Here is a 57671-nt window from a genome sequence, read left to right as displayed (position 1 = left end):
TGTTCTTCTTACATCTTCGGATTATGAATACACTCAGCTGCTTATACATGAAATATGTACCAATTGTAACAACCGTCGTAACAGGAACTAACATAATAAAAACCATAGCTCCATGTGAAGATAACGCCCCTATATATCCTACACTAAGTAACAATATGGCTAAAAATGAAGCAATTATAGACGCTTTCGGTTCGGGTTTCGCTTTTACCGAACCTCTAAATAACTTCATAATTTGATTTTTACGAATCAACCCAGCACTAAAAAATGAAATAATAATAAATAAAATTAAAAACATCAAACTTGTTACACCAATAGCCTGTATTGGTACATAATATGACAAAGACAAGTCTAACTTAAGTAATAGCGGCGCTACGAAAATAAGCAAACCTGAAAATAGCATTCCGCAAAGAATACCGGTAATAATCGCGGCAATCCCAAGAATAACATTTTCAAAAAAGATAAGTCGTCTTAATTCAAACTTCGTCATACCGAGCATCATCAATATTCCTAATTCTCGTTTTCTCGTTTTCAAAAACATTCCCATAGAGTACAAGATAAAGAAAAATGTAAAAACATAAATAATAAATTGTGCAAATGACATACTGAAAAATACATATTGCCCTAATTGGCTAGCGCTTAATACAGGATGAAATGCAAAAAATGAATAAACAAAAAAAGCCATAATAGCAAATGCACTACTTAAAAAATAAGCCGAGTAGGTCCTTCTATTACGTGTTACATTTCGAAATGCTAATTCCCTAATGTTCATCTTATTTCTCCGCCCTTTCGATTACTATACTGCTATCATACATAAAGCAAAGAATTGAATTCCATCGATTCAAATGACAAAAACATTACATTGTTGAAAGGTTGCAGAAAAATTGATTAAATCAAAGAGTTTATTTATAATAGCTACATTCCTATTCATACATTGTCCTATTGTATATTCGGCAGTTTTACGAAATAATAAGAGTGGAGACATATGAATTGAATTTATACATAACAATTTATCGCTCATAGGAGGATATATCATGACTTTACAAGAGCAAATTATGAAAACATTACATGTTCAATCTGTAATTGATCCAAAAACAGAAATTCGAAAACGAATTGATTTCTTAAAAGATTATATGAGAAAAACAGGTGCAAAAGGGTTCGTACTTGGTATTAGTGGTGGTCAAGATTCGACACTAGCAGGTCGATTAGCACAGCTTGCAGTAGAAGAAATTCGTAACGAAGGAGGAAATGCAAAGTTTATCGCTGTACGCCTTCCATATAAAGTGCAAAAAGATGAGGATGATGCACAACTTGCCCTTCAATTTATTAAACCAGATCACTCTGTTTCTTTTGATATCGCTCCAGCTGTTGATGCATTTTCAAATCAATATAAAGACTTATTAGGAGAATCACTAACAGACTTTAATAAAGGCAATGTAAAAGCTCGTATCCGTATGGTGGCACAATACGCAATTGGTGGTCAACAAGGTTTGCTTGTAATTGGAACAGATCATGCAGCTGAGGCTGTTACCGGCTTCTTCACAAAATATGGTGACGGAGGGGCGGATCTTTTACCGCTAACAGGCTTAACAAAACGTCAAGGTCGTGCTTTACTACAAGAATTAGAAGCTGACAAACGACTTTACTTAAAAATGCCGACAGCAGACTTATTAGATGAAAAACCAGGTCAAGCTGATGAAACAGAATTAGGAATTACGTATGATCAATTGGATGATTACTTAGAGGGAAAAGCAGTTCCTCAAGATGTAGCAGAAAAAATTGAAAAGCGTTATCTTGCAAGTGAACATAAAAGACAAGTACCTGCATCTATGTTTGATGATTGGTGGAAATAAGTATTCTAAAAAACGAAGCTAATATGATTTAGCTTCGTTTTTTATCGAAATGCTCCTATTTTCTTTTCTAAAAGATTATGTTGTTGATGAAATAACAGAAAGAACTGTAAATGTATTCATACGCTTTTCCTCACCAATCGGGCTGTTACGGGCAGTGAGGCTCCCACCACCTATCCCCCTTACTTTTCTCCGAAACCTTAAGATAGGAGTCTTACTCCCCCTTAAATAACGGGATAAAAAGAGCACCTTTTTAGATGCTCTTCGTTCATTAATATGTAAATGTAACGGTTGCTAATGAATATCCCGCCATCGCACTATATGGCGCAACTTGATAAGAAACGCGCTTTGCACCTTTCGGCCAGGAAATTTCATTTAATGCTCGGTTAATATCTTGCATTGTTCCATCCATTGATTGTTTATAGCGCAGTTCTACTTTTTGAGGCTTCGCTGCAAATTCTTTCTGTAATTTTTGCTTTAATTCATTATAATTATTAGCCCCGTATTGTGTAGATAAATACACTAAATTCGTATCTTTTAGCATTTGATTATATACAGCCGTTTTTGCACTACCTGCTTTTATTTTATTTGTTAATTCATTATAGTAGTTTGTAGTTGCTGCTGGATACTTGCTACGATCCCATTCATGATCTTTGCTCATTTGCTCATCTGTCATATTATAATATGAGTATGTTACGCGTCCTTCTTTATCAGGAACTGGATCATCAAACGTAGTATCTAAATGATACCATTTCCCCTCAATCTTTACTAAATTCCAGGCGTGAGCTTGTCCGTTTCCTTTGCCAGTGACAAAACGTGTTTGAATACCCGCTTGCTGCATGAGTTGATACGTTAATAGTGCATATCCTTGGCAAACAGCTGAACGATTTACTAAAGCTTCATATGCTGTATATGCTTGATAAGAAGTATCATAAGAAACATGTTTCACCACATAATCATGAATCGCTTTCACCTTTTCATGTTCATCCATGCCAGCCTTAATAATTGTGTTAACAATTGCTTTTGCTTGCGTCTTTACATATTGTGTTTGTTCCTTTGACTCACGATAAGAGATATGTAATGTAAACGTATAATTTCCTGGTAATCCACGTATAGAGTATCTTGTACTTGCAATATTGTATTTTACATACTCATCTGCATCTACTATTTTATTATATTCTTGATAAAGCATATTCATTACAGATCGAGCATCGCTTTCTTTCGTATTGTATTTTAATGTAATATTTTCTTCTTGATTATTAATCTTCTGTTTTAACTCTCTTTTAAAATCTTCCAACAACTTGACCTCTGCTGATGGAGCTACAATGGATTGATTTGATGCTGCATAAGATATCGAAGGGGCTTGTAAACCACCAATCATAATTGTTGAACAAAGTGCAGCAGCTGTTATATATTTATTTGTCTTTTTCATTTTTGCTAATCCTCCTCATGTAAAAATATACAACAAAGCTTTCATATATTTATAGAGTATACAATAGTTTACGAAAAATAAAATATGAGATTATGCATATTTATTAATTGCTATCTTAATATTATCAAAAAGAGTTCCCTCAATGCTTCATGAAAATAAAAAAGCAATAGTATACTTTAACAAAGTAAACTACTGCTTTTTTAACTAACATGTTTGTAATATGCAACACGCATTTTCAAAACGACGATGTTTTAAATCTTCATTTCCAATGCAGAAATAGAGCATTCCTAAATCTCCCCACATCATATTACAATTGTTATAATCCGAATCTACTTGGAATAAAAGGACCATATCATGTCGGTTTACCCCAATATACTCTCCAGCTTCTTGAAGGACATCATTTTGTACAGAGAAAGGTTCACCAAACACTTGATGATTATCATAATGATCTGGAATTAATTCTTCAAGTAACTGTAAAAATCGATCGGAATCCCCTTCATCTTCAATAAATAACTCCGGTAACTTATAGGTCGATTCAAATGATATTTCACATTGTGTAAATCGCTCTTGCATATGCTCCATTCTTTTCAGTTGATCAACTGAAACATCATAATAAAGGACACGTCCCGCTCCTTGGAAATCTCCCTCTTCCATAAAATGATTTTCATAACGAAAGAAATAGAGCATTCCTGTTTGAGGTAGATTATGCTTGAAATCTATATGTTTTAAATCTGTTACATGAAACTGTGCAATAAATTGCAATGGCTCTCCTTTATAAGTTGGATATTCAAATGAAACAGGTACGTCTGGAACTCCTCCCATTTTAGACTGCCCAATTTCCAACTTATCTTTTTGTTTCGGTACTACTTTTATACAAGGAAATATCGTGTCCATTAATTCCTGTTGTAAATGCGTTAATTCATACTTTTCAATTAATGATTCAATTTTCGTCTTCATAAATTCTCCTTAAGTCGTGTACTTATTCGTATCATAGCACATATATCGTAGTAAATTCATCTTCAAAAACAACATGTCATAAAAAACGGGCTTGCCTCCTATACGCGAACAAGTTTTACAAAGCATAGTATACAGTGTTCCTACAAACACGATACCTCATCATTTCTCTAAGAGACGTTCTATTTATTTTGATTTTTAAAAGGAGGCTTTCCACATGGGTTACGGATATGGCGGTGGCTATGGTTGCGGATATGGCGGCTTCGCTTTATTAATCGTTTTATTTATCCTTCTAATCATCATTGGAGCTAGCTGTTGGGGCGGCTTCGTTGGTTGCTAAGTAATTTGCAAAAACTATTGTAAAAAAGCACGTAAAGTACGTGCTTTTTTGCTACCCCAAATCTTTACATGGAAAGGAATTATTTTTTCATGAAAATTGATGGTGTGTTTGAAGGTGGAGGGGTTCGTGGAATCGCACATGTAGGTGCCATTTGCGCATTGAATGAGCGCGGCTACTATTTCGAACGTGTTGCTGGCACATCAGCAGGTGCCATTATCGCCGCTCTGCTAGCAGCTGGTTACTCCTGTACAGAATTAAAAGATATTATAAGTACTTTAGATTATTATCAATTTACGAAAAAAACGTTACTTGATAAAATCCCAATTATCGGAAAAGGGTTAAGTGCATGGACTCGATTAGGAATTTACTCCAATATTTTTTTAGAAGAATGGTTAGACGATTTATTACGTAAAAAAGGGATTTATTTTTTTAGCGATTTATCTAATCTGAAAAATTTAAAAATTATCGCTTCAGATATAAGCAACGGGAAAATGGTTATCTTTCCTGATGATCTACCAAACTATGGCTTTCCAAATTATCGTTTTCCAATTGCGAAAGCGGTCAGAATGAGCGGAACCATCCCTTTCTTTTTCGAGCCTATAAAGTGGAAAACCCCAAAATGGAAACAACCTTGTTACATGGTGGATGGCGGGATTTTAAGCAATTACCCGATTTGGATTTTCGATTCACCAACGCTTCCTCGCTGGCCTACCTTTGGATTTCACTTTGTAAAAGATGAAATTCAAGCAGAACCCGTTCATTACAAAGAACCCCTTTCAATGTTCAAAGGACTATTTAAAACAATGATGCAGGCGCATGATTTACGCCATTTAGATAAAGAAGCAAAAGCAAGAACAATTAAAATTCCAACCGGCATGATTACAAGTACGAACTTTCAATTAACTATCGCTGAAAAAGACTGGCTGTATCAATCTGGATTCGATGCTGCCACTACGTTTTTACAAACTTGGAACTTTAAAAGATACATTAACCAATATCGAAGGGAAAATCAAAAAAGAAAAACATATCATTCACAAAACAAATTAGATTTATAATCTTTGTTCATGTTAATAAGCCTAATACACACTCATTATATTAGGCTTATTTACAATCAACTATGTTTTCAATAAAGCATCCTGCTATCACTTCTAAATTAAGGATATTCCAATCCTTCTGCTTCTTTAGCTGGAATTACTACATATCGCTCTCCTGTTTTCAATCCTAATAGCTCCGCTTTTTCAATTGCTTCTTGCTTTGTCTCTGCATAAGCTGCTAAATATTTTGTCCCGGCAATTACTTGACAAATAACAAATTGTTTCATACTTTTCTCCTTTATTAATATATAAGCTTCTTCCTATATTGCCAGATTATGAATCCATTTGGCAACAGTTATAACTCCTTTTTCCATTTTAACTCTTGTTGCGGTATAAGGAGTATGTATTATACTGCCGACCTTCTCTTTGCTAACAACAACTCTTTATATCTTTTTATTGTATATGAGATGGATTATTTGAAAAAACGGCAACCTAAAAGAGTTACATAACAAACAAGCAATTTTGGATACCATCAGTGTGATAAGAACAAACTCAATTCGATATGAAGGGACAGAAAAGTGGATCTTTCATTTTTATTCTTGGATTTGATTTATTGGAATAGCTATTAAAACAAATGAATTCATCGGGGGAACAATTATACTACTCAATAAAATTTCGGGAATCATTATATAGTAAAACAGCTCATCTTTTCGCTACTTCTAAATGTAAAGTCTTCTTTCCATATAATACCCCTGATAAAAAAGCTTTTATCAGGGGTATTATACCGTATTTACTTTTAACGTACATAACAAAAGAAATTGGATAACCATTTAGCATTACTCCTATTCTGCCAATTCTTATACTAAGATATCCGTACTATTTAATGGAAAGTGTATGTCTTACATCCAAAAAAAGAAAGGAAGATTTCTTCCTTTCTCCTTTGACGCTCCACTTTTAGCGATTGTATCCTCCACCAAGTTGCTGTTCTGCCATAGCTACAAGACGTTTTGTAATTTCACCACCTACAGAACCATTTGCACGTGAAGAAGTATCAGCTCCAAGTTGTACGCCAAATTCTTGTGCAATTTCATATTTCATTTGATCAAGAGCTGCTTGAGCTCCATTTGAAACTAATTGATTAGAATTACGATTTCTAGCCATTACCGTCACCTCCTTTATATATTAAAATGCAAAGAATCAAGATTTTTTATTCACATTATTTTCAGCATTTTTTACCATTTAGAATCAATTCATATACAAGCATAAAAATTTGAACTACATACAATCAAAAAGTTAAAAATAGATTTTCTTACAATAAAGTTAAATTTTCATAAAGATCTCTAATATTCCTCCAACAATATGCCGCCTCTTCTACACCCCATTCCTCTATCACTTTTGTATCCACGCGCTCTGGCTTAAATTTTTCATAAAAAAGTTTTGAAGGATTATTTGCTACAACCCACACTAGTACGGAATGTACGTCATGTTTAATGAATTCGGAAATCATTGTTTGAAATAATCGTTGTCCAATTTTATGTCCTTGATATTCTTTTATTAAATAAATTGCATATAATTCACCATCACAATTATAGTTTCCAGTTCTTTCCATTACTCCATCGATGAATCCTACAATTTCCCCTTCAGTTGTTTCTGCAACATATCGATATTGTTTAGAAATATTTTGTTTAAAAATATTTTCCCACTGTTTTTCTCGATGCTTATATGTCATATTCTCTAAAATCTCCTTAGGCAACAATCCACTATATGTTGTTTTCCAACTATCAACGTGTACTTTTGCTATACTAGGAATATCTTCTTTTCGTGCTGTTCTAACCTTTATTTGCATTTCTTTCCCACCTTTTGTCTTTATAACGATTTCGTGTATAAAAAATAAATGATTGCAAGCCCCATCCGTTTTTCTATATCATTTATTTTCGACAGTGACTCTTCATAATCCTATTTATACAACTTCTTTCATTTTCTCTAAGCTCTAAATGAAGATCTTATCGACCGGTAACGCAGTACAAAAATTGTTACAAATAAAAAAAGGATGAAATTCATCACCCTTCTTTACTCCTCTTATCTACTTTCCACTTCAACTGAAACGATATGATCAATTTCTTTTAAAGTGCTATATAACTCTGTTGTATATAAATCCTCTGGTACCAATATCACCATTTCTAATTTTTGTGATGTACCATTCTCAATGTCTTTTATTTTAACTCGTTTCACTTGCATATTTAAATTTTTTATTTGCTTAAAAATCCCATCTAACTCTCTATGTTCATTTACAATAATTTTTATAGATAAGTCTTTTTGTCTTAACGAATAAGGGCCAGCAATTTTAACAAGTTGCGGCAATACATTAATTGCTAATATAATTAAAACCATAGCTACTGTCGCTTGTATATAAAAACCAGCTCCAATTGCAATCCCTAAAGCCGATGCTGCCCATACCATAGAGGCTGTAGTTAACCCAGAAATCACATCATTATTTCTTCGTAAAATGACCCCTGCCCCTAAGAAACCAACACCACTTACAATTTGGGCTGCTAAGCGCATTGGATCCATATTAGTGTGTCCTGGCGAAGAATATACATTTACTGATTCAATTGAAACCATTGTAATTAAACAACTTGCTACCGAAATAACCATACTTGTTTTTACACCAAGCGGCTTATTCTTTAGCTGCCTGTCAACTCCAATAAATAACCCTAAAAAAAGTGCTAAGCCTAATTTCAGTAAAAATTCATATGACATATTTCATTCTCCTTACTTATATGATGCTCATCATTTAATATGTTAACCATCATCTTTCTCTAAATTATAAACTATAACTCTTTTATAGTATGAATTCCAGTCTTTTCTATAAATGAAACGAAAAAAGTCGAAAAAACATATATATATTTTTTCGACTTTTTTCATTATTTATCTTTCTTTCCTTCTTTTATCTTAATATTGGCATTTTTATAAAAGGCTAATTTTCCTTCATTATATTCTTTTGTATATTGATTAAATTTCTCTTTCTCTTTTTGAATTTCTTCATTCAATGTATTAAAAGCTTTTACTTTTTCGCCAATTTCTTTTAATTTTGTTTCTTTTACTTTCAATTTCTCATATAATTCTTTTTCAATTGTCAATGACTGCTTATAACTTTCATTCATCTTTTTGAAAGATTCATAACGATTTTTATAAGCTTCATTTACTTTTTTTGCCTGTTTTTGAATTTTTTTATCTTCAATTTTATCTGCATTACCTGGAACAGATTTTATCTCTTTTTGCGCTTTTTCAAGCAACTCTTTTTCATTTGCAACTATTTTTTCTCGTTCATCTACATTTGCAACCGCTTGGTCAACTTTTTGAATAACCACGTCATTATGCTCTTTTCCTTCTTTCATAATTTGAGCATATAATTCTTGGCCTTGCTTCTCTAACTTTTCTAGCTTTTTCACATCACTAGATAGTTCCTTCTCTTGCTTTGCTGCGTTTTCAAAAGCAACATAAATGTTTTCTTCTGGCTTCTCACCAAAACAACCTGATAATAATCCTACTGATAATGCTCCAACAAGTGCTACTTTTCTATAACTCACTTTCCATTCCTCCATCAAATACGGTTATCATGCCAAAAATTCACCGGGAAGTGACTTTCTTCATGATACGCTTCAAATTCATACCCTTTTTCTTTTAAGCCTTTTATAATTGCTGGAACAGCCGCAACAGATTGTGGATGAATATCATGCATTAAAATCACTTCTTGATCATTTGTCGCGCCAGCAAGTACATTTTGCACAATTTTAGCTGCTGCTGCATCGACTGGCATCTTGTTATATTTCCAGTCTAAAGAGTCAATTGTCCAATCCCATACTTTTAGGTCACCTTCAACCACTTTGTTGCGAAGCGCTTCATTTAATCCTGGCATTGAACCATACGGTGGACGTGTTAACTTAGGGGATTGCCCAATAATATTTGCTATTAAGCTTTGATCCTCTTTCATTTCATTTACGTATTCACCACTTGTATATAACTTTTTAAAGTTATGTGTCATACTATGCATACCTACATAATGACCTTCTGCCTTTTCACGCTTTACGAAATCAGGATATTGTTTTACATTTGCACCAATTAAGAAGAATGTAGCTTTCGCATCATTTTGTTTCAAAATCTTTAGCAATTCTGCTGTATATTTTCCGGGTCCATCATCGAAAGTAAGATATGCAACCTTTCTCACTTGACCATTGAATTTACTTGGCGCTGTTTTTTTAAGTTCAACTTTCACTTGTTCACTTGCTAACTGCACCGGATTCTCTTGCTTAGCTACAGCTGTCGCTGGCGAAGTAATAGATTGAAACATGAAATAGCCGACTGCAATTGCAATAATCGCTACCATTATAACGACAATACGTTTTGCTTTTAAAGCATTATCCATTCTATTATTCCCTCTCTCTATTAATTTTATATATAAATTACCCAATGTAATTATACACGTATTTATTTGATTGTAACGATAAAAAGACAAATATGGGATAAATTTTAACGGAATTGTTATACCGATTTTTTTGTACTCTCAACATATTATACCTCATATAGAACTATAATTTTTCATAATCACTCATTAGATTTTCATGTGCAACTCTACTCGCATCTATCTTTCTTATTTCTCTCTGAATCCTAAGGAGAACCATACACCGTTATGAATCCGATACAAAAAGGATGGCAAATGCCACCCTTTTCATCTCATTTTGAGTTAATTTGATGCAATGCCTAGGTGCTCATTTAATGTTTTCGAAATTTCTTTCACATTGTTCTCATTTGGAATATAATAATAAATTCCACGAATCCGTTTATCTGTACCTTCTACTTGTATTTTGTCCATTTGCAAATCGGAACCAGCCATATTTTTTGCAATCGAAAGCATATCATCAAATGTTAAATTCGTTTTCATATTATTATCAATTGCATCTAATAATGAACTCATTTTACTAATAGATTGAGCTGACAACGCTTTTTTCGCAATAGCTTCAATGACAAGTTGCTGTCTTTGACCACGCATTGCATCACTATCAATTTTACGTGTTCTCGCTAATGCAAGAGCTTGTTCTCCATTTAAATGTTGATACCCTTTTTCTAAATGAATCATACCTGCTTGATCTTTACTGTCTTGTTCCGTAAACGTTACAGGTACATCCACATCAATGCCTCCAAGCGAATCAACAATTTTCACAAACGAATCAAAATTAAATTTCACATAATAATCCACTGGAACATCTAAAAATCGTTCAACAGTATTTCTTGTACTTTCAACACCACCAAATACATGAGCATGTGTAATTTTATCTAATTTCTTTCTTGATGGAATATATACGCGTGAATCACGTGGAATACTTACTAATTTCACAGATTTATTATCTTTATTAATAGTAGCTAATAAAAGCGCATCGGTACGAACTGCTTCTCCATATTGACCTTTTCTTATGTCACTACCATCTACACCCATAATTAAAATTGAAATATTATCCTTTAATGGTTCAACTTCCTTATCCCGTTTCGCTGATTTATCAATTTGTGCATATGCTTCATTTACAACTGCTTTCGCTTTATTATATAGAAAAGAACCATATCCAATGCCTCCAAAAAGAAGCAAAAACAATGGAATTAAAATGAACCATTTAAATGATTTTCTTTTAGAACGTCTCTGTCTACTTCTTGTATTATGTTCTAATTCAGAGCTCATGTTCATTCTCCTCTCTTTCTCTTTTCTTAGTATACTTCATGTATAGTAAACTTCCTATTGAATTTCATTTCATACACCTTACATTTTTGTAAGGTTTCACTTCAAAAAATGCAAAACGAATATATATTCCAGTTCACATTATACTCTCGTATTTTCTTTTGACAAGGTAAGAAATACTACTTCCGAAAATTTACAATCATAAAACCCTTATCGATTCATACATAATCATATAAGTTAGAACCTTCTCATCATACTTTATAATATGTAACGGAATATCTTTATTTTTTCACATTCCCTGTTTCTATATCTCCACACATACATATACAAAGCGTTTATTAAAAATGCAATAACAAAAAAGAAAGCTAGTACACGGCCAGCTTTCTTTCCTCACGATTTTTCTTTTTTAACATATTTCATGCTACTTACCTGTTCACTGATATGTCCGTATTTACGACTACTCCCTCGTGATCAATCTCCAGTTCACACACCTCTATCTTTGGAAATACTTTCATTAACTGTTCCGCAATCTCCTGACGATTTTCATATGGGGTTAAAATGAAGAGAGATGGGCCCGCACCACTTAGTGCTGTTCCATATGCTCCAAATCGCTTCGCATATGCACGAACAGAAAGTAGAAGAGGAACCAGTTGCAAGCGATACGGCTCATGAAATGGATCTCTTTCCATCATTTCACCAACTATTTCCCATTTTTTTTCACATAATGCTGCCACTAATACGTTACTAATCGAGCTAGCACGAACAGCATGATGAAATGAAAATGTTTCAGGTAGCACGGAACGGCTTTCATTTGTATTTAGTTCTTCATCTGGTATTACAGAAATAACTCCTAATTCTTTACTTTCAATCCGAACAACGGATACATGTCCCTCATTTATTGCACCGATGACTGTTCCTCCTAAAATAGAAGCTGCTACATTATCCGGGTGCCCCTCAAACCTTGTAGCAAGAAGAATTTTTTCGTCTGTTGTTAAGTGTAACGCTCCTAGCTGATTAGCAAGTTCAATTCCAGCAACAATAGCAGATGCACTGCTTCCTAATCCTCTTGTAAGTGGAATATTACTCATAACTTCTATTATATGAGAAGGTAACGATGGACATACTTGAAGGGCCGTACTTATAATTAAATTTCTATCATCGTTTGGAACAGATCGATCAAATGGATGGATAACATGCCAATGCGGTGATTCTTCCTTCACAATCACTTCTAGATATAAGGATAGTGCCATTCCTACAGAATCAAAACCAGGGCCTACATTTGCTGTACTCGCTGGAACACGAATTTTAAATGGTATCACGAAATAATCACTCCCTTAATATGACCTTTCATTTGTTCTAAATCATTTGAGATACTTGTAATTTGTAATGGATTCGAGGAGATTGCAATATCCGGGTCTTTCAACCCATTTCCTGTTAATACAGCGACAACTGTCTCTCCTTGACGAATTTTTCCTAATTGAACATGCTTGATGATACCCGCTAAAGAAGCGTTGGAACCTGGTTCAGCAAATACTCCTTCTGTTCTCGCTAGCAATTGATAAGCCTTTACAATCTCTTCATCCGATACCATATCAATTTCACCATTCGACTGTTTGGCAGCCTCCACTGCATAATGCCAGCTTGCAGGATTACCAATCCGAATTGCAGTTGCAATTGTTTCTGGCGCATCAATGACATAACCTTTTACAATCGCAGCTGCACCTTCCGCTTCAAACCCATGAATTCTTGGTTTTTTATATCCTTTTTCTTTCTCATATTCACAAAAGCCTTTCCAATACGCCGTAATATTCCCGGCATTTCCAACTGGAATAGCAAGAACATCTGGCGCTTTTTGCAACTGATCACAAATTTCAAACGCAGCTGTTTTCTGACCTTCAATCCGATACGGATTAACAGAGTTTACTAGTGTAATAGGCTCTTCAGCTGCGATTTGTCGTACTGCTCGCAGCGCATCATCAAAATTTCCTTCTATCGAAATAATTTCTGCCCCATACGCAACCGCCTGTGCTAACTTTCCATGGGCAATTTTCCCTTCCGGTATAACAATAATACATTTCATTCCAAGGCGAGCCGCATATGCTGCTGCGGATGCCGAAGTATTTCCTGTCGAAGCACAAATAATGGCTTTTGAACCCTCCTCTTTTGCTTTTGCAACTGCCATTACCATACCGCGATCTTTAAATGAACCGGTTGGATTCGCTCCTTCATATTTTCCGTATAAACAGATTCCTAATTTTTCAGAGATATTTCCAAGCGGAATAAGCGGTGTATTTCCCTCCATCAAACTAACCTCTGGTGTATTGTCGCTCACAGGTAAATAAGAAGCATATTGTTTTAATAACCCTTTATACATATTGTTTTTCCTCCTCAATACTGTAGTAACTTTTTATTTCATTTGCTACGTCCTCTAATAACTGTAAAACTTGTGAAAATTGATATTTGGAAGTTTGATGCGTTACAATTACAATGTCTGCAAATTCTTTATTTATTGGTAATTGTATAATTTCTTCTAAACTAACAGAACAATTCACAAAACATTCTGTTAGTTTTTGAAACATCCCTGGTTTGTCACGTAATACAATACGCAAGAAATATTTTGAAACAATATCTTTATCTTGTTTTAATTCATAAGGCTCAATTTCTTTACATACCTCTTGATTTTGCACCTCTTGTTTCATCTTTTTAACAATGGCAACAATATCACTTACTACAGCAGACCCTGTCGGTAACTTGCCTGCACCTGGTCCGTAAAACATGACTTCTCCAACTGCATGGCCATGTACATATACGGCATTAAACTCATTATTCACACTTGACAGAGGGTGTTTGCTTGGCAATAAAGTAGGTGCAACGCTTAAATGAATTACTGAGCCTTCTTTTTCTGCTTTCCCAATCAGTTTCATTGTAAACCCTAGTTTTTCTGCCATTTCCAAATCTTCTTTTTCAATATTCCGAATACCACGAACATAGACGTCATCTAAAGACACATTCATCGAAAATCCTAAATTAGCAAGAATAGCTACTTTTCTTGCTGCATCTAGCCCATCTACATCTGCTGTAGGATCTGACTCTGCAAACCCTAATCTCTTTGCTTCTTGCAACGCTTCTTCATAAGACCAACCATTTTGACTCATCTTTGTTAAAATATAATTTGTTGTTCCATTCAAAATTCCCATCATCTTTTCAATATGATCTGAAGCTAATCCGTCAGCAAGTCCTCTTAATATTGGAATTCCACCTGCTACACTCGCTTCATAAAACAACTCACAATGATTCTCGTTTGCAAGTTGTAATAATTCTGTGCCATGTACAGCCATCAAATCTTTATTAGCAGTTACAACATGCTTCTTATGTTGCAACGCTTTTACAATATACTCTTTTGCTTTTTGAATCCCGCCCATCACTTCTACAACAATATCAATATCTACATCATGTAAAAGTTCCTCGGCCTCTCTTGTAACAACAATTCCCTCTATAGAAACATCTCGTTCTTTTTCTAAATCACGCACAACAACTGTTTTTACCTTTACTTCACACCCTGTCTCAAGACCAATCTTCTTACCATGTTCCTGTAAAATTTGAACGACGCCACTTCCAACAGTTCCTAGTCCTAATACTCCAACATGTACAATACGATTCATCTTTCAATCTCCTTTCAAAGTTAAAAATAAACAGTCTGATCTTTCCTTATTTGCTTTCTATACGTGCTAGCGGTTCTTTCCGTACATATAACCGTCATCTACAGCACCCCCTTTCAAAGTTATAAAAAAAACACTCATCCCTAGTAAAGGGACGAATGTGTTTTCGTGGTTCCACCCTGGTTCCAATCTAGATACGTTTTCTTTCTAGATTGCTCAAGTTCAAATAACGGCTGAGACCGCCAATAATTACTAGATTTCTCGTTCACTATTGAAGTTCAAAGGTGGTAAGATGATTTCTCGTGTTAGGAAGCTCACAGCCTTAGGCTTCCCTCTCTGCAAACCGTAAAAATGATCTCATGTCCTTATCATTACTTTTTCATTCATATTTATTTGTTAACTCATTATACTTACATACAAAACAAAATCAATATATTTTTGATTATTTTTTATTTTCAATCCATTTAACTCACAAAAAAACACACTCATCCCTAGTAAAGGGACGAATGTGTTTTCGTGGTTCCACCCTGGTTCCAATCTAGATACGTTTTCTTTCTAGATTGCTCAAGTTCAGATAACGGCTGAGGCCGCCAATAATTACTAGATTTCTCGTTCACTATTGAAGTTCAAAGGTGGTAAGATGATTTCTCGTGTTAGGAAGCTCACAGCCTTAGGCTTCCCTCTCTGCAAACCGTAAAAATAATCTTGTGTCCTTATCATTACTTTTTCGTTCATGTTTATTTGTTAATTTATTATAGTTACGAAAATTTAAAAAAGCAACCCTATTTCCACACATTTTTGACAAGTTATTTTATCATTATATTTCACAATAACAATTCCCTATCATCAGAACATCCCATTTCTACTTACGGTATCCGTTATAAAAATAGAATTGTATATAGTGAACTATATTTTTTTCGATAAGAAGACTTTCTTTGGTCTATTTTTAAAATTATATTTCAAAATAATAAAAAACCATCTTTTAATATAATCTTTTTGTATAACTCTCTTCTAAAGAATACGCAACTTCTTCTTCTGAAGCTTTTACTTTTGCATGCTCTTTTAACATTTTTGCAGCTGAAGGTAACTCTTTTTTCTCTAGCCACGATTCTGTATCCCACATTTTTGAACGTATAAATGCTTTTGCACAATGAACATAGCACTCCTCTACCTCAACAACAATACCAAGTAAAGGAGTACGGCCATTTGCTTTCATTTCTTTTAAAATGGCTTCATCGTTCGTAATAGATGCACGGCCATTTATTCTTAATGACTCCCCAAGCCCAGGAATAAAAAAGATTAATCCTACTTGTGGATTGGAAATAATATTCAATATAGAATCTATACGACGATTCCCTGGCCTTTCTGGAATAATAATTTTATTTTCATTTACAACATATACAAATCCAGGTGCATCTCCTCTTGGTGAAGCATCACACTCTCCAAATTGATTTGCAGTCGATAATACTAAAAATGGGGATTTAGAAAGAAAATCTAGACAATGATGGTCAAGCGATGAAATAACTTTTTTCAACGCTCGTTCACTTGGTTGCCCTAATATTTGACGTAATTCCTCCTTTGTTAAAATAAATGACTTTATTTCTTTCTCTTCTCCTTTCACTCAAACCCCTCCTATTTTCTTTATTTTTCAAACTTTCATACGATTATTGTATAATAAAATATATAGAAAGGGGAATTAAAATGGCAGAATGGTTATCGATATTTAACATGCACGGAGAAAAAATCGGCAAGAAGCTTCGAGATGACGTACATCGCGACGGCGACTGGCATGAAACATTTCATTGCTGGTTTGTAGAAAAAAACGAGAAAGATATGTTTTTATATTTTCAATTGCGCTCTAAAAACAAAAAAGATTTTCCTGGCAAGTGGGATATTACATCAGCAGGACACATTATGCACAATGAAGAGGTAACAATGGGAGGTCTTCGTGAAATAAACGAAGAATTAGGACTTTCCTTGCAGACAACTGATTTAATATATAAAGGAATCTACAAAATAGACTATAAAATCCCTCATTTTATTGATCGTGAATTATGCCATATGTATTTTTATAATGTCACGCAAGCACCTCCATTTTCACCAAATGAAGAAGTAGACGACGTGATGAGAATAGATACAACTTCTTTTCTGCAACTATTAAAAAAAGAGATTTCATCCATAACGACTATTTCTAGTTTAAACAATAAACTGATTACAATTACATTTGAAGATATTTATCCATATACTCTTACATACTATGAATTTGTTATAAAAAATGGACAAGATTTGCTACAAATAAGTTAATTCATGTATCATCTCCATCATATATTTACTTTCTTTGTTTCGATGTACGGAACATATTTGGAAGTGTTACAAAACGTGTTCCTTTCATCTTTAATTCAGGAATGATTCGGTCTAGTGCGTCTACAGATCCTTGTAATTTTCCACCTGGTGTCGAATGCTGAAGTATTATACTACCTGGAAATGCATTTCCTAACACATGATTGGTAATATTTTCTGCGCTTACTCCTTTCCAATCAACTGTATCAACACTCCACTGTACAATCATAAAATTTTGTTCTGTCGCCCACTTTAATTGGTTTTCAAGGATTTCTCCATAAGGTGGGCGAACAAATTTAGGAACATATCCAGCTAAACGGTTCAGTATTTCTTCTGTTTTTATAATTTGATTATGATACTCTTTCTCATTCACTTTCGCTAAATTTGGATGATTATACGTATGGTTACCAATTATATGTTCTTCATCGATGATGCGTTTTACTATATTAGGATATCTTTCTGCATTTTCACCAAGAAGAAAAAAAGTAGCTTTCACATGATATTTTTTTAACGTATCTAATATTTGTGGTGTAAATATTAAATCTGGTCCATCATCAAATGTAAGTGCTACCTCCGCTTTATTGTAAGGGCCGGAGAATGCATACGCATATTTTTCAACCCACGAAAATGGCGTCCACGATCCCCTTTCTCTTTCTTTCCTTTGCACGTGATTAGGAGTAGTAGCATGTATCACATCAGAAATTCTATAAAAATAGTTTTCATAATACGGCATATAACTACCCAAAGAAGTATTTACTTGACAAGGGCTCATCATTTTAAATGGATATACATCATACATAATCAAAAACCTCCCTAACATTTTATATGTCTTTCCTCTGTACTTTGTTAGAGAAATAATCATCCGTAAATAAAAATGGGATCTCTACTCCATTACAGAATAGAAATCCCATTTTCATTTTATATTTTCTCTTCTTCTTACGGATTAGTAGACCAAAGCCCTGCTGATTTAATAAACGTGCGTTTATTTAACTTCAACTGCGCTACGATAAATTCTGCAATATCTTCAGCTTGCATTACTTTATCTGGGTTACCGTCTGTTAATCCTAATTCTACTGCCATATCTGTTGCTACTGTACTTGGTGTTAACGCTGTGACACGAATATTATGTTTACGAACTTCCATTGCTAATGATTCTGTTAAACCAAGAACACCAAATTTAGATGCACTATATGCACTTGTTACTGGTGCACCTTTTTGCCCTGCTGTAGAAGAAATATTAATAATATCGCCAGATTGTTGCTCGATCATGCTTGGTAAAGCTGCACGAGTTACATAATATACACCCATTAAGTTAACTTGAATTATTTTTTCCCAATCAGCTACATCTAGTTCTAAAAATTTACCGAATTTAGAAACACCTGCATTATTAATTAAAATGTCAATAGAACCTAATCCTTCTTTTAACGTTTCAATAGCAGTTGTAACTTCCTCATATGAAGATACATCAGCAGTAGCAATAACAGCTTTTACACCTTCTGCTTCTACTTCTTTTGCAACGGCCTTTAAATTCTCTTCAGAACGCGCTAATAGACCAACGTTTACGCCTTCTTTTGCTAAAGCGATTGCTACAGCACGACCGATTCCGCGGCCTGCTCCTGTAATTAACGCATTTTTGCCTTGTAATAATTCTGCCAAATAAAACACTCCTCAATCTATGTTGCTTATTTCATATCATGAATTCTATATGCATATGATAAAAAATGCAATGATGCACTTTGATGTGCGTAGGTTACTTATAAGTAACTATAAACAATTTATTACTTTTTACAAGCCTTAAATTCCCTCTTCTATCTTTCATACTTCGCAATTCGGAAGAAATATATGGAACTCCCACTTACTTCTACATGTGCTGGAGGTAGGAGTCTTACTTCCCTAAAATAGCGGGATAAATTATAAATATCTCCATTCCTTGAAAGAAGTATCTCTTTATAAACAAATCAAGATGCCAATAAGCAAACTTCGCCCTAACTATTTTCATGATTTATACGCAAAAGTTTTACAAGATCATGAAAGTGAAAAAGGCCTTCCAAGTTTCCTCGGAAAGCCTTTTTTATCATAATGATATTATCTCTTATTATGCTTTTGTATAACCTAATAGATGCTTACTCCAGTAAGAGTTATTTACTGAACTAATTCTTACACCAGTTTCATCAGTTTCTGCACTAATGAATTGACCGTTTCCTAAATAAACACCCATGTGTGAAGGACCAGCTTTATAAGTATTTGCAAAGTATACTAAATCGCCTGGTTGTGGATTGCTTGTTTTTGTCTTAGAGCTCCAGTAACCTGCAACTGTTTGACGAGGACCGCTATGCCCTGTTTGTTTTAATACATAGTAAATAAAGCCACTGCAGTCAAAACCAGCAGGTGTTGTTCCAGCTGTTCTATATGGAGAACCATTTAAAGATCTTGCAAATGCGGCAACTGATGATGTATCACCTGTTGGTGCAGTCGGTTTTTGTGTTTGAGCTGTTTCTTGACTTGCACCTGTATTTGTATTCGCTACTCCACCTTTTACGAATTTTACATAGTCTGCACTTACATAACCTGTTCTTCCGTTATGATTAACTTTGTACCAACCATTTTCTACACCAGTTACTTGTAACACTTGACCTCTTGTTACACCACCAATAACAGCATTATATGTAGCAGGACCTGTACGTACTTTTAAAGCACCTGTATTTACTACATATGCTCCACCAGTTTGAAGTGCCACACTATTGTTCGTAGCTGGTTTCTCTGTTTGGCTAGATACAGCTGTACCGCCTTTTGTTACGAAGTCTTTACTTACGTATCCAGTTCCACCATTGTAGTTAACCTTAAACCAATCTTGCACTTCACCTACAACTTGTACTACTTTTCCTTTATGTACAGAGCCTAAAACAGTATGAGATGTACTTGGGCCTGTACGTACATTAAGTGAAGATACATTCACTGTATAGTTGCCTGTTCCTTGTTGAACAGCAGTACCTTTTGTTCCACCAGTTGTTACAAAATCGCCACTTACATAGCCTGCTTTACCATTTACATTTACTTTAAACCAACCGTTTTCTTCGCCAGTTACTTGTAGTACTTGACCTTCTGTTACTTTAGAAATAATGTTATGTTCTGTACCAGCACCTGAACGAACATTCAATACATCAGCTGTTACTGTATATTTTAGTTCAGAAGGTGTTTCAGATACTTTGTTTGTTTCAGTCGTTTGTTGTTGAGTTTGTTGTTGAGTTTGTCCATTGATTTCCTTTAACGCATCAGATGTAACTTGCGCATGAGCAGAGTCCATTCCAGGAACTGCTACACCAGCTACAGATGCTGCTGCCAAACCTGCAATTACTTTCTTCATAAGTTGTTTTTACTTCCTTTCCCTACTACCCTCTTTAAAAAAATGAACTTAATAATCTACAATATTCTTAAAATTGAATGCGCATTAAGTTCCATTTTTTGACAAGAGCTTTATTTTTCACACGTCGTTTATTGTAAAACATTGACGTGAATTTTGTGTGAACTTTGTGTGAACTTTTTCAGATTACAAGATAAATTGAAAAAGATCACTAAACTGATTCAATCGCTCTCTCGTTCAAAAAGTTCATTCTATAAAGTCACTCTCCCATCATGACAAAAATCGAATAATTTATCAACTATATAATATTTCGAAATACTATATCTTTTTTAACATAGTATCTTTTCGTTTAAATGACACTCCCCCTCTCCCTCTACATGAGCTAAAGATGAGGCGCATCATGAGCATTTTCGTAAAAAATACTCATGATACATTCTTCATTTTTTATAGAGAAAAGAAACGATCTCTTTCTGGAGCAATCCAAGAATCTATATTTTGATCTGCCTCTCTCACTAAACGATTTACTAAAATATCATGCCATATGTAGTTCTCTAATAGATAGACATGAACTGGATCATCTGTATAAAAAGCATGTCCTCGTTTTTCTATAGAATGACCATATACCATTTCTTTTCCATCAATTGAGATGATAAACCATTTATGCTCTCCAATATTTTCAACATAGCTTGTTTTCCGATGCATTTCTAATCCTCGCAATGGCTTTTCAACTTGAAAAACTATCCCTTTCACGCTACATTCCGGCTCTTTTTTCTGTAATTCTGTTAATAATTTTTCATACATCGTATCCCATATTGAAATAATAATCTTTTTTTCTGCCCTTCGAATTAAAATCTTACAAAAAGCTAATATATTTTCTTCTCCTTTTAAAGTAGTAACTTTCGGATCCGTCTCTGGCTCTTTTTTTTCGAACACTTTTAACTCTTGTTCTACATATGTATAAGTCTTCTCCCATTTTTCTCTTATCGTCTCTAAAAATACATCTACAGGTAAAGGAGAATACTCCACCGCCTCATTAACTTCTTCTCTCATAACGATTCCTTTTTGTTCGAGAGAATCTAATATTTCATATATACGTGCACGGGGTACCCCGGAGTTTTTGCTCACTTGATACGCACTAGAAGTTCCATGCTTAACTAATGAAACATATGCTTTCGTTTCATATTGATTTAAGCCTAGCGTTTGAATCTTTTGTAGTAAGTCTTCCATTGTAATCCTCCTAATGAATATATTTTTATTACATCATAATAGTGATTACTCTAATAGTAACCATAAATTTAGATAGAGTAAACATACGAATAAAAATATAAAACTCCCTATTTACATAACGCAAATTGATAGGTACTATTTTAGTAGTGACTATTTTATAGGGATGGGGGATAAACATATGGATGATATTCATTTATATACACTACTTTTCTTAGTAGTAGCAGGTTTTTTAGCAGCATTTATTGATTCCGTAGTAGGCGGCGGTGGCTTAATTTCAATACCAGCTTTGTTATTTACCGGCCTTCCACCTTCTACAGCAATTGCAACAAACAAATTAGCTAGTTCAATGGGGGCGCTTATGAGTACAATCTCATTTATTCGATCGGGGAATGTGAATCTCAAATTAGTCTCTAAACTATTCCCATTAACTTTTATCGGTTCTATTCTGGGCGCCTTCGTAGTAAAACTTATTTCACCTGAAATATTAAAACCATTAATACTCTTACTATTAATTGCTGTCGCCATTTATACCATTATGAAAAAAGACTGGGGAAAAGATGCAATATATAACGGCATGACTACAAAGAAAAAGATTATCTTTTCGATTATTATTTTTATTATCGGTTTTTATGATGGTTTTTTTGGTGCAGGAACTGGTTCATTTTTGTTATTTACATTTTTAATAATGGGTTTTGATTTTATTCAATCAGCAGGCAATGCAAAAGTTTTAAATTTCGGCAGTAACATTGCTGCTCTTTTCATTTTTCTTTATTTAGATGTGGTTCATTTTGCATATGGAATTCCAATGGGAATTGCAATGGTTCTCGGAGCTTTCGTCGGTTCAAATTTTGCTATCAAAAAAGGTGTATCCTATGTCAGGATTTTATTTATCATTGTAACGCTAGTTCTCATTGGCAAAAATATTGGGGATTACTTAGGACTTTTCTAAAAGAATCTCTTGCTATCTTTCAGATAAAAAGTTCGTACTTCATCTAAAAATAGAAGATACAATTTAAACATGTTAAAATAACTATTACATATAGAAACAATAGGAGGATCTTATTCATGGCTTACGTGATTGATCAACATTTTAAAGAGCACAATGAAATTTACTATGCATGTATGTGTCTATTATCTGTATTAACATTTCGAAAAATTGTAACGATTGAACAAAAAAAGAAAAACTTTAAAAATGCTATGACTCACGATTTGAAGGATATAAACAAAGATAACATTTATAAATTATGAATCTTCTTATACAAAAAAGGATTACATATTTTCTGTAATTCTTTTTTCATTATATTAATACATTCGAAAGGAACTATCGTTCATGAAAGTTTTCGCATTACATATAGACAGATTATTACAAACAAGTGAATTTCATACTTTAATGAAGCGCATTTCACCAGAACGAATTACAAAAATCAATCAGCTTGTTTTTCTTAAAGACAAACATCGTTCATTACTTAGTGAAATTTTTACCCGATTTATTATTCAAGAGGAACTTCATCTCCCAAATCACAACATTACATTTCAAGTTGGACCGTACGGAAAACCTTTTGTCAAAAATCTTCCTTCCTTTCATTTTAATATATCTCACTCTGGTAATTGGATTGTATGTGCAATAGATTCTCATCCAATCGGAATTGATATTGAAAAAATAACACCGATAGATTATAGCATAGCAAAACATTTCTTCTGTTATGAAGAATACAAAGATTTGATGGCAAAAATAGAACCTGAACGAATGGCTTACTTTTATCATTTATGGACTATAAAAGAAAGTTTTGTAAAGCAATCTGGTGCAGGTTTAACCGTTCCCTTGCATTCATTTTCAATCTCAATTGATTCATCTCAAAACGTTTATATACGAACTATCGAAAAAACAAATCCTGTTTTTATCGAAATTCTTCACATTGGCACTGGCTATAAATCTGCAGTTTGCTCTTATAAAAAGAATGATCCTACTAAAATTACATATATAAAATTGGAAGACCTTCTTTTGTAGAAAACAGCAAAAAGGATTACCGGTATCGGCAATCCTTTCTGCTTATTTATACATTTTTATACGACTTTCTCACACTGCAAATTCTTTTTATCCAGCTAGCGACTGTCTTATGTATTTCTAGTTATCGAGGATGTTCCACTCTTTCAAATTTCAAATAATCTGTTTCTTCCTGTTCCTTTATCTACTTAACGAATTCAAATCCATAAGACATTAATTTATATGTTTCAGTGAATCGTTTCGTTTGACTCTTTGTTCCCATAACAACTGTAATAATGCGTTTATCTCCCTGTTTTGCTGTTCCTGTGAAACAATATCCCGCACTATCAGTAAAGCCTGTTTTTAATCCATCCATTCCTTCTATATGAAGGTTTTTATTAGCTGTATTTAACATCTCATTTGTGTTTGTAACAGCAATATTTTTAAAAGCTAATTGGCTTTGACGTAAATGTGTTACCTCCAATATTTCTGGATATTCTTTAATAAGATGATACGCCAACTTTGCAACATCGGCAGCTGGCATCTTCGTTTCACTTCCATCTGGTTCTTGTAGACCAGATGCATTAGCAAACTTCGTTTTATTAGAAAGCTCCAAATCCTTCGCCTTTTGATTCATGATTTGAACAAAGTTTTTTTCTGTCTTTGCCATATGTTCTGCCAAAGCAACCGCTGCATTATTCGCTGACTGAATCATTAAAGCATGAAATAAATCTTTCACCGTTACTACATCATTCATTTGCATCGGAATTTTAGAACCTTCCGTTTGTGCTGCTTTTGCACTTATGTTCACACGATCTTCCCAATGCACTTTTCCCTTATGTATATTTTCTAAAAGCAAATATGCGGTCATCATTTTTGACATACTCGCTGGAGCAAACGTTTCATTTTCATTATTTTGATAAATTACTTCTCCATTACTCGCATCAATAATAATTGCTGCTTTTGCTTCCACAACCGGGAGATACTTTTGCGGAATGACTTTTTCAGATATACCCAACTTTGGCAACTCTGCTACTTGAAGAGGCGGTCCCTCTATTGAATGATTTTCTTTTGCTTCCGCAATATCTCTACCATCTTTTTCTAAACCTCCATGAAAAATAAACCAACATATACCTAAAATAACGGCTAATAGTATTGTTACTCTTCCCCACCTTAACCTTTTCATCACCTAAACTCCTTTTAATCTATCAAATTATCATTTCAGATTTAACCTTATCAACAATGCCTTCATACCGTCAAGGTAAATAGAAAAGTCCTAACATACTAATACAAATCATACACATTGTGTAAGGTCAATTGTAAACTATTTATTCTACACATTTTTTATAAAATAGAAGATATGTACAAGCCAAAACCATTTTATTTAATAGAATATAGTACATCTTAACAAAAGGAGGAATTACTATATGGCAAATCGTAGTAACAGAGGGCCAATCTTTGAATTACTATCAGGTTTAAATCCTGGAACAGATGTAGAAGATGTTTTTATCAACGGCCTAGAAGAAGCGGTTGATGCTTTTGCTTCTTTTGATAGAAGAAGCGGCCTTGCAACTTTTTCAAAAGGAAATGGAGAAATTTTGGTAGTTGATTATCGTAGAATTGATGCTATTGAATTCAACTAATCATTAAACTTAATCTCTCATTATCTACTCATGCTAAGCATTTTTTTGCTTAGCATTTTTTCATAAAATGAATCCTATTTATAAAGAAACAAGTTTCTTTTCTAAAAAAGAGAGTTGTTCCCTCATATTGTTTTCCAACATAAGACATGATACTATATACCTTGGAATGTGAAGGGACAAACATTCCATATCATAAAGAATATAATGAAATACATTCGCTTCAAATTAATGTATTTATATGTAAAAGAGAGTGAATATATGAAACCAACTATAAAAAATTATATCTTTTTACATGCTGCTTTCCTACTATATTCAATTATCCTAGTTTATATGAAATGGGCAGCTCAATTTCCAATCGCATCTATTGGCTTTTTTGGCGCCTACTTCGGACTTATCGTAGTTTTATTTGGATATGCTATTATTTGGCAACAAGTCATTAAACACTTTGAAATATCTAGAGCATACTCACACCGAGGTATTATTATATTATGGTCTATGCTATGGTCTGTTCTCCTATTCGGCGATACAATCAATTGGAATCATATACTTGGTGCGGCTATTATTATCGTTGGAATTGTGGTGGTGACAAAAGATGAATAATTATATGTTACTATTTATTTTTGGTATTATTTTAGCCAATTACTCACAGATTTTACTAAAAAAAGCAACGTTACAAAAATACGACTCTAAACTAAGAGAATATGTCAATCACTATGTTATTATCGGGTATTCTTTGTTTGTTATGAATGCTGGCTTTAATGTCATTGCATTAAAAGGCTTGCCTTTAAAACAAGCATCTGCCTTAGAATCACTAAGCTATCTTATTATTTTAGTATTTAGTTGGTACTTCTTAGGTGAAAAAATTACAAAAAGAAAGCTCATTGGTAACCTTATTATTGTCATCGGTGTTGTCATTTATTGTATACAATAAATATAGCAGTACAAAAGTCCGTCATTGAAAACGGACTTTTTGTACTCTCACACTTATTGTCCTATATTTTGAATCTTATTTTTCAACTCTTGAACTTGTTGAATTGTCTGCATAAACTCTGAATCTTTAAATTGTTCTAGATCCACTTTACCTTCCTCGACCTTTTTCATCGTTTCATCAATCCATTTACTTAACGTTTCATTATATCCAACAATCTGCTCATGCATTTCTTTTGCTACATCCGGTGGCGTTAATTTATTAAAGCTTGAAATATCCTTTTGGATCTCTCCTAACTTATTCTCTAACTCTTTTCTTGCTGTGCTATCATTGATTGCTTTTTCCGCTAACTCTGGTGCCTCATTTGCAAACTGACTGACTTCGTTTATATAGTCCGTTGTCTTTTGTGCATAATCAACGGAGTTTTTCCCCTCTTCAATCATCGAGCAACCCGTTAATCCGATTAAGAGTACAGCTAAAAATGATAAAACTCTTTTGATTACCATTGTTTTATCTCTCCTTTCTCTTCATGGATTCACCACATACATTCATTATTATGTATTCTAGTAAAACGTTTCTTTCCCTTGTTAGTTGACTATAAAAAATATTTTTTTACATATGCTATAACTGTTACATCTTCTAACTCGAAATGGGACTTTCCCCTTCCTTTAGAGGAAAGGGGCTTCTCAGTTATAGTATTCCCTTAGTATACTCTCGTTTAACTAAACATGAGTTTCTATCATTTCTAATGCTCTCTTTATCGTATCTTGATTGAATCCCTCACCTATCATAACCAAATTAGTTGGAAAGCCGAAGTCTTGTTCCAATAAAGTTGGTACTCCAAACGAATATTGCAATAAGTGTGGATACTTATTCCCATGAAATTTCACAAAGCCTTTCACACGATACATACAATCAGGTAATGTTGATAACCATTCATATAATCTTTCTTGATCGATCGGTTTCGTAAATTGATATGTCATTGTTTGAATATGTAAGTGTTGTTTCACATGTAATGTCTCATGCTCTTCATTGCTTCCAAACTCAGCTTTTTCTATATCAGCTAAAGATATATTACAATACTTTGTTTCATACAATTTAGCATGCTGATTAATCGCCCTTACATCTTCTAAAACCTTGTTCTTATCCTCTTCTGTTAGTAAGTCTACTTTGTTCATAAGAATATGACTTCCATATTTTATTTGTTCTTGTAATAACTGCTGAACATTTGCACTTAATACACTTCGGTTTAACCACCTTACTCCATCTAAAACGACTACAATTGATTTCACTTTAAGAAAAGGAGCTAAAATTGGTGAGACACATGCATCTAATACTTCAATTGGGTGAGCTACTCCCGTTGTTTCTATGTAAATAACATCCGGCTTTTCTTGTTGATATAAAGAATGTAACTGGATTTCAAGTTCTTCTTTTAATGTACAACAAATACAACCTTTTAGTAGTTCCCTTAAAACATTCTCTTTCCCAATAATATCTGTATCTACTGAGTATTCACCTATTTCATTCATTAAAACAGCAACTTTTCTATTCTTTTTCTTTTCTGCTAATAATAGGTTTTGAAGCAATGTTGATTTTCCGCTTCCTAAGAACCCACCTAATATATGAATTTCTACTTTCTTCATTTCATCGACCATCCATTTCTCTACTCAAATTTTTTCAAAACGTAACAATTACGATTTATAATCATTATTTTATTAAAAGAACTATGTTTTGTAAACTAAACTGTCTCATTCACCTCATATACAACTGGAACTCTAGACTCAATCGCCCCCCGTTATCTCATACTATTTGGCTGTGGATATAAAAACATAATACCTCGATTAAAGACATGTCCATGTAAACTTCTATATCAAGAAGAATACCAACCATATCAGTTACACCAGCTGAATCATGATCGCTAAAAAAGAATCTAACGAATATCTTTTTTATAATGTCATAAACTAGGTGAGGGTCTGTATAAGCAGAATCCATTTGTACATATCAAAATTATTGAAATAGCGAGGAATTGGTGTATGAAAAAAGGTATTAACCGTGTTGTATTAGTAGGAACTGGAGCGGTAGGATGTAGTTATGCTTACTGTATGATTAACCAAGGCGTTGCTGAAGAATTTGTTTTAGTTGATGTAAATGAGGCGAAAGCAGAAGGCGAAGCAATGGACTTAAGTCATGCAGTTCCTTTCGCTCCGGCACCGACAAAAGTTTGGAAAGGAAGCTATGAAGACTGCAAAGATGCTGACCTTGTTGTAATCACTGCTGGTTTACCACAAAAACCAGGTGAAACTCGTTTAGATTTAGTTGAAAAGAATGCAAAAATCTTTAAACAAATTGTACGTAGTATTATGGAGAATGGATTTGATGGTCTTTTCTTAATTGCTACGAATCCTGTAGACATTTTAACTTATGTAACATGGAAAGAGTCAGGATTACCAAAAGAACGTGTCATCGGTTCTGGTACGACTTTAGACTCTGCACGTTTCCGATATATGTTAGGAGACTATTTCAACGTTGCTCCTCATAATATTCATGCTTATATCATTGGTGAACATGGTGACACAGAACTTCCGGTTTGGAGTCACGTATCAATTGGTGTTCAGAAACTACAAACGATTTTAGACAAAGATAATAAACATAATCAAGAAGAATTAGATAAAATCTTCATTAAAGTTCGCGATGCTGCCTATCATATTATTGAACGTAAAGGCGCTACGTATTACGGCATTGGCATGTCTCTTTTACGCATTACAAAAGCAATTTTAAACAATGAAAACAGCGTATTAACAGTCTCTGCTTACTTGGATGGCCAATATGGACAAAAAGACGTATATATCGGGGTGCCAGCTGTTCTAAACCGCCAAGGTGTTCGCGAAGTATTAGAAGTTGAATTAAATGAGCAAGAAGAATTGCAATTCGATCACTCTGTTCAAATATTAAAAGAAACAATGGCTCCTATTCTTTAATCAAGAATAAGCGACATGTATCGCAATCAAAAAACGCTTGAAGATCAAGCGTTTTTTTTAACTCTGTTAAAATAGAAAGTGAATCCTAGAAATGAAAGTAGCAATTTAATCGTACTTACATGATCTCCGTCGATATCATGTAAGTACGTATAATGCGGAATCCCGTTCATGCTCGGAAGTTCTTTTTACATATTTCGCCTCTTTATTATGAAATGATTTCAACCATTTAAACCTTTAGGCTGGAAACATACGTATTCTTTTCATTTCTTAACTATTCTTCATCATTTACTTCAAATACATCTAATAAGAAAATAAAAATTGGAATTCCGATAATCAGGCCCCATGTTCCTAAAAAATGCTGTGAGAAGATTAAAATCATAAATGTATAAAAAATGGGCAAGTTCGTTTTTGCAGACATAAATTTTGGATTTAAAAAATAACTTTCAAGAGCATGAATAACTGTAATAACAATTAATATGTATACAACGTACATCATTCCGCCAATATTGTAGGCAATGATACAAAGTGGAAACAATGAAATAATAACACCCGCAACAGGAATTAAGCCCAGTAGAAAAATCATAATCGCTAATACGAGAAGTTGGGGAAATCCTAAAAAAACAAGTGCAATGACCGTGAGAATACAATTTACAATCGCAATTAAAAACTGCGCTTCAATCACTTTTCCAAATGATCGTGCAAACCGTTGAGCAAAATAGGCAATTTCTTCATAAAAAATCTTTAATTTACTTTCTTTAAATTTGGACGTAAACGTAATAATTCGTTCTTTTTCTAGCAAGAAAAATAAACTTAAAATAAGAGATAATAAAATTTGTATGCTGACTTTTCCAATGTTCGCTAAAGACTGATAAATGACGTCTACACCTTGTTCAATATAGTTTGATACTTCCATTTGATTAATTGTCGCAAGTACATATTTAATGATTTCATTATCAGGCGGATGCTGAAAAAACAGTTTAAAATGATAAATTAACTGAGAAATTTGTATCGTTAATACCGGTAAATATTTATATAATGTTGTAACAATAAATATTACTAAAACACTATATAAACAAGCAATCACTACTTTTCGATTTATTTTTAACTTTGTTGAAATAAATCGTTGAAATCGATCCATTAAAAAAGTAAGAATAAAAGTGATTAATATTAAATTAATCATACTTTTTAATCCATATAATAAAAACGCGAATATGACGAATACAATGAATCGTTGAAATCCTCTACTTTGAAAAAAGTTTTTTACTTGAATCATGACAAATTACTCTCCCCCTTCAATGGATTGATATTCATATATTGAAATACAAGTCTATCTATTGCCATATTACTACATAGTATGAATTCCTGTAGACAATCTTTCTCATAAATTGAAAAGAATCCTCTTTTTTCTTTATCTTTTCTATTTGTAGCTCTTTTCATTGCTTATTGATAATATCCATACACATTCTTTTTTTGAACAGCCCGATTGCCGAAGATTCATCATCAGTGGAAAACGAAGCACTCATTAATGAAAGTTTCATTTTATCCCGCTTAAACATGAACAAAGCCATAAACATAATGTTTATAGCTTTGTTTTCATCTGTTTGACTAATAATTCCTTTACTTGATTATATGTTAGCCCTGAGTTTTTATTTAATCGTTTCACTTCTTCAATGTCAGTGCCTACTACTGTATATTTCTTATCCTTCTTCATTCCGACACATCCTTCTCTAAAAATCCACTACGTATAACACTTGATGTATTCTATTTTTCCTTTTCAACCATAAGTTCATACTTCTTCTACCATAATCTTTTATCAACATATAAAAAGAGAGAAGCTATGTTTAAATAACTTCTCTTCTTAGCTTTAAGAAAAAACTACTTCGCCTACTCATTTTGTTCATCCATCCATATCCTTAATGCTTTTATCCTATTCTTTCAGTTTATTTGTAATACTTGACTTTCTAAATAAGTTAGTGCGTAATCAAGCGCAGCCATAGCTTGATCAATGTCTTTACGGCTTACATTTAAAGAGGTTCCAAAACGAAGTGTATTCGGCATTACCCCACCGATTAATACTCCTTTTTCAATCGCTTTTTCTCTAATAATATTGGAAGGAAACGTACTTGGGTCTGCTTCGTGAGTAAAGTTCCTATCTATTTCAACAAAAGGTGTCATCTTCTCATCTTTTACGAGTTCCACAAGCCATAGAACCCCATACCCCGCGATTTGTCCAATTGATTGGTGTTTTTTCTTTAACTCTAATAATTTTTGTTTTATATAATGCCCAGCCGCTGCGGCTTTCTCTACCAAATTTTCTTCCATTATATATTCTAAATTTGCACATACCGCAGCCATAGCGATTGGATGCCCTGAATACGTTGAAACTGTCTCCCATCGATATTGATCCATAAATTTCGCAATTTCTTTACTCACAACGACAGCACCTGCTGGAATAGCTGAGCTAGAAATTCCTTTTGCCATTGATACGATATCAGGCTCGACACCATAATGCTGATATGCAAACCACTCCCCTGTTCTTCCAAACCCTGTCAACACTTCGTCAGCAATCCATAAAATATTAAGTTCTTTCGTCATTTTACGAATTTGTGGAATATACTCATCTGGTGGCTGAACAGAGCCAGCTCCTTGTGTAACTTCTGTAATGATTGCTGCGACTTGTTCTGGTCCTTGATTTTCAATAATACGTCTCGTATATTTCACACAAGCGAGTTCACCATTTTCATCTTGGCAAGTACCATATTTATGACCAAGTGAACAGCGCATACAATTAGGAGAAGGTGCTACGGCAACAAGTCCACCGTCTTGAGCTGGTACATGATGCGGAAGTGAATTAGGAGCTGATTCCGTCACCCCACTTTTACTTCCCTTTAATCTTGTCATTGATGAAGCTCCTTTTGTCCAACCATGATAAGCATATTCTCTCGTTACAACAAGAGGACGATTTTTGTATAGTCTAGCAATCATAAGCGCTGTCTCTACCGCTTCACTTCCAGTAGAAACAAAACGAACTTTCCCTGGCCAACTTTCATTTCCTAATACATCTTCAATAATCATTTTTGCTGCCTTTGCCTTATAATCTGTCACGTAAGCATCTTGTAAAAAGCCATATCGATCTAGAGCGTCCTTAATCGCATTATTAATTTTCTCATTCTTTTGACCAGCATTTACACAATATAATTGATTAAAACAATCTAATAACTTTGTACCATCTGGCAAAATTAAATAATCGCCTTCTGTAGTCGCGATTGGAATCGGCTCATATTCTTCTTGGGTCGAAAATGTTCTCATGATATATTTTTTATCCCACTCTAATACTTGTTGCCAATCCATTTTACTCATATCATTTCCCCCTCTTTTTATTCCCTGCATGCTATAGCAAAATATAACTTCCACCAATTATTCAATTGATGCCCCCCGATTGACCAAAAAATATGTTATAATCATTTATCCCTCATACCAGTTTAAAGCTCTCTCATTTAAATCAATCCACACATGTTTAGTCTGCGTGTACATCTCCATTGCCTGCACCCCTAGCTCTCGGCCGAACCCACTTTGTTTTGTGCCCCCAAACGGCGCTGCACTATCTAAAAAACTATACGTATTGACCCATACTGTTCCCGCTTTTATATCGCGTGCCATGCGATGTGCTCGTTTTAAATCGTTTGTCCACACGCCAGAAGCAAGTCCATAAACCGTATCATTTGCTTTCATTAGCGCATCCTCTTCATCTTTAAAACGAATGACCGACACAAAAGGTCCGAAAATTTCTTCACGAGCAATCGTCATTTCATTGCTAACATTTTCAAAAATAGTTGGTGTAAAATAATAGCCATCACCAGCTTCTGTATATCGTTTACCACCGGTTACTAAATTAGCCCCTTCATCAAGTCCAGCTGCTACATATTGTTCAATTTGCTTCAACTGCTTTTCTGAAATTTGTGGCCCCATTTGTGTTGTCCTTTCAAGAGGATTTCCAACGCGAATAGACTGTGCTCTTTTCACAAAAAGATCCATAAATTTATCATAAATCGACTCCTGAACAAATAACCTCGAACCTGCTGCACAGACTTGCCCTTGTGCAAAGTAAATGCCGAAGGCCGACATATTTACTGCATCTTCTAAATTTGCATCTTCAAAAACAATGTTCGGCGATTTCCCTCCAAGCTCCAATGATAGCGGTTTCAATTTCTTACTTGCTGTTTGCATAATGAGTTGACCTGTACGAGTAGAACCTGTAAAGGCAATTTTGTCAACTTCTGGATGAGCTACTAATGCATCTCCAGCTTCATTTCCAAACCCCGGAACAATATTTATTACACCGTCTGGAATACCAACTTCTTGAAATATTTTTGCTAACTCTAAAATACTAACAGGTGTTTGTTCTGCTGGCTTAATAACAATCGTATTTCCTGCTGCTAAGGCTGGTGCTAATTTCCACATCGCAAGCATAAGCGGAAAATTCCACGGCACAATGGCCCCAATTACCCCGAGTGGCTCTTTCAATGTATAATTCAAACGATTTTTTGGTGAAGCCAATGTTTCACCTTGTACTTTATTTGCTAAGCCAGCGTAAAATTCTAATACATCAATCGTTGCTGGCATAGCAATGTATTTTGTTTCATTGATAGGTAAACCGTTATCCATCGATTCTATCTCAGCAAGAAAATCTAACTTATTTCTTATTTGCATCGCTGCTCTATATAAAAGCCTCCCTCGTTTACTCGGATCCATATTGGGCCACGCTCCTGATTCGAAAGCATTGCGAGCAGCCTTTACAGCTAAGTCAATATCTTGCTTACCAGCTTCTGCTACAATTGCATGTATTGCTCCAGTACTAGGATTAATAGATTCAAATGTTTTTCCTGATACCGCATCTACCCACTTGCCATTTATAAATAATTGATATGTCTTTGGCATACGATCCCCTCCCCTCTAAACTTAAGAAAATAATAGCCAATTACCGTCCGTATTGATTGTAAAAAACGGAACATTCTGATAATTTAGCTAACTACTCTACGTCACAACGCAACTTTCCAAAAAACTTTTCAGTATATTCCCTTGGTGTTAACGAGCCAAAACTTTTAAATTCATGAATGAAATGCGCTTGATCGTAATAACCATTTTCATTGATGATATCCCAAACGGTAAAGTTCTTCATTTTAAGCAACATATTTAAAGCGGATTGATATCTTACAATTTGACTAAATCGTTTTGGAGAGATTCCAATAGATTCTTTAAATTGCTTCCGTATATATCTCGTTGAATATCCTATCTCACACGCCAACTGACTTATGTTCATATTTCCTTTTGATTCATAAATTTTATTTAGCACTTGTCCTATTGTGTTCATTGAACTGTCTGATGGAAAAACAACTTCACCAATTAACTCCTTAAACAATCCCATTCTTTCTTGAAACCCTTTTGCAAATATTATTTTTTCTATGGCTGTACGTTGAATAGAAAACATATCAATTAAAGGTACTTCTGTATCGACTATTTCTTTTACCATATAGTTTGAACGAAGTACCTCTTGATATGGCAGGAACCTTACACCAAAGTATTCACTGCCAGCTTGCAGATGAATCATTCGACTTCTAATGACACTTCCACACATCTTTGCAAAAAAATCCCGTTCATTACAACCGAATAATATATCTATACACCCATCAGGAACCACTGAAACAGCAGGATGCAAATCTTTTTTTAGACGAAATTGATAAAATAATAATACTGTCTGATTCCATATATTTTTTTCTCGATGTTCTATATAATAGTCTGCCATCCCTTCAAACTCAGGCTGAAATGGAAAATATTGATACGTTTTTATATGTTGAAAAATGCTCAATACACTCTCCTCCCCTGTAAATCTCTTTGTTTTTTACGATTTAATGGTCCTGTATTACACCTATTTCCCTTTTCATGTTTCTTGTTGTCCATTTTACTATCCATAACTTTCTAGAAGCAATACAAAGTTACCATCGCCACTTTCATATGGAAGGAAATCAGACTTTCAAACGTACAATTCGTTTTCTGTCTATCATTTAAAGGCAAACTTTCTGCTTTATTATTGAAAGAAAGACTAATATCGGAAACTGTTCCTGGTCTTAAATACATATATATTTTTCGGATAGAGATTCTTTTCTAAACAAAAGTTCTCATACATATAAAAAACCAACATGGCTAACCATGTTGGTTTTTTACTTTCATTACTTTTCAATTAAAATTTTGCAGCTACTTTCTTCACTTTTTCTAAACCTTCTTCAACAATTTGCTGTGAGCGATCTGGATATTGATTATGTCCTTCAATTACGACTGTCTCTGGATTTGTAATACCCCAGAATCCAAGTACAGTCGTAACATAGTTCACAGCCATTTCCATAGAAGCCATTGGCTCAGAAGAGTAATCAGAACCACGAGCGCCTAGTACAACTACTTTTTTCTCACCAGCTAATCCTACTGGACCATTTTCTGTATATTTAAATGTTTTTCCAGCTTGAGAAAGGTATGAAATATACGTAACTAATGGTGCTGGTACTGTAAAGTTCCATAATGGGAAAGCAAATACAACTTTTTCTGCTTCTAAAAATTGATTTAAATATTTGTCAACTGTCGCAACAGCTTTCTCTTCTTCTGCTGTTAATTCTAGTCCTTGACTACGTTTATACCCACCTGTAATCGCAACATTTCCGTAATATGGAAGATTTAATTCATATAAATCTAACTCTGTCACTTCTGTATTCGGATTTGCTGCCTTATACGTGCTTACAAATGTTTCATACATTTTTGAACTAATTGCTTGATCTGCAGGACGGTCATTTGCCTTCACAAATAATACTTTTGACATTGTTTTTGTCTCCTCTACTTTTTTTATTTCTTCTTTCTTACCAAATAATGAACTAAATAAACCCATTTTCTTCACCTAAACTTCCTTTTTATATTCATTATTCATCAACCTAAAAAAACTTATTCTAAGAAAAGATTCTATCCTGTATTATCGGAATCTTCTTATTATACCTAATTTATACTTTATCTAAGTTGAAGCAAAAACGTTTTATTACCTTATGTCAGTAAGTATACTCAAGTAACTTACTTTAGTCAAGTAACTTTTAATAAAATTTAAATTCTCAAATTAAAAATATTTTTCAAGCTCATTATACGAATAAAGTGAGCCTTGAAACAGTGCATTTTTTCATCCCCACTGATTGTTAGCTCTCACCAATCGCACTGTTCACATCTCCCCCCTATCTCCCTTACTTCTCTCTGAATCTTTAGGTGGGAGTCTTAAAAAATAAAACAGCGAAAAATCTTCTATTCAACTGTCCAGTTTCGTTAAACGAGTACCGTTTCAAGCGACTAAAGAAAAACTCCTTTTCCTTTCATATAATGAATAAAGTTTTCCTCTTATAACAAAAGGACCTGCATTCATAAGAAGCAGATCCTTTTATGTTTCTTTTCCTCTATAAAGTCTTTGGAACTAGATTAAAACATCTTTTATATATCCATTCATAATCTTTTACTGTTAAGTCACGCGGGTTCCCAACCGTTTGAGGGTCTTTCATCGCTTCTTTGGCTAGGCGCTCGATTATATCAGCTGGTACACCTTGTTTTGCAAGTGTAGGTATTTCTAGATTTTCTACGAGATCATACATCCAATTTACTGCCGCTTTCGCTGCATCTTCAGTCGATAATTCATGCGTATTAATTCCTACCGCTTGAGCAATGCGTGCAAACTTTTCCGGATTTCCTTTCCAATTAAATTCCATAACAGGCCCCATCATAGCTGCGACACATTGTCCATGGGCAACCGGAATGATTCCGCCTAATGTTTGACTCATCGCATGTGCAGCACCTGCGGATTCACTCCCGTAAGATAGTCCTGCTAACATTGCTGCTTGTGCCATACCGTAACGAGCTTCCAAATCTTCACCGTCTGCAAATGCACGGTAAATATATTTTGATGCATACTCAATCGCCATTAATGCAACTGCATCTGTAATAGGCTGCGCATATTTCATTGTATAGCACTCAATCGCATGTGCTAAAGCATCAACACCCGTCATAGCTGTTACATGTGGTGGCATAGATATATGTAATTCAGGATCAATAATGGTCAAATGTGCGGCGATAAGTGGTCCCCCTGTATTAAATTTAAATTCACGCTCTTCATCTGTAATTACAGCCCATTGCGTTACTTCGGAACCTGTTCCAGCTGTAGTTGGAATGGTTGTCAATGGTGGTATTCGATTCTCAAGTGGTTTTTTCCCTTCCGCCGCCTCATATTCTAAGACAGACCCTTCATGTGTTGCTTCCACCCCAATCGCTTTTGCTGTATCCATTGAACTACCACCACCGACTGCAACAAGCCCATCGCAGCCTTCTTTTTTGTACAGGGCAGATCCTTCAGCAACTAAACGTACTGGTGGATTCGGTTCAACCTTATGAAAGATAACTACCTCTATATTTTCTTCCTTTAAATATTTCATAACAGGATCAACAACACCTGCGTTAAAAATTCCAGGGTCTGTAACAAGCAATACTTTTGATACACCTAAATTTTCGACTTCTTTTCCTACATGGCGAATAGCTCCAATTCCATGTTTAATCGCTGTAGGCACCTCGAATTGATGGAACTTATACATCTGTTCAACTTTCATATTTAAACTCATACATGACAACCCCCTGTTTTTTCATTCCTTTATTTAAACCAGTTAACTACTTCCGGTTTCGTATTTCGATAAATATGTTTGATTTCAGTATATTCTTCTAGCCCGATGCTTCCTAATTCACGTCCAAAACCAGATTGTTTATACCCACCCCAAGGCGCTTGGGCAAAATATGGATGGAAATCATTAATCCAAACCGTTCCCATTCGAAGACGTGAAGCAACAAACTCAGCTTTCTCGATATCCTTTGACCATACAGCTCCTGCTAGCCCATAAATCGTATCATTCGCAAGTTGTATTACTTCTTCTGTTGTTTTAAAAGTCTCCACCGTTAAAACTGGTCCAAACACTTCCTCTTGAACAATTCGCATTTGTGAATGACAGTTTGCAAAAATTGTCGGTTTATAAAAGAATCCATTTTGAAGTTCTGGATCTTCTGGACGCTCCCCGCCAAGAATTAATTGTGCCCCCTCTTGTTTTCCAATTTCTACATATCTTTCTACTTTCGCACGATGTTCCATTGAGATAAGAGGGCCACATTGCGTATCTTTATCAAATCCGTTTCCTAATTTTATATTTTTGGCACGGTTAACAATAGCTTGTAAAAATTCATCGTGAATACTTTCTTCAACTAGTAAGCGCGCTCCCGCTGAACATACTTGACCAGCATGATAAAAAACAGCGTTGAGCGCTTGATCTACCGCTACTTCAAAATCCGCATCTGCAAATACAATATTCGGATTCTTCCCGCCTAGTTCAAGTGCAATTTTCTTTACATTACTGCTAGATGCTTGCATAATTTTCTTCCCTGTTTCCACCCCTCCGGTAAAAGAAAGAAGATCGACATCTAGATTACTAGGTAATTCTGAACCTACTGTCGATCCAGGACCTAATACTAAATTAGCTACTCCGTTTGGTACACCAGCCTCTTCCATTAATTCAAATACTTTTACAGTCGTTAATGGCGTAATTTCACTCGGTTTCACAACAATTGTATTTCCTGCAGCTAGTGCAGGCGCAATTTTCCATGCTGCTTGAAGTAGAGGATAATTCCACGGTGTGATTTGTGCACAAACTCCAACAGGTTCACGAACAATTCGGCTTTGAGAGTTAGGAATAGGAGAAGAAATAATCTCTCCCCCGCACTTATCAGCAAGACCTGCAAAGTATTGAAATACATTGACGATGTCATCCATGTCCGCTTGGCTTTCAATGAATGTTTTTCCTGTATCTAAAGTTTCTAGCTTCGCCAATTCTTCTTTATCTCGGCGAATTAGCTCCGCAATCTTTTGAACAAGTTCTCCGCGTTCATTCGCAGGCGTACTGACCCAATTCCCTTGATCGAATGCTGCACGCGCCGCTTTAATAGCGAGCTTGGCATCCTCTTCGTCTCCCTCAGTTACAGTTGCAATTATTTCTTGATTAAAGGGATTGATGATGTTTCTCGTTTTTCCAGAAATGGACTCTACCCACTCTCCGTTTATATACATTTTTTTTAGAGACATGCAATCACTCCTTTCAAAATCACCAAGTTAAATTTGTTAAGTTTTTTCTTAACGTTTTTAACAAAATTAACGTAACATACGCAAAAAATGTTGTCAAAATAAAAATTAAATTTAGAATTTTACAATCCCTTGGCACATAAAGGATTATCAAGTATAAAAAAATTTATTTATCGACGTATTTTTTTGACATTTTTCTGTAATACGTTAATATAAACATTGTTCAAAATAAACTTTACATTCTTAACGCTTTGACTTTTCTCTACTAGGAGGTTTTTATAGAATGGACGATAAAGGATATGAGGCTATTGAAAAGGCAAAAACATTCGTAATTGATTCAATTGCTGAAACGATGGACCTGTATGGAGTTACACGAAGTGCAGGAACATTATATGGAACAATGTACTTTGAAGATGATATGAATTTAGATGAAATGCGTGAACGACTAGGAATGAGTAAACCTAGTATGAGCACAAGTGTAAAAAAGTTACAAGACTTTGATATTGTCAAAATGACCTTTACGAAAGGGAGTAGAAAGCATACTTATGTAGCCGAAAAAGACTTTTTTAAATTTTTCACTCATTTCTTTTCTCATAAATGGGAAAGAGAAGTAAAGATAAATTTGAATGCATTAGGAAAGTCTCAAAAAATATTAAGAGAAGTGATAGATAATCAGGAAGAGCCAGAAGAAGTCAAAGCGCATGCAAAGCAGATTTATGAGCAATTAGAAGAATCGCGAGTTTATTATAAATGGCTGCAAAAATTAGTAGATTCTATAGAAGATGAGAGTATTTTTGAATTGATTCCTATAGAAGATAAATCGTGAAAAATGTTACTGAGGGTGGTTTGAATCAAAATCGTTTTGGAAAACTCATCCTCAGGTACATTTTAAATATACATTTACATAAAAAGGAGTGGTTGCGTGCAAGAAAGTAATCGCACATCAAAAAGAAAGAATATTCCAATAATAATTTTTGGTCTCTTTACTTTAGGGATGTTGGCAGTCGGCTTCCTTAATAAAGCTATTCATTGGGGTGGCTTATTTTCTATGCTAGCATTCTATGCTCTTATCTATTATGTAGGAGTGTTTTTCGCCGCTAAAAAATCTTCATCCCTCCAAGATATGATGGTAGCCAATCGAGGTTTGCCTCTTGGTGTTGCCATTTTTACAATGGCGGCAACTTGGGTCGGTGGAGGATACATCAACGGAACAGCAGAATCCACCTATTATTCCGGACTCGCTTGGGCACAAGCACCATGGGGATATGCATTAAGTTTAATCATTGGCGGAATCTTTTTCGCCAGAAAAATGCGCCGTTATGAATTTATGACGATGCTTGATCCATTAGAACAACGTTTCGGTAAGAAAATGGCAGGTGTTTTATACATCCCTGCATTATTAGGTGAATTATTTTGGAGCGCCGCGATTCTTACGGCGTTAGGTACCACTTTTGGTACAATTCTCAATATAGACTTTACGACTTCTATTATTTTATCTGGCGCCATTGCCATTGCTTATACAGTTGTTGGTGGGATGTGGGCAGTTGCTTACACAGACCTTTTTCAAATGGGGATATTAATTGTTGGATTATTTTTGGTAATTCCTTTCGCTCTCGAACATACCGGAACCGTTCAGCATGTATGGGCAACCTATCAAGTAGATTTCGGAAGTTATGCCAATTTATTTCCACCACTTGATGGCTGGAAAGATTCTAATTGGGGAAACTTATATTGGAATTGGTGGGATAATGCATTTTTGCTAATCTTTGGTGGAATTGCTTGGCAAGTATACTTCCAACGCGTTCTTTCCGCCAAAAATGAAAGTACTGCAATGACATTATCTATTTTAGCCGCTTTTATATGTATTATCGCGGCAATTCCTGCAGTGTTAGTTGGATTAATTGGTCATAGCATTAATTGGACTTCGCTCGGCATTGCCGAACCTGAAAATGCCTCTATTATTCTACCGTATGTGCTTCGTTTTTTAACACCTGAACTAATCGGAGCGATTGGACTTGGCGGGTTAGCTGCTGCCGTAATGTCCTCCGTTGATTCATCGATACTTTCTGCATCCTCGATGGCTGCATGGAATGTGTACCGTCCTTTAATCAGCCCGAAAGCAAGTGATGATCAGCTGAAAAAAGTAATTAAACGATCCATCATTTTCATTGGAGTGGCCGCAATTATTATTGCACTCAATGTGAAAAGTGTGTATACATTATGGTATTTAGCATCAGATTTAGTTTATTGTATATTATTCCCGCAGTTGACTATGGCATTATTTTATCGAAATGCCAATCTTTATGGATCTATCGCTGGTTTTGTTGTAGCAGTCATTTTAAGAATTGGCGGAGGAGAGCAAGCTATCGGACTCCCACCATTATTACCTTATCCGATGATAGAGAATGGAACCGTATTATTTCCATTTCGAACACTGACATGTATTACAGCATTTTTCACCATCTTTGTCGTGTCCAAGCTTTCACAAAAAGTTTGTCCTCCTCAACCATTACTGATGCCGAAAAAACAATCAAAAGCAGCTTAAATATTTTTTAATCCCGCCAGGCCCTGGCCTGTTGGGATTTCTCTTTTTGTCGGCTATTACGGTATGAGAGCATATACAATATATATAGAAAAGCACAAATTATACTTCTGTAGTTTTAAAATAAAGTGTGATTAAAAATATCTATTCCCACTCTTACTCTACGGAAGATAAAAAGAATCTAATTTGAAAAAAAACTAACCAAAATAGATTCTTTTTCAGAAGATTTAAGATTGTTTTTTATAAAAAAGTTTGATTAAAATTACACATGTTAACCTTTTTTCAAAACGGTTAAACTTTATTTCAAATCCACAACTTCTTTAATGTCAATTCTATGCATAGCGATATACCAATATTTGTTTCAATTCTTGTTTTCGTTCTATTGACCATACGATAGAAATTGAAAACTACTCTTTTCATCTAGAAAATCCTATATTTATTTTTCCCTATCCTTCACAATGTTTCTTTAAAAGAGAAACAAAAACTACCAAACAAAGTGGTATTTTTACATACAATAATACATTTTACAATAGGGATAGGAGTATCCCCCCAATACCACCAGTCACGACAATGGCCCAAGGTGGCATTTTCCAATACACTAACATACTAAATAATATAGCAGCAAAAGCGAAATCAACAGGTTTTAAGATAGCACTAGTCCAAATTGGGTGGTAGAATGCTGAAATTAAAACCCCTACTACCGCTGCATTTACTCCCATTAAGACGCCTTTCATTTTAGGGTTTCGTCTTAATTGTTCCCAAAAAGGTAATGTCCCTAATATAAGAAGGAATGCTGGTAAGAAAATAGCGATCGTTGCAATGAATCCACCTTGCCATCCACCGATAATAGCACCAATATATGCTGCAAATGTAAACAATGGTCCAGGTACAGCTTGAGTAGCACCGTAACCCACTAAAAACGAAGATTGATCCATCCATCCTGTAGGGACAAATTCACGCTCAAGTAAAGGTAAAACAACATGACCTCCACCGAACACTAAAGAACCTGAACGGTAGAAACTATCAAACATTGCAATCCAATTCAATGATGTAATTTCTCTTAGAATTGGCAGGAAAATAAGTAACCCAAAAAACAGTGCTAAACAAATGAATCCTACCTTTCGAGAGATTGGAAAGTTTCGTTTTGATTCATCATTGCCCGCTTGCTTTTTATAAATATAATAACCGATCAGACCGGATAAACAAATGACTGCTACTTGTGTAAAAACCGTTTGCCATAATAGTGTTCCGACTAAGGAAAATAACGCAATAGCTTTTCGCTGTGAATCCGGTGTTAACTTTTGAGCCATTCCTACAATCGCATGCGCTACTACTACGACGGCTACGATTTTCAAACCATGAATCCAACTCGCATCTCCCATATTGAAACCTTGTAGTATACATGCAAAAATGACTAATGCTACGACAGAAGGAAGAGTAAACCCAATAAAAGAAAGAATTCCTCCTAATACACCTGCACGCATAACACCGATTCCAATACCCACTTGACTACTCGCAGGTCCAGGTAGAAACTGACATAATGCAACTAAATCAGCATAACTTTTTTCATCCATCCATTTTCTTTTGCGGACATACTCTTCGTGAAAATAACCTAGATGTGCGATCGGTCCTCCGAAAGATGTAAGTCCGAGTCGAGTAGAAATAAGCAATATTTCTAATAAAGTTTTCAATTTATTTTGAGGCGTTACTTTCTTCATTCTACACGTCCTTTTTCAGTAGCTATATAATATTCCCTAATTTTCCAGATGTATTATACTCTTCTTCCTTCAAAAGTCCATCACATAAAGAATAGAGTATAACGTACCAGGGCTAAATGTCGAAATTCGTAATTAATGTAGCATTGATCTATCGTTTTTTCAATTTAGCATTAAAAACTTTTACATAAATTTTACAAAGTAATATATTCAACTCATTAGAATGTTTTTCAGGACATATCCCTCATCTACAGGCAGGAGCCTTACTGCCCTAAAATAGCGGGACAAAAACCCCCTGATTTCCTACTCACGTATGGGAATCAGGGGGGTTATTTTCATAAAATATATAGACGTATCATTTTTGTCATTTCATATTCGTAAAACACTTTTTTATTAGCTACAACTATTAATTCTCAAATACAAAGTTTATTTTATTATCTTTCCATTCTAACTTTGCATCAAACGTTTTATCATTTTTCTTAAATCCTTTAATTAAGTCAGTTTGTTCACCTTTCAATAGTTTTGTCATATTTTTTTGTGAGATTGTTTTGCCTAATATTTTTTTTGAAATTGTAAAATCACATTTTGTTGTATTATAGTTCGAACAACCGTAAAAAGTAGACTTATCGATCACATCGCCATCACATTTTTTACATTTCCCTACTTTTTTCCCCGTTGTAAATTTTGATCCTTTTCGTTCAATCGATTCTACATCTAAACCTGTGAAATCCCACTTCTCAGACATTTCAATTGCATCTTCAATAATTTTTGCAGATAGCTTCTTCGTTTGTTCCATGAAAGTCGCTGGTGATGCTTTTCCTTCTCCAATTTCTGCAAGACGTTGCTCCCACTTTGCTGTCATTTCTGGTGAAGCTAAAATTTTATCTCCGATTGCTGTAATGAGTACTTTCCCTTTATCCGTTGCATACACTTGGTTTTTCTTCACATCTATATATTTACGGTCTTTCAGCATTGTAATAATACCAGCCCGAGTCGCTTCCGTCCCTAACCCTTCTGTTTTCTTTAACACTTTTTCAAGCTCTTCATTATCTAAATATTTTCCTGCCGTTTTCATTAACGTAATCAATTGCCCTTCTGTATAACGCTTCGGCGGCTGCGTTTTTCCTTCTTTTACTTTCACTTTTACAACTTTTCCTTCTTCCCCTTCTGCAACAATTGGAAGGATCGTTTCATCGTCCTTATCATCTTGAAAGATGACTTTCCGCCATCCTTCTTGAATTTGTTGTTTCCCTTTTGAAATAAATTCAGCCCTTCCATCTACAAGGGTTGTTATTGTTGTATAGTCGAAAATAGCAACTTCATAATGAGCGGCAATCAGTCTTCTTACAATCATATCGTAAATTTTCTTTTCATCACCGGATAATCTGCTTGGGTTTGTAACTTGTTCTGTCGGTATGATTGCATAGTGATCTGTCACTTTCTTTTCATTCACATAACGCTTATTATTCATAATCGATTCAACTGGAGCTGGCAACAACTCTTTATATTCATCAAATTGACTTAACTTTTGCAAAATATCAGGAAACGTTGCTGCCTCACCTTGTGTTACATAGTTAGAGTCCGAACGAGGATAAGAAACAATCCCTTTTTGATACAACGCTTGTGTGATATCTAACGTTTTTTTCGGTGAAAATTTAAATACTTTATTCGCCGTTGCTTGTAGCGATGACAAATTAAATAAAAGCGGCGGCTGAAACTCCTTGCGCTCCGTTTTCACTTCTTTTACTTCAGCTGGTTTTCCTTGGCAAAAAGCTGCAATTTTATTTGCCATATCAGGGTCTTTCAAGCGAGATTCACTATCTTTTTCCCATTTCCCCTCATATTTCTTACCTTCAATATTAAAGGTTGCAAACACTTCCCAAAACGGTTCTGATTTAAAATTTTCTATTTCTTTTTCACGTTTCACAATTAACGCTAATGTTGGTGTTTGAACACGTCCAGCAGAAAAAACATCATTCATTCCTTTTTTCTTTAATAAAATGCTATAGACGCGCGATGCATTCATGCCAACGACCCAATCGGCGCAAGATCTTGTATATGCTTCGTAATACGTATTGATTGTATCTGATTCATCAAGTAAGTTTTTAAATCCTTGATAAATAGCCTGTTTTGTCAAAGATGAAATCCAAAGACGTTTCATCGGCTTTTGCACGTTACAAAGGTTAATAATATTTCGTACAATCAGTTCCCCTTCACGTCCTGCATCACCTGCATGAATGATTTCTGTCACTTGCGGATTATCTAGTAGCTGTTTCACCACATTAAATTGTTTATATTTCGACTTTGTTACTTCAAATTGAAAACGCTCTGGAATCATCGGTAACGTATTAAGCGACCATTTTTTCCACTCAGCGTGATAATGTTCTGGATTACATAACTGCGTTAAATGACCAATTGCCCATGTACAGTAAGCTCCATTTGGAAATAACTCATTTGCTTCTACTTCTAAATACCCATCTTTCCGACGATATTTAAATTGAGAAACAAGAGCTAAACCTTGATCTGGTTTCTCGGCAATAATTAATTTCATTTTATAACTCCCTATCTAAATTCCAGTGTTACTTTTCATTTTATCTGTTAAAAGCGATGATACATGAACCTTTCTTTTTATCATTCGCAATGTATTTATGTATGAGACCTATATATTATACGCTTATTCTTTCCGCCTTCACAATAGAAACTCATTATTTGATGTAGCGGTCATATTTTCAAGTTTAGAGAATACGTATAGAAAACAACGAAATCCAAAATAAACTTTCAGTTATTTTTTCTATCTTACAACTCTTTTCCTTTAATAAATGCAATTAAATATTCACGAATGCAACAATTCATGTTTTAATGTATATAATATAAAAATATTTCTGTTCATTGGGGTGGTTCTATGAAAGCAAATGTAGGAGATATGATACAATTTGAGCGTGGAAATGTTACAATTACAGGCTCAGTCGTTAAACTATACAGTGAATCTGTATTAGTTGAAATCACAAATGTAAGCGGTGGCACTTTTGAATTTGATAGAACAGTAGTCAATCACAAAAACTATAAAGTACTAAATGGAAATTTGTAATTTTGAAAATCTGATTCTGATAAACTCATAAAAATGAATCGTATTTATGTAAAATGGCTTGCGTATATGAAACTGCGCAGGCCATTTTACATTTTGACATACTCAGAAGCAAAACCTTCTCTTCATTTTATCGTTCCTTACACATGGAATATAAAAACAAATGCTTAAAACTCTTTCCTATTGACATAATAAATAATAAGAAGTAAAATAACTTTAAAATAGTAACTTACTATTTTAAAGTTATTAAGGGGTGTTGAACATGAAACAAATGTTATTTCGTATTAATGAGCTTGCAAAAAAAGAAAAAACTTCCACATTAACAGAAACAGAAAAACAAGAACAACAATCTTTAAGACAGCGTTATGTGCAGGAATTTCGCGGAAGTTTAAATTCTATTTTATTAAACACAACGATTGTAGACCCTAACGGAGACGATATTACTCCACTAGCTTTACAACGTGCACAAAATCATAAATGAATATCATTTAGTACGTAAAAAGAGCCGATATTTATATAAAAATTTCCGGCTCTTTTTTATCTTATCAAAACGAAATTAAACTAAATCGCCTTTTAAAAATGCTCCAGGTAATAGCTGCTCAACTGTTACTTCCTTTTCATCACCTTTTACATTTGTTAATAACACTGGCATTTCTGGATCACAAAATTCCGCAATCACTTGTCTACAAGCTCCGCATGGTGAAATAGGTCCATCTGTTTTACCTGTAATCACTAAATAGCTAAAATGACGTTCCCCTTCTGATACCGCTTTAAAGATTGCTGTTCTTTCAGCACAGTTACATAATCCATATGATGCATTTTCTATATTACAACCCGTATAGATTTTACCTTCTTTTGTAACGAGTGCCGCACCAACAGGAAATTTAGAATATGGAATATAAGCTTTTTCTAGCATCTTTGTTGCTGCTTCAATATATCTTTTTTTATCCATGTTATTTCCTCCCTAAACTCGATATATTCTAGAAATGATTCATCTGTAATAATTAGATGAAATTTCACTTTCCTTCTATACATTACTTGCTAATCAAGCGATACTTAGAACATATTTTATAACAAATCTCCCTCTCCTTCGTATCCGCTTACATTTTTTAAAAATGGGAAAGCAATAGATACTCTATATGTGTATCTATTGCTCCTTATCTATTGCTTACTTAATAATTGTCTGTAGCGCCTTTTTCGTCATTTAATACAATAGCAACACTTGCACTAGCTCCGATTCTTGAAGCACCAGCTTCAATCATTTTTTCTGCATCTTCACGTGTTCGAACGCCACCAGATGCTTTTACCCCAACATTTGGCCCTACTGTTTTACGCATTAATGCGATATCTTCAGCAGTCGCTCCACCAGTTGAGAAGCCTGTTGAAGTTTTTACAAAATCCGCACCAGCTTTCACAGATAATTCACAAGCACGCACTTTTTCTTCATCTGTTAATAGACATGTTTCGATAATAACTTTAACAAGCGCTTTTCCTTTTGCAGCTTGTACAACTTCACGGATGTCCTTTTCAACGAATTCATCATCACCATCTTTTAAAGCACCTACGTTGATTACCATATCCACTTCCGTTGCACCTTTAGCAATTACATCTTTTGTTTCAAATACTTTTGTTTCAGTCGTATTTGCACCTAATGGAAATCCAATAACAGTACAAACATCCACATCATGTCCTGCTAATTCTTCAGCAGCTAATTTTACCCATGTAGGATTAATACAAACTGAAGCAAAATTATATTTCTTCGCTTCTTCAATGACCTTCATTACATCTTCTTTTTTAGAATTCGGTTTCAAAACTGTATGATCAATTAACTTTGCAATATTCATCTCTTTCACTCCTTATATCTTTTAACAATTTCATTTTAACCTTCATTTGAACATATGTAAATATACTTTTGAAATTATGTTCACTTCTTTTTAAAAAGAAAATTTATCTTCAAAAAGGAATTTCGCACCCATTTGCTCTAGCAATTTCAAAAATCAAGAAATATCATGACAAACTCTCTAGTTTTTGAAAAGAACAATCCACCGAAGAGCATTCTTATCCATACTTCATGAAATATTATCCCCTTATTTTCTCATACTAAAATGAACTGTATCCGAAAAAGGCTCTCCCAAAATAATCGTTTTGAGAAAGCCTTTCTTTTAATCTTTTTGATAATGTAATAATTCTTTTGCTGTATGCTGATCTATAATTAGGATATTCGCGTATTTACCTCTTAATGCACCGTCGATTGCCTTTACTTTTCGCGAACCTCCTGCGACAAGAATCGAACGTTTCTTTAATTTTAATTCATCTAGCTCAATTCCAATTGTACGTCGATTAATGTCCTCACTACTAATATTCCCATCGCTATCAAAAAAGCGTGAACAAATGTCACCGACTGCTTGCTTTTTCAACAGATCCATTTCGTCCTTATCCAAATACCCTAACCGGAATAACAGCGCTTCATCACGCACAGTTCCGACAGTAAAAATAGCAATATTCGCTTGTTTTCCCATTTCAATAATATGGTGAATATGTCTATCTTGTTCTACTAGTTCCTTCGTTATCGCATTATCAAATATAACAGGAAGCGGTAAATTTCTTGGCGTTGTTTGAAAAGCATCTGCAAATAAAGCAATCGTCTCATTTGCATATGTATTTACACTCGAATGACTAATGCCCCCCTTTAATTGAATCACTTCTACCCCCTTTACAGGCTGCGGCGCCATTTTCCGAGCAATTTCATACATTGTCATTCCCCAGCTTACTCCAACGATATCCCCATTTTTTACCGTCTTCTCCATATATTCAGCAGCATATTTACTAATATAATCTGTAATTGTTGCATATTCTGGTACAGGAGAAAATACGACATGTGTTTCTAACAAATTATATTTTTCTTTCAGCAAATTTCCGACATTGTCTAAATTAGCAAATGGATCTGTTATTGTAATTTGAACAAAGCCTTTTTCCTTTGCATACTTTAACAACCTTGAAACAGTTGGCCTTGAAATATTCAGCTTATCGGCAATTTCTTGTTGACTATAATCAGATTGATAATATAATCTTGCAACTTCAACACTTAATTGTTGTTTTTCTTTATCCATAGTAACTCATTACATATCCTTTCCTGTATTTCCCTTTCGTTACAAGCATTATACAGGTTTATGCTCGAAATTTCGACTATCCAACCTTTCCTATTTTATCCTCTATCAAAACGAAAACAAAAAAAGCAGTAGATCATATCTACTACTTTTTTATGTCTTCGTGCAGTTTTTCTGTATATGTTTTTACATCTCTCCAGCTATCCTTCGCTACATTCAAATCTTCTTTAATAAAATGAAACTCTTCAGGGCTAATTCCTTTTACATTTTGCAATAAGTTATTATATTTTGCCCCCACTGTATACCATTGATTTGAAATATTTTGTAGTGCTGTAATTGCGGCATCAACTGTTTCTGTCATATTTGTTGTTTTATTTTTCACATCTGTTAAAATGGCAATCTCTGCTTGTACTCCAGAAATTTTTGTTTTTACATTCGCAATTTCTCGCTCAGCATTTGCAATATCTTTTTTAGCCACAGCGATCATCGGTCCACCTGCAAGACAGGTAAGTAAAGCTACACAAAGTACACCTCCAGCTATGACCATATCATTGCTCTTTTTTATAGAATCATTATACGTCTGAATTTGTTGCTCTAGCGCTGGAATCCCGGCATTTGTACTTGCTAAAATCGCAGTTAATTGATTTACATCATTTTTAAAGCGATTTGTATCTTTCACCATTCTCTCACGAAACGCTTTTAACTCCCGTAATAAAGCATCTACTTCTTTTTGATTATGTAAAATGTTCGTATACAATGTTTCTAAATTCGCTTTTAATGTGTCACGATCTTTCTGATCAACTGCCAATAGCATGCTGTTGTATTGTGCTTGAAAAATAGTATGAAAATCGATAATATTTTGATCCACTTTCATAATTTGTGGTTTCATTTGATTGATCCAATCTGTTGCATTCATTTTTGCATCTCTTTGATGCTGGATCATATCTCTTCTTACATCATCATGAATGGAGCTTATTTTATGTAAATCTGTTTCTTGTTGATTAAGAATTAATTTCGCATACGAATCCATTGCAAAAATGCTTGATGTTGTTTGCGCCATTACCTCTTGAAAGCCTGCTGGACCAAGAGAGTAATTTCCTGCACCTTTTTGTTCTTCAGCAACAGAATGCAGAGGAAATGCATTATTGATTGCGACTCCAACAATCATGAAAGATAACAGACATTTTTTATAGAAATGCTTATACATACTTTTCCCCTATTCTTTATTGCACACATTATAAATTCTTATATAAAACTATATAAATTAAAAGAATATTATACTTTTTCCGTATCTACTACTTGAATATCTTCAGCATAAATTTTCTCTGCATAATCTTTAATGTTTTTCCAGCTATCTTTCGCAATACTAAGATCTTCTTTAATAAATATAAGATCTTCAGGACTAATAGAATCTACATTTTGAAGTAATGAATTATATTTCGCTCCCATTGTATACCACTGATTTGAAATATTTTGCAACGCTGTAATTGCAGTATCAATTGTATTTGTTAAATATTCTGTTTGCATTTTAATATTTGTTAACCCTGCTACTTCTAATTGTGCGGTAGTAATTTTACCTGTTATTTTTTGAATTTCTGCCTGTGCATTGTCAAGTTCTTTTTTCGCTAAAACAATTCCCGTTGAACCTCCACCTACTGCTGCTGTACCACCTGCGATTAGTGCAACTCCTAACGGCGTTCCCGCTCCAGTAGCGATGACAACTGTACCACCTATAATCGCAATTGGGCCTAAAGCTGTTGCCACAGATGAACCAATAATAAGTGCATTATACTTACTCATCGCCTCACTGTATGTTGTAATTTGACTCTGCAACAGTGGAATTCCTGCGTCTTGACTAGCTAAAATAGATGTAATTTGATTTGCATCCGTTTTGAAGTTTTGTGTATCTGTTGTCATTTTATTCCGAAATCTTTTCAAATCTTCTACTAACTTATCAACTTGTTCTTTATTTTCTGTAATACTATTAGACAACCTTGTTAGTCCCTTTGTAAGAGTTACGTTATCTTTCATATCTACAGCTTTCACTAAAGTATCATAATAATTTTGGAATTTCGTATTATAATTAATGATATTTTGATTTGTAGAAATAAGCTGTGGTTTCAATGCATCTAACCACTGTTTTGCATTACCTCGCGCTGTATTTTGATGCTGAATCATTTTCGCTCTTAAAGGAGCATCAACCGTTGTTACATTTCCAAAACTAACATTTCCTTGTTTTATTATTGTTAAGGCATATAAATCCATTACTAAAGCATTCGAACCAGTGCGTTCCATTGCATCTTTTAATCCTTCTGGACCTAATGAATACTCTTCATATTCATTATATGCTTTCGCCACCGCATGAACTGGAACTGATTTCACATTTTCTGCTGCAAAAGTATGCGCCGGCATCATATTTCCTGCTGCAAACACTACCATAAATGCTGATAAAGCCATTACTTTAGAAGGTTTTTTATTCATTTTCTTTCTCTCCCTGCTCATTCAATATGTATGCTTTTTTATGAATGTACTTCGACGTTTGTAATGTAATCTTCAAATTGACTCGTTTGTTTTTTTATTTCATCGCTAGATTTCTTTAGTTGATTGAAATGCTTTTGAAGCAAACTACCGTTTGTATATGTTCCAGAGTCAATATTTGTTTTGATTTGGATCATATTTTGATTCAATACTTTCCAATCATTTAATACATATTCTAAAGTTGTAATTTGTCGATCAACAAGCTCTGTAAAGCTACTTACTTGATCTTCAACAAAAGTAATTTCTGTTACCTCTGCTTCCGTTTGTGCTAATTTTTGAATTAGTGGTAGTAACTCTTTTTGCTTTTGTTGAATCCGTAAGGCTACCTCTCTCGTGTGACTATCCGCAGCATTTACAATTTCATCGCTTAAAGAATCGATTGAAACAAAGTCTATCGTTTTTGTTTGCGCTGTTTGATTTGTTATTGTAAATACTTTTTTCCCTATATGAATAGACCCTTTGACGATTTCTTGAGGCCTATTTAAAATATCGCTAAGGTCTATTTGAATTTCTTCTTGCATTCTTTTTATATCTGCTCTTATCTTAACAATATCTCCATTTGACCCTTGCAACGATTGAATAGCCTCATCAACCTTTTGAGATAAACTTTGGCTATCTTTCGTTAACAGTGTTTTAAACCTGTTTAACTCAAACAATGTTTGTTCCATATTATCCTGAATCGTTTGTACCTGCCCTTGAAGTTTTCCATAGGCATTTGTAAAATCGACCGTTGCTTGTTCATCCTCATTTACTTTTTCCGCTAATCCATATAATTTGTTGTAATAACTATTAAATCTTATACTATATCTCATGATTTCCTGATTTAATTCAATTAACTTTGGATTGTATTCATCAATCCATTCTCGAACATTTGCCCTTGCAAACTTTTGATGATTCGTCAAACTACTCATAGCGCTCACCTTAATATCCGGTTGCTGCAAAATAATCAATCCATATGCTTGTATAAGCGGGGACTGAGATCCTAACATTCTAATTGAATTTGAAAATGTACTTGGAGTCATTACATTTTGTGCATACATTGGCTTTATTCCAGATTGCCCCTCTTCACAGTAAGCGTTTACATCAGTAAACCAACTTGTAGATGCTGCTGTAACCAATAACCCCGCAATTAAAGTCTTTTTCACTTTAATTCCTCCTAATATATAAGTTAACAATTTATTTTTTATACAGATTCAGTTGTTATCCTTCATAAATAAGTACGACTAACATTCATCCCTTATACTCTCTTCCTATTTACTAAATTGACAATACAACATAAGCTTGAATTTACTAAAAACCTTAGAAAAATGGGCCCATTCACACATTGCATATATTACATAAAAATATTATTCATTTTTAGTAAAATCATAGAAAACAATCTTTTGTTTTACATTCAAGTTCTGTACTGTAAAATCATTTAAACACAGCGATTTATTAACGTAAAGAACTATTTTATTCCCCTTTATTTCCAATGGTTTATGTCCTTATTTCAAAATAAAGTAATCAAGATTTTTTAATTTGAAATATCTATGCATAATAGTAAAAATTCTTGTTTCCCCACAAGAGATAGTGTTATATCAAAATAATTATTTTATAGATATGTAATTGTGCATAGTCTCTTCTGTTTTATAAAATTAAAAAGGAGTTGTCCCAAAAGCTCCTTTAAATGAACAAACCCCAGGGAGAAAATGCATTTTCTCTCTGGGGTTTGTTATTTTTTGCTTTTCTTCCTCAAACAAGCAGTTTTGTTTCGCCTGCTTAAGGAAATTGTGGGCTATGTAGTTTTGTTTTAATAAGAGTTGAACGAAAGCGATTAGTGGTTCGAAAATCCGGCATTTGTTGCCCAGATCACCACATCATTTTTGGGTGGCAGAACTACGCCTCCCCTTGATAACGAGAAAAGAATAGATCATCACTGACTTGTTCTATCATCTCGTGGATGACTCTTGCCACATGATTTTCGGGAACTAAATCGCCTCTACTTTCGTATTTTTGTTGGTTTGGTCGCTTACAATTATACAGGATGAGGTGATTTTTTGCGTGAAAAATAAAAGGGCTGCCTATAAGTCGGTTTCACCGACTTATAGGCAGCTACTAAAAAAAGATTATCCTAGTTTCACTTGATTTTCTGCTTCAATTTTTTCTAATGCAGCAACAACTTGTTCTTCTGTTAATTCATGTTCTTTTACATAGCGATTTCGTGGATGAACGCGGCATTCATGAGAACATGCACGTAAATATTTTGCTTCGTTTTCTTCTGAACATAAAATTTGCTTGTTACATTCTGGATTTGCACAATTTACATAACGCTCACATGGCTCGTTTGTAAAATGATCTCTTCCCACAATAACATGTTCTTTTTGGTTTACTGGAACAGCGATACGCTCATCAAATACGTAACATTGTCCGTCCCATAGTTCACCTTGAACCTCAGGATCTTTACCATATGTGACAATTCCACCATGAAGCTGACTTACATCTTCAAATCCTTCTCGTACTAACCAACCGGAAAATTTTTCGCAACGAATTCCGCCTGTACAATACGTTAAAATCTTTTTCCCCTCAAGTACTTCCTTATTTTCTTTAATCCAATTTGGTAATTCACGGAATGATTTAATCTCTGGTTTAATCGCACCTCTAAAATGCCCTAAATCATATTCATAATCATTTCGTGCATCAATTACAACTGTCTCTTCTTGTTGCATTGCTTCATAAAACTCTTTTGGTTCTAAATATTTTCCCGTCATCTCTTTTGGATTAATATCATCTTCTAAGCGAAGCGTAACAAGTTCTGAGCGAGGACGCACATGCATTTTCTTGAAAGCATGTTCATCTGCTTCATCTACTTTAAAAACGATTCCAGCAAAACGTGGATCGTTCTTCATTGCTTCCATATATTTTTTCGTTTGCTCAGTAGTACCTGAAGCCGTTCCATTAATCCCCTCTTTTGCGACAAGAATTCTTCCTTTTAATTCAAGTGAATTACAAAATTGTAAGTGCTCCGCTGCAAATTCTTCAGGATTTTCAATTGTTGTATACATGTAATACAGTAACACTCTATATGGTTTTGTCATTGTCAATGTATTTCTACCACCTATCTAAAATTTAAAATCACGTGTATAAGTTAACGATTATATCGAAACATATAATAATAAGAGAATGTATGCCAAGTTGTATATACATCATTTTCTTCTATTTATACTTTTCCATAAGTTAACAAAAAAACAAGATTACATACAAAACACTATGGTTATGTTGTAATCCTAATATATTATATAACATACAATTTAGTTTCCAGCAATTTATATGCTATAAGGCTTATTTTACAAAGAGAAAAGTCTTTTTTCCATTCCAAATTATAGGTTATTTCCTTTACTATCCAAAATATTTAGCGGTTCATTCTATATACATCGTCTTTCTTTATTTTTGTTACATAGTGATTTCTTTCTTCATGATTGCACACACTTTATTGTATATGGTCATATAGTTTGCATTAAGGAAACATTTATGTTCAAATAAAAATATTACCGAAAACATTTAAATGTATTGAAATCCTTAATAAGAATCCATACAATAGTTTCATTAAGTTAAGAAATAAAGGGGTAAACCACTATGAATAATAATATAACAAAAGAGAAAAACATCCCTTCGCAAAGTACAACTAGTCAATCTGCTCATCTTGCTTTAAGTGGTGAAACAAAAGGGCTAAAAAGACTGCTCCCTTTTCTTGGACCTGCCTTTATCGCTTCTGTTGCTTATATTGATCCTGGAAACTTTGCGACAAATATTGCAGCTGGGTCACAATATGGTTATTTATTACTTTGGGTCATTCTCGCTTCTAATTTAATGGCAGTTTTAATCCAGTCTCTCTCAGCAAAACTCGGAATTGCGACTGGTAAAAACCTTCCTGAGGTAGCACGCGAGCATTTTCCAAAACCAGTTTCAATCGGTTTATGGATACAAGGTGAGCTCGTTATTATGGCTACTGATTTAGCCGAGTTTATCGGGGCTGCTTTAGGTTTATATTTATTATTTGGCATTCCCATGCTACCAGCCGCGTTCATTACAGCAGCTGGATCGTTTATTATACTCGAATTTCAGCGCCGCGGCTTTAGACCATTAGAGGCTATCATTACAGGGATGGTCTTTATCGTTGTTGTTGCATTTGGTGTACAAGTATTCTATGCAAAACCAGAGCTAAGCCCTCTTCTGTCAGGACTATTTATCCCAAAATTCCAAGGTGTAGATAGTATTTTACTTGCAGCTGGTATTTTAGGGGCAACAGTAATGCCGCATGCCATCTACTTACATTCTGCTTTAACACAGCGCCGCGTTGTAGGAACAACAGATGAACAACGCAAACAAATTTTCCGCTTTGAGTTCATCGATATTATGATTGCTATGGTAATCGCTGGAGCAATTAATGCAAGTATGCTCATTGTAGCTGCGGCGCTTTTCTTTAAAAACGGATTGCACGTTGAAGATTTAGATGTCGCTTTTAGAGAATTTGGTAACTTAGCGGGACCGATATCCGCCAGTCTTTTTGGAGTTGGATTGTTAGCTGCAGGCTTATCTAGTTCTTCTGTCGGGACAATGTCTGGTGACATTATTATGCAAGGGTTTATCCGAATGCACATCCCTTTATATTTACGACGATTTATTACAATGGTTCCACCACTTGTTATTATCGCCTTAGGGGTAAACCCAACATACGCTCTCGTTATGAGTCAAGTTGTATTATCATTTGGAATTGCTTTTGCACTTGTCCCACTTATTATATTTACAAGCAGTAAAAAAATTATGGGAGCACTTTCCAACCATCCAATAACGACTGTAATGGCTTGGATTATTGCCGCTCTCGTTATCGCCTTAAATATTTTCTTACTGTATCAAACATTTACAGGTCAATAGAAAAAAGGTCTCATCAAATATTGAACTGTACCCTATAAAATGGACAGTTTAATAAAAAGACCTTTAAAAATCAAGCACTTAAAAGATGGTTCCGGTATTGTACCGGAGCCATTTTTTTGAGTGTCCATTGAT

The 57671-nt window shown here is 34.4% G+C and carries 55 protein-coding genes and 2 other annotated features (1 of these 57 running past the window's edge); of the genes, 17 read left to right on the top strand and 38 right to left on the bottom strand.

Going from position 1 to position 57671, the window contains the following annotated elements; all coding sequences use genetic code 11:
- Positions 1-769, bottom strand: the 5' portion of a protein-coding gene (locus tag MR058_RS14520) for an ABC transporter permease (protein WP_242144666.1). The gene continues 1112 nt to the left of window position 1, outside the view; the window shows 769 of its 1881 coding nt (coding positions 1-769); the start codon lies at positions 767-769; its stop codon lies off the left edge, out of view.
- A 262-nt stretch (positions 770-1031) separates the two neighbouring features.
- On the opposite strand from MR058_RS14520, the gene nadE reads away from it, so the two are divergent.
- Positions 1032-1850 (top strand): ammonia-dependent NAD(+) synthetase, encoded by an 819-nt coding sequence (gene nadE, locus MR058_RS14515; protein WP_242144665.1) that lies wholly within the window; start codon positions 1032-1034, stop codon positions 1848-1850.
- A gap of 268 nt (positions 1851-2118) precedes the next feature.
- Here nadE and MR058_RS14510 read toward each other — a convergent pair whose 3' ends face one another.
- Both MR058_RS14510 and MR058_RS14505 read right to left on the bottom strand, forming a co-directional pair.
- Entirely contained in the window at positions 2119-3279 is a 1161-nt protein-coding gene (locus MR058_RS14510; protein ID WP_242144664.1) for a transglutaminase domain-containing protein, read from the bottom strand.
- A 204-nt stretch (positions 3280-3483) separates the two neighbouring features.
- Complete coding sequence (locus MR058_RS14505; RefSeq protein ID WP_242144663.1) at positions 3484-4236, bottom strand: YwqG family protein; 753 nt, start codon at positions 4234-4236, stop codon at positions 3484-3486.
- A gap of 214 nt (positions 4237-4450) precedes the next feature.
- Between MR058_RS14505 and MR058_RS14500 the strand changes: the two genes are divergently transcribed.
- Both MR058_RS14500 and MR058_RS14495 read left to right on the top strand, forming a co-directional pair.
- On the top strand, positions 4451-4573 hold the full coding sequence (locus tag MR058_RS14500; RefSeq protein WP_041809642.1) for a YjcZ family sporulation protein: 123 nt from the start codon (positions 4451-4453) through the stop codon (positions 4571-4573).
- An 89-nt stretch (positions 4574-4662) separates the two neighbouring features.
- Positions 4663-5628, top strand: coding sequence for a patatin-like phospholipase family protein (locus MR058_RS14495; RefSeq protein WP_242144662.1), 966 nt, complete (start codon positions 4663-4665; stop codon positions 5626-5628).
- A 98-nt stretch (positions 5629-5726) separates the two neighbouring features.
- On the opposite strand, the gene MR058_RS14490 is transcribed toward MR058_RS14495, so the two are convergent.
- The 11 genes from MR058_RS14490 to MR058_RS14440 all read right to left on the bottom strand — a co-directional run bounded on the left by MR058_RS14490 (position 5727) and on the right by MR058_RS14440 (position 16615).
- Positions 5727-5894: a DUF3933 family protein gene (locus tag MR058_RS14490; protein WP_242144661.1), complete on the bottom strand. Its 168-nt coding sequence runs from the start codon at positions 5892-5894 to the stop codon at positions 5727-5729.
- 667 nt (positions 5895-6561) lie between these two features.
- Positions 6562-6768 (bottom strand): alpha/beta-type small acid-soluble spore protein, encoded by a 207-nt coding sequence (locus MR058_RS14485; protein WP_242144660.1) that lies wholly within the window; start codon positions 6766-6768, stop codon positions 6562-6564.
- A gap of 148 nt (positions 6769-6916) precedes the next feature.
- The gene (locus MR058_RS14480) at positions 6917-7453 is read right to left on the bottom strand and encodes a GNAT family N-acetyltransferase (protein ID WP_242144659.1); all 537 of its coding nucleotides are present in this window, start codon (positions 7451-7453) and stop codon (positions 6917-6919) included.
- A 233-nt stretch (positions 7454-7686) separates the two neighbouring features.
- The gene (locus MR058_RS14475) at positions 7687-8367 is read right to left on the bottom strand and encodes an MgtC/SapB family protein (protein WP_242144658.1); all 681 of its coding nucleotides are present in this window, start codon (positions 8365-8367) and stop codon (positions 7687-7689) included.
- A gap of 164 nt (positions 8368-8531) precedes the next feature.
- Entirely contained in the window at positions 8532-9197 is a 666-nt protein-coding gene (locus tag MR058_RS14470) for a YkyA family protein (protein ID WP_242144657.1), read from the bottom strand.
- Positions 9198-9211: 14 nt separating this feature from the next.
- Positions 9212-10033 (bottom strand): peptidoglycan-N-acetylglucosamine deacetylase, encoded by an 822-nt coding sequence (locus tag MR058_RS14465; RefSeq protein WP_242144656.1) that lies wholly within the window; start codon positions 10031-10033, stop codon positions 9212-9214.
- Positions 10034-10351: 318 nt separating this feature from the next.
- Positions 10352-11338 carry an LCP family protein gene (locus MR058_RS14460; RefSeq protein ID WP_472927013.1) on the bottom strand — a complete coding sequence of 329 codons (987 nt, stop codon included), beginning with the start codon at positions 11336-11338 and terminating at the stop codon, positions 10352-10354.
- Between the two features lie 422 nt (positions 11339-11760).
- The gene (gene thrB, locus MR058_RS14455) at positions 11761-12654 is read right to left on the bottom strand and encodes a homoserine kinase (RefSeq protein WP_242144654.1); all 894 of its coding nucleotides are present in this window, start codon (positions 12652-12654) and stop codon (positions 11761-11763) included.
- Complete coding sequence (gene thrC, locus MR058_RS14450) at positions 12651-13709, bottom strand: threonine synthase (protein ID WP_242144653.1); 1059 nt, start codon at positions 13707-13709, stop codon at positions 12651-12653. Before thrC ends, thrB begins: the two co-directional genes overlap by 4 nt.
- Entirely contained in the window at positions 13702-14997 is a 1296-nt protein-coding gene (locus tag MR058_RS14445) for a homoserine dehydrogenase (RefSeq protein WP_242144652.1), read from the bottom strand. Before MR058_RS14445 ends, thrC begins: the two co-directional genes overlap by 8 nt.
- Positions 14998-15141: 144 nt before the next feature.
- Positions 15142-15375 (bottom strand) — a binding site (T-box leader).
- 114 nt (positions 15376-15489) lie between these two features.
- Positions 15490-15723, bottom strand: a binding site (T-box leader).
- 253 nt (positions 15724-15976) lie between these two features.
- Entirely contained in the window at positions 15977-16615 is a 639-nt protein-coding gene (locus MR058_RS14440; protein WP_242144651.1) for a pyridoxamine 5'-phosphate oxidase family protein, read from the bottom strand.
- Positions 16616-16695: 80 nt separating this feature from the next.
- Between MR058_RS14440 and MR058_RS14435 the strand changes: the two genes are divergently transcribed.
- Entirely contained in the window at positions 16696-17298 is a 603-nt protein-coding gene (locus MR058_RS14435) for an NUDIX hydrolase (RefSeq protein WP_242144650.1), read from the top strand.
- Between the two features lie 25 nt (positions 17299-17323).
- On the opposite strand, the gene MR058_RS14430 is transcribed toward MR058_RS14435, so the two are convergent.
- The 4 genes from MR058_RS14430 to MR058_RS14415 all read right to left on the bottom strand — a co-directional run bounded on the left by MR058_RS14430 (position 17324) and on the right by MR058_RS14415 (position 21922).
- Entirely contained in the window at positions 17324-18133 is an 810-nt protein-coding gene (locus tag MR058_RS14430) for a peptidoglycan-N-acetylglucosamine deacetylase (RefSeq protein WP_242144649.1), read from the bottom strand.
- A gap of 137 nt (positions 18134-18270) precedes the next feature.
- The gene (locus tag MR058_RS14425) at positions 18271-18990 is read right to left on the bottom strand and encodes a 3-ketoacyl-ACP reductase (RefSeq protein ID WP_242144648.1); all 720 of its coding nucleotides are present in this window, start codon (positions 18988-18990) and stop codon (positions 18271-18273) included.
- 439 nt (positions 18991-19429) lie between these two features.
- Positions 19430-20698 carry an enterotoxin EntFM gene (gene entFM / locus MR058_RS14420; RefSeq protein WP_242144647.1) on the bottom strand — a complete coding sequence of 423 codons (1269 nt, stop codon included), beginning with the start codon at positions 20696-20698 and terminating at the stop codon, positions 19430-19432.
- A gap of 441 nt (positions 20699-21139) precedes the next feature.
- Complete coding sequence (locus tag MR058_RS14415; protein WP_242144646.1) at positions 21140-21922, bottom strand: TrmB family transcriptional regulator; 783 nt, start codon at positions 21920-21922, stop codon at positions 21140-21142.
- 178 nt (positions 21923-22100) lie between these two features.
- On the opposite strand from MR058_RS14415, the gene MR058_RS14410 reads away from it, so the two are divergent.
- From MR058_RS14410 to MR058_RS14400, 3 genes are all read left to right on the top strand, one after another.
- A complete protein-coding gene (locus MR058_RS14410) occupies positions 22101-22871 on the top strand; it encodes a TSUP family transporter (protein WP_242144645.1) in 771 nt (256 codons plus the stop codon).
- A gap of 116 nt (positions 22872-22987) precedes the next feature.
- Positions 22988-23170, top strand: a complete 183-nt coding sequence (locus MR058_RS14405) for a hypothetical protein (protein ID WP_242144644.1) — start codon at positions 22988-22990, stop codon at positions 23168-23170.
- 82 nt (positions 23171-23252) lie between these two features.
- Positions 23253-23930 carry a 4'-phosphopantetheinyl transferase family protein gene (locus MR058_RS14400; protein ID WP_242144643.1) on the top strand — a complete coding sequence of 226 codons (678 nt, stop codon included), beginning with the start codon at positions 23253-23255 and terminating at the stop codon, positions 23928-23930.
- Positions 23931-24111: 181 nt separating this feature from the next.
- Here the strand turns inward: MR058_RS14400 and MR058_RS14395 are convergent, their stop codons facing one another.
- Positions 24112-25092: a D-alanyl-D-alanine carboxypeptidase family protein gene (locus MR058_RS14395; protein WP_242144642.1), complete on the bottom strand. Its 981-nt coding sequence runs from the start codon at positions 25090-25092 to the stop codon at positions 24112-24114.
- Positions 25093-25333: 241 nt separating this feature from the next.
- Here MR058_RS14395 and MR058_RS14390 point away from each other — a divergent pair, with 241 nt between their 5' ends.
- From MR058_RS14390 to MR058_RS14380, 3 genes are all read left to right on the top strand, one after another.
- The gene (locus MR058_RS14390; protein WP_242144641.1) at positions 25334-25549 is read left to right on the top strand and encodes a hypothetical protein; all 216 of its coding nucleotides are present in this window, start codon (positions 25334-25336) and stop codon (positions 25547-25549) included.
- A gap of 258 nt (positions 25550-25807) precedes the next feature.
- The gene (locus MR058_RS14385) at positions 25808-26149 is read left to right on the top strand and encodes an EamA family transporter (RefSeq protein WP_242144780.1); all 342 of its coding nucleotides are present in this window, start codon (positions 25808-25810) and stop codon (positions 26147-26149) included.
- Positions 26142-26480: an EamA family transporter gene (locus MR058_RS14380; RefSeq protein WP_242144640.1), complete on the top strand. Its 339-nt coding sequence runs from the start codon at positions 26142-26144 to the stop codon at positions 26478-26480. The genes MR058_RS14385 and MR058_RS14380 overlap by 8 nt, the downstream gene beginning before the upstream one ends.
- Positions 26481-26533: 53 nt before the next feature.
- On the opposite strand, the gene MR058_RS14375 is transcribed toward MR058_RS14380, so the two are convergent.
- Together MR058_RS14375 and MR058_RS14370 are read right to left on the bottom strand one after the other, a co-directional pair.
- Positions 26534-26983, bottom strand: a complete 450-nt coding sequence (locus MR058_RS14375; protein WP_242144639.1) for a DUF6376 family protein — start codon at positions 26981-26983, stop codon at positions 26534-26536.
- A gap of 216 nt (positions 26984-27199) precedes the next feature.
- A complete protein-coding gene (locus tag MR058_RS14370) occupies positions 27200-28120 on the bottom strand; it encodes a CobW family GTP-binding protein (RefSeq protein ID WP_242144638.1) in 921 nt (306 codons plus the stop codon).
- A gap of 390 nt (positions 28121-28510) precedes the next feature.
- On the opposite strand from MR058_RS14370, the gene MR058_RS14365 reads away from it, so the two are divergent.
- Positions 28511-29455 carry an L-lactate dehydrogenase gene (locus MR058_RS14365; RefSeq protein ID WP_242144637.1) on the top strand — a complete coding sequence of 315 codons (945 nt, stop codon included), beginning with the start codon at positions 28511-28513 and terminating at the stop codon, positions 29453-29455.
- 271 nt (positions 29456-29726) lie between these two features.
- Here the strand turns inward: MR058_RS14365 and MR058_RS14360 are convergent, their stop codons facing one another.
- The 8 genes from MR058_RS14360 to betB form a co-directional block, all read right to left on the bottom strand.
- Positions 29727-30728, bottom strand: coding sequence for an AI-2E family transporter (locus MR058_RS14360; protein WP_242144636.1), 1002 nt, complete (start codon positions 30726-30728; stop codon positions 29727-29729).
- 306 nt (positions 30729-31034) lie between these two features.
- Entirely contained in the window at positions 31035-31166 is a 132-nt protein-coding gene (locus MR058_RS23320; RefSeq protein WP_012093972.1) for a hypothetical protein, read from the bottom strand.
- A 224-nt stretch (positions 31167-31390) separates the two neighbouring features.
- Positions 31391-32815: a class-III pyridoxal-phosphate-dependent aminotransferase gene (locus MR058_RS14355; protein ID WP_242144635.1), complete on the bottom strand. Its 1425-nt coding sequence runs from the start codon at positions 32813-32815 to the stop codon at positions 31391-31393.
- A gap of 105 nt (positions 32816-32920) precedes the next feature.
- Positions 32921-34393: an aldehyde dehydrogenase family protein gene (locus MR058_RS14350; RefSeq protein ID WP_242144634.1), complete on the bottom strand. Its 1473-nt coding sequence runs from the start codon at positions 34391-34393 to the stop codon at positions 32921-32923.
- A 91-nt stretch (positions 34394-34484) separates the two neighbouring features.
- Positions 34485-35321 (bottom strand): helix-turn-helix domain-containing protein, encoded by an 837-nt coding sequence (locus MR058_RS14345; protein ID WP_242144633.1) that lies wholly within the window; start codon positions 35319-35321, stop codon positions 34485-34487.
- A 372-nt stretch (positions 35322-35693) separates the two neighbouring features.
- Positions 35694-36386, bottom strand: a complete 693-nt coding sequence (locus MR058_RS14340) for an FMN-dependent NADH-azoreductase (RefSeq protein WP_242144779.1) — start codon at positions 36384-36386, stop codon at positions 35694-35696.
- Positions 36387-36933: 547 nt separating this feature from the next.
- Positions 36934-38142: an iron-containing alcohol dehydrogenase gene (locus MR058_RS14335; RefSeq protein ID WP_242144632.1), complete on the bottom strand. Its 1209-nt coding sequence runs from the start codon at positions 38140-38142 to the stop codon at positions 36934-36936.
- Positions 38143-38171: 29 nt separating this feature from the next.
- Positions 38172-39644, bottom strand: coding sequence for a betaine-aldehyde dehydrogenase (gene betB, locus MR058_RS14330; RefSeq protein ID WP_242144631.1), 1473 nt, complete (start codon positions 39642-39644; stop codon positions 38172-38174).
- Between the two features lie 280 nt (positions 39645-39924).
- Between betB and cudC the strand changes: the two genes are divergently transcribed.
- Both cudC and MR058_RS14320 read left to right on the top strand, forming a co-directional pair.
- Complete coding sequence (gene cudC / locus MR058_RS14325; protein WP_242144630.1) at positions 39925-40467, top strand: choline uptake/conversion transcriptional regulator CudC; 543 nt, start codon at positions 39925-39927, stop codon at positions 40465-40467.
- A gap of 168 nt (positions 40468-40635) precedes the next feature.
- Positions 40636-42186 carry a high affinity choline transporter 1 gene (locus MR058_RS14320; RefSeq protein ID WP_242144778.1) on the top strand — a complete coding sequence of 517 codons (1551 nt, stop codon included), beginning with the start codon at positions 40636-40638 and terminating at the stop codon, positions 42184-42186.
- A gap of 521 nt (positions 42187-42707) precedes the next feature.
- On the opposite strand, the gene MR058_RS14315 is transcribed toward MR058_RS14320, so the two are convergent.
- On the bottom strand, positions 42708-43901 hold the full coding sequence (locus MR058_RS14315; RefSeq protein ID WP_242144629.1) for a chromate transporter: 1194 nt from the start codon (positions 43899-43901) through the stop codon (positions 42708-42710).
- 403 nt (positions 43902-44304) lie between these two features.
- Positions 44305-46449, bottom strand: a complete 2145-nt coding sequence (topB, locus tag MR058_RS14310; protein ID WP_242144628.1) for a DNA topoisomerase III — start codon at positions 46447-46449, stop codon at positions 44305-44307.
- 351 nt (positions 46450-46800) lie between these two features.
- On the opposite strand from topB, the gene MR058_RS14305 reads away from it, so the two are divergent.
- The 3 genes from MR058_RS14305 (at position 46801) to MR058_RS14300 (ending at position 47464) form a co-directional block, all read left to right on the top strand.
- On the top strand, positions 46801-46986 hold the full coding sequence (locus MR058_RS14305) for a YkvS family protein (protein ID WP_242144627.1): 186 nt from the start codon (positions 46801-46803) through the stop codon (positions 46984-46986).
- 33 nt (positions 46987-47019) lie between these two features.
- Positions 47020-47154 (top strand): hypothetical protein, encoded by a 135-nt coding sequence (locus tag MR058_RS23315; protein WP_277927196.1) that lies wholly within the window; start codon positions 47020-47022, stop codon positions 47152-47154.
- Positions 47155-47245: 91 nt separating this feature from the next.
- Entirely contained in the window at positions 47246-47464 is a 219-nt protein-coding gene (locus MR058_RS14300) for a DUF896 domain-containing protein (protein WP_242144626.1), read from the top strand.
- Between the two features lie 75 nt (positions 47465-47539).
- Here MR058_RS14300 and MR058_RS14295 read toward each other — a convergent pair whose 3' ends face one another.
- The 7 genes from MR058_RS14295 to trhO all read right to left on the bottom strand — a co-directional run bounded on the left by MR058_RS14295 (position 47540) and on the right by trhO (position 55708).
- A complete protein-coding gene (locus MR058_RS14295) occupies positions 47540-47935 on the bottom strand; it encodes a cytidine deaminase (protein ID WP_242144625.1) in 396 nt (131 codons plus the stop codon).
- Between the two features lie 220 nt (positions 47936-48155).
- On the bottom strand, positions 48156-48827 hold the full coding sequence (gene deoC / locus MR058_RS14290; RefSeq protein ID WP_012093960.1) for a deoxyribose-phosphate aldolase: 672 nt from the start codon (positions 48825-48827) through the stop codon (positions 48156-48158).
- Between the two features lie 318 nt (positions 48828-49145).
- A complete protein-coding gene (locus MR058_RS14285) occupies positions 49146-50093 on the bottom strand; it encodes a sugar-binding transcriptional regulator (protein ID WP_242144624.1) in 948 nt (315 codons plus the stop codon).
- Between the two features lie 142 nt (positions 50094-50235).
- Positions 50236-51297 (bottom strand): non-hemolytic enterotoxin subunit C, encoded by a 1062-nt coding sequence (gene nheC / locus MR058_RS14280; RefSeq protein WP_242144623.1) that lies wholly within the window; start codon positions 51295-51297, stop codon positions 50236-50238.
- A gap of 68 nt (positions 51298-51365) precedes the next feature.
- On the bottom strand, positions 51366-52571 hold the full coding sequence (nheB, locus tag MR058_RS14275) for a non-hemolytic enterotoxin subunit B (protein ID WP_242144622.1): 1206 nt from the start codon (positions 52569-52571) through the stop codon (positions 51366-51368).
- A 38-nt stretch (positions 52572-52609) separates the two neighbouring features.
- Positions 52610-53773: a non-hemolytic enterotoxin subunit A gene (nheA, locus tag MR058_RS14270; RefSeq protein ID WP_242144621.1), complete on the bottom strand. Its 1164-nt coding sequence runs from the start codon at positions 53771-53773 to the stop codon at positions 52610-52612.
- Between the two features lie 960 nt (positions 53774-54733).
- Positions 54734-55708 (bottom strand): oxygen-dependent tRNA uridine(34) hydroxylase TrhO, encoded by a 975-nt coding sequence (gene trhO, locus MR058_RS14265; RefSeq protein ID WP_242144620.1) that lies wholly within the window; start codon positions 55706-55708, stop codon positions 54734-54736.
- Positions 55709-56240: 532 nt separating this feature from the next.
- Between trhO and MR058_RS14260 the strand changes: the two genes are divergently transcribed.
- Positions 56241-57539: an Nramp family divalent metal transporter gene (locus MR058_RS14260; protein ID WP_242144619.1), complete on the top strand. Its 1299-nt coding sequence runs from the start codon at positions 56241-56243 to the stop codon at positions 57537-57539.
- Positions 57540-57671: the final 132 nt, after the last annotated feature.

This window comes from Bacillus cereus group sp. BfR-BA-01430 (assembly GCF_022663115.1).
Lineage (GTDB): Bacteria > Bacillota > Bacilli > Bacillales > Bacillaceae_G > Bacillus_A > Bacillus_A cereus_BD.
Note: the sequence above shows the minus strand (reverse complement) of the source record. Positions and strands in the feature narration are given on the sequence as shown.

What these genes read in the sequence shown, in the direction of transcription:
- nadE (WP_242144665.1), top strand. Translation starts at nt 1,032, where the DNA reads ATGACTTTACAAGAGCAAATTATGAAAACATTACATGTTCAATCTGTA.
- MR058_RS14510 (WP_242144664.1), bottom strand. Translation starts at nt 3,279, where the DNA reads ATGAAAAAGACAAATAAATATATAACAGCTGCTGCACTTTGTTCAACA.
- MR058_RS14505 (WP_242144663.1), bottom strand. Translation starts at nt 4,236, where the DNA reads ATGAAGACGAAAATTGAATCATTAATTGAAAAGTATGAATTAACGCAT.
- MR058_RS14500 (WP_041809642.1), top strand. Translation starts at nt 4,451, where the DNA reads ATGGGTTACGGATATGGCGGTGGCTATGGTTGCGGATATGGCGGCTTC.
- MR058_RS14495 (WP_242144662.1), top strand. Translation starts at nt 4,663, where the DNA reads ATGAAAATTGATGGTGTGTTTGAAGGTGGAGGGGTTCGTGGAATCGCA.
- MR058_RS14490 (WP_242144661.1), bottom strand. Translation starts at nt 5,894, where the DNA reads ATGAAACAATTTGTTATTTGTCAAGTAATTGCCGGGACAAAATATTTA.
- MR058_RS14485 (WP_242144660.1), bottom strand. Translation starts at nt 6,768, where the DNA reads ATGGCTAGAAATCGTAATTCTAATCAATTAGTTTCAAATGGAGCTCAA.
- MR058_RS14480 (WP_242144659.1), bottom strand. Translation starts at nt 7,453, where the DNA reads ATGCAAATAAAGGTTAGAACAGCACGAAAAGAAGATATTCCTAGTATA.
- MR058_RS14475 (WP_242144658.1), bottom strand. Translation starts at nt 8,367, where the DNA reads ATGTCATATGAATTTTTACTGAAATTAGGCTTAGCACTTTTTTTAGGG.
- MR058_RS14465 (WP_242144656.1), bottom strand. Translation starts at nt 10,033, where the DNA reads ATGGATAATGCTTTAAAAGCAAAACGTATTGTCGTTATAATGGTAGCG.
- MR058_RS14460 (WP_472927013.1), bottom strand. Translation starts at nt 11,338, where the DNA reads ATGAGCTCTGAATTAGAACATAATACAAGAAGTAGACAGAGACGTTCT.
- thrC (WP_242144653.1), bottom strand. Translation starts at nt 13,709, where the DNA reads ATGTATAAAGGGTTATTAAAACAATATGCTTCTTATTTACCTGTGAGC.
- MR058_RS14445 (WP_242144652.1), bottom strand. Translation starts at nt 14,997, where the DNA reads ATGAATCGTATTGTACATGTTGGAGTATTAGGACTAGGAACTGTTGGA.
- MR058_RS14435 (WP_242144650.1), top strand. Translation starts at nt 16,696, where the DNA reads ATGGCAGAATGGTTATCGATATTTAACATGCACGGAGAAAAAATCGGC.
- MR058_RS14430 (WP_242144649.1), bottom strand. Translation starts at nt 18,133, where the DNA reads ATGTATGATGTATATCCATTTAAAATGATGAGCCCTTGTCAAGTAAAT.
- entFM (WP_242144647.1), bottom strand. Translation starts at nt 20,698, where the DNA reads ATGAAGAAAGTAATTGCAGGTTTGGCAGCAGCATCTGTAGCTGGTGTA.
- MR058_RS14415 (WP_242144646.1), bottom strand. Translation starts at nt 21,922, where the DNA reads ATGGAAGACTTACTACAAAAGATTCAAACGCTAGGCTTAAATCAATAT.
- MR058_RS14410 (WP_242144645.1), top strand. Translation starts at nt 22,101, where the DNA reads ATGGATGATATTCATTTATATACACTACTTTTCTTAGTAGTAGCAGGT.
- MR058_RS14405 (WP_242144644.1), top strand. Translation starts at nt 22,988, where the DNA reads ATGGCTTACGTGATTGATCAACATTTTAAAGAGCACAATGAAATTTAC.
- MR058_RS14400 (WP_242144643.1), top strand. Translation starts at nt 23,253, where the DNA reads ATGAAAGTTTTCGCATTACATATAGACAGATTATTACAAACAAGTGAA.
- MR058_RS14395 (WP_242144642.1), bottom strand. Translation starts at nt 25,092, where the DNA reads ATGAAAAGGTTAAGGTGGGGAAGAGTAACAATACTATTAGCCGTTATT.
- MR058_RS14390 (WP_242144641.1), top strand. Translation starts at nt 25,334, where the DNA reads ATGGCAAATCGTAGTAACAGAGGGCCAATCTTTGAATTACTATCAGGT.
- MR058_RS14385 (WP_242144780.1), top strand. Translation starts at nt 25,808, where the DNA reads ATGAAACCAACTATAAAAAATTATATCTTTTTACATGCTGCTTTCCTA.
- MR058_RS14380 (WP_242144640.1), top strand. Translation starts at nt 26,142, where the DNA reads ATGAATAATTATATGTTACTATTTATTTTTGGTATTATTTTAGCCAAT.
- MR058_RS14375 (WP_242144639.1), bottom strand. Translation starts at nt 26,983, where the DNA reads ATGGTAATCAAAAGAGTTTTATCATTTTTAGCTGTACTCTTAATCGGA.
- MR058_RS14370 (WP_242144638.1), bottom strand. Translation starts at nt 28,120, where the DNA reads ATGAAGAAAGTAGAAATTCATATATTAGGTGGGTTCTTAGGAAGCGGA.
- MR058_RS14365 (WP_242144637.1), top strand. Translation starts at nt 28,511, where the DNA reads ATGAAAAAAGGTATTAACCGTGTTGTATTAGTAGGAACTGGAGCGGTA.
- MR058_RS14360 (WP_242144636.1), bottom strand. Translation starts at nt 30,728, where the DNA reads ATGATTCAAGTAAAAAACTTTTTTCAAAGTAGAGGATTTCAACGATTC.
- MR058_RS23320 (WP_012093972.1), bottom strand. Translation starts at nt 31,166, where the DNA reads ATGAAGAAGGATAAGAAATATACAGTAGTAGGCACTGACATTGAAGAA.
- MR058_RS14355 (WP_242144635.1), bottom strand. Translation starts at nt 32,815, where the DNA reads ATGAGTAAAATGGATTGGCAACAAGTATTAGAGTGGGATAAAAAATAT.
- MR058_RS14350 (WP_242144634.1), bottom strand. Translation starts at nt 34,393, where the DNA reads ATGCCAAAGACATATCAATTATTTATAAATGGCAAGTGGGTAGATGCG.
- MR058_RS14340 (WP_242144779.1), bottom strand. Translation starts at nt 36,386, where the DNA reads ATGGGTTTATTTAGTTCATTATTTGGTAAGAAAGAAGAAATAAAAAAA.
- MR058_RS14335 (WP_242144632.1), bottom strand. Translation starts at nt 38,142, where the DNA reads ATGAGTTTAAATATGAAAGTTGAACAGATGTATAAGTTCCATCAATTC.
- betB (WP_242144631.1), bottom strand. Translation starts at nt 39,644, where the DNA reads ATGTCTCTAAAAAAAATGTATATAAACGGAGAGTGGGTAGAGTCCATT.
- cudC (WP_242144630.1), top strand. Translation starts at nt 39,925, where the DNA reads ATGGACGATAAAGGATATGAGGCTATTGAAAAGGCAAAAACATTCGTA.
- MR058_RS14320 (WP_242144778.1), top strand. Translation starts at nt 40,636, where the DNA reads ATGTTGGCAGTCGGCTTCCTTAATAAAGCTATTCATTGGGGTGGCTTA.
- MR058_RS14315 (WP_242144629.1), bottom strand. Translation starts at nt 43,901, where the DNA reads ATGAAGAAAGTAACGCCTCAAAATAAATTGAAAACTTTATTAGAAATA.
- topB (WP_242144628.1), bottom strand. Translation starts at nt 46,449, where the DNA reads ATGAAATTAATTATTGCCGAGAAACCAGATCAAGGTTTAGCTCTTGTT.
- MR058_RS14305 (WP_242144627.1), top strand. Translation starts at nt 46,801, where the DNA reads ATGAAAGCAAATGTAGGAGATATGATACAATTTGAGCGTGGAAATGTT.
- MR058_RS23315 (WP_277927196.1), top strand. Translation starts at nt 47,020, where the DNA reads ATGAATCGTATTTATGTAAAATGGCTTGCGTATATGAAACTGCGCAGG.
- MR058_RS14300 (WP_242144626.1), top strand. Translation starts at nt 47,246, where the DNA reads ATGAAACAAATGTTATTTCGTATTAATGAGCTTGCAAAAAAAGAAAAA.
- MR058_RS14295 (WP_242144625.1), bottom strand. Translation starts at nt 47,935, where the DNA reads ATGGATAAAAAAAGATATATTGAAGCAGCAACAAAGATGCTAGAAAAA.
- deoC (WP_012093960.1), bottom strand. Translation starts at nt 48,827, where the DNA reads ATGAATATTGCAAAGTTAATTGATCATACAGTTTTGAAACCGAATTCT.
- MR058_RS14285 (WP_242144624.1), bottom strand. Translation starts at nt 50,093, where the DNA reads ATGGATAAAGAAAAACAACAATTAAGTGTTGAAGTTGCAAGATTATAT.
- nheC (WP_242144623.1), bottom strand. Translation starts at nt 51,297, where the DNA reads ATGTATAAGCATTTCTATAAAAAATGTCTGTTATCTTTCATGATTGTT.
- nheB (WP_242144622.1), bottom strand. Translation starts at nt 52,571, where the DNA reads ATGAATAAAAAACCTTCTAAAGTAATGGCTTTATCAGCATTTATGGTA.
- MR058_RS14260 (WP_242144619.1), top strand. Translation starts at nt 56,241, where the DNA reads ATGAATAATAATATAACAAAAGAGAAAAACATCCCTTCGCAAAGTACA.